The 44,642-nt window shown below is 67.1% G+C and carries 40 protein-coding genes, 1 tRNA gene and 1 pseudogene; 27 read left to right on the forward strand and 15 right to left on the reverse strand.

Features of this window, described 5'->3' with window-relative positions:
- The first annotated feature begins 78 nt into the window (after nt 1–78).
- A complete protein-coding gene (gene serA, locus AB4Y99_RS03510) occupies nt 79–1,338 on the forward strand; it encodes a phosphoglycerate dehydrogenase (protein WP_441522388.1) in 1,260 nt (419 codons plus the stop codon).
- A gap of 12 nt (nt 1,339–1,350) precedes the next feature.
- On the opposite strand, the gene AB4Y99_RS03515 is transcribed toward serA, so the two are convergent.
- Nucleotides 1,351–1,533 carry a hypothetical protein gene (locus AB4Y99_RS03515; RefSeq protein ID WP_038362832.1) on the reverse strand — a complete coding sequence of 61 codons (183 nt, stop codon included), beginning with the start codon at nt 1,531–1,533 and terminating at the stop codon, nt 1,351–1,353.
- A 207-nt stretch (nt 1,534–1,740) separates the two neighbouring features.
- On the opposite strand from AB4Y99_RS03515, the gene AB4Y99_RS03520 reads away from it, so the two are divergent.
- A complete protein-coding gene (locus AB4Y99_RS03520) occupies nt 1,741–2,748 on the forward strand; it encodes an LLM class flavin-dependent oxidoreductase (protein WP_441522389.1) in 1,008 nt (335 codons plus the stop codon).
- 142 nt (nt 2,749–2,890) lie between these two features.
- Complete coding sequence (locus AB4Y99_RS03525) at nt 2,891–3,358, forward strand: Fur family transcriptional regulator (RefSeq protein ID WP_441522390.1); 468 nt, start codon at nt 2,891–2,893, stop codon at nt 3,356–3,358.
- 6 nt (nt 3,359–3,364) lie between these two features.
- Here the strand turns inward: AB4Y99_RS03525 and AB4Y99_RS03530 are convergent, their stop codons facing one another.
- On the reverse strand, nt 3,365–3,637 hold the full coding sequence (locus tag AB4Y99_RS03530) for a GNAT family N-acetyltransferase (protein ID WP_441522391.1): 273 nt from the start codon (nt 3,635–3,637) through the stop codon (nt 3,365–3,367).
- 24 nt (nt 3,638–3,661) lie between these two features.
- The gene (locus tag AB4Y99_RS03535; RefSeq protein ID WP_441522392.1) at nt 3,662–5,377 is read right to left on the reverse strand and encodes an OpgD/OpgG family glucan biosynthesis protein; all 1,716 of its coding nucleotides are present in this window, start codon (nt 5,375–5,377) and stop codon (nt 3,662–3,664) included.
- A 274-nt stretch (nt 5,378–5,651) separates the two neighbouring features.
- Between AB4Y99_RS03535 and AB4Y99_RS03540 the strand changes: the two genes are divergently transcribed.
- The 8 genes and pseudogenes from AB4Y99_RS03540 to AB4Y99_RS03575 all read left to right on the forward strand — a co-directional run bounded on the left by AB4Y99_RS03540 (nt 5,652) and on the right by AB4Y99_RS03575 (nt 14,041).
- A complete protein-coding gene (locus tag AB4Y99_RS03540; RefSeq protein WP_441522393.1) occupies nt 5,652–6,212 on the forward strand; it encodes a glyoxalase superfamily protein in 561 nt (186 codons plus the stop codon).
- 569 nt (nt 6,213–6,781) lie between these two features.
- Nucleotides 6,782–7,927, forward strand: coding sequence for a type III PLP-dependent enzyme (locus AB4Y99_RS03545; protein WP_441522394.1), 1,146 nt, complete (start codon nt 6,782–6,784; stop codon nt 7,925–7,927).
- Nucleotides 7,928–8,156: 229 nt separating this feature from the next.
- The gene (locus tag AB4Y99_RS03550) at nt 8,157–8,684 is read left to right on the forward strand and encodes a GNAT family N-acetyltransferase (protein WP_441522395.1); all 528 of its coding nucleotides are present in this window, start codon (nt 8,157–8,159) and stop codon (nt 8,682–8,684) included.
- Nucleotides 8,685–8,796: 112 nt separating this feature from the next.
- A complete protein-coding gene (locus tag AB4Y99_RS03555; protein WP_441522396.1) occupies nt 8,797–9,732 on the forward strand; it encodes a carbohydrate ABC transporter permease in 936 nt (311 codons plus the stop codon).
- A complete protein-coding gene (locus tag AB4Y99_RS03560; protein WP_038362820.1) occupies nt 9,729–10,562 on the forward strand; it encodes a carbohydrate ABC transporter permease in 834 nt (277 codons plus the stop codon). The genes AB4Y99_RS03555 and AB4Y99_RS03560 overlap by 4 nt, the downstream gene beginning before the upstream one ends.
- 149 nt (nt 10,563–10,711) lie before the next feature.
- Nucleotides 10,712–11,653: pseudogene (locus AB4Y99_RS03565) on the forward strand (ABC transporter substrate-binding protein); the annotation flags it as partial.
- Between the two features lie 214 nt (nt 11,654–11,867).
- Nucleotides 11,868–12,539, forward strand: a complete 672-nt coding sequence (locus AB4Y99_RS03570; protein WP_441522418.1) for a phosphodiesterase — start codon at nt 11,868–11,870, stop codon at nt 12,537–12,539.
- A 65-nt stretch (nt 12,540–12,604) separates the two neighbouring features.
- Nucleotides 12,605–14,041, forward strand: a complete 1,437-nt coding sequence (locus tag AB4Y99_RS03575) for a homospermidine synthase (RefSeq protein ID WP_038362814.1) — start codon at nt 12,605–12,607, stop codon at nt 14,039–14,041.
- 72 nt (nt 14,042–14,113) lie between these two features.
- Here AB4Y99_RS03575 and AB4Y99_RS03580 read toward each other — a convergent pair whose 3' ends face one another.
- From AB4Y99_RS03580 to AB4Y99_RS03595, 4 genes are all read right to left on the reverse strand, one after another.
- Nucleotides 14,114–15,523 (reverse strand): MFS transporter, encoded by a 1,410-nt coding sequence (locus tag AB4Y99_RS03580; protein WP_441522397.1) that lies wholly within the window; start codon nt 15,521–15,523, stop codon nt 14,114–14,116.
- Nucleotides 15,520–16,191 (reverse strand): LON peptidase substrate-binding domain-containing protein, encoded by a 672-nt coding sequence (locus AB4Y99_RS03585; RefSeq protein WP_142022817.1) that lies wholly within the window; start codon nt 16,189–16,191, stop codon nt 15,520–15,522. Before AB4Y99_RS03585 ends, AB4Y99_RS03580 begins: the two co-directional genes overlap by 4 nt.
- Nucleotides 16,192–16,206: 15 nt before the next feature.
- Nucleotides 16,207–17,106 carry a thioredoxin gene (trxA, locus tag AB4Y99_RS03590; RefSeq protein ID WP_441522398.1) on the reverse strand — a complete coding sequence of 300 codons (900 nt, stop codon included), beginning with the start codon at nt 17,104–17,106 and terminating at the stop codon, nt 16,207–16,209.
- A 95-nt stretch (nt 17,107–17,201) separates the two neighbouring features.
- Nucleotides 17,202–17,741, reverse strand: coding sequence for a prolyl-tRNA synthetase associated domain-containing protein (locus AB4Y99_RS03595; protein WP_441522399.1), 540 nt, complete (start codon nt 17,739–17,741; stop codon nt 17,202–17,204).
- A 278-nt stretch (nt 17,742–18,019) separates the two neighbouring features.
- Between AB4Y99_RS03595 and AB4Y99_RS03600 the strand changes: the two genes are divergently transcribed.
- A tRNA-Gly gene (locus AB4Y99_RS03600) sits at nt 18,020–18,094 on the forward strand.
- A 182-nt stretch (nt 18,095–18,276) separates the two neighbouring features.
- On the opposite strand, the gene AB4Y99_RS03605 is transcribed toward AB4Y99_RS03600, so the two are convergent.
- Together AB4Y99_RS03605 and AB4Y99_RS03610 are read right to left on the reverse strand one after the other, a co-directional pair.
- Nucleotides 18,277–20,127 carry an AI-2E family transporter gene (locus tag AB4Y99_RS03605; protein ID WP_441522400.1) on the reverse strand — a complete coding sequence of 617 codons (1,851 nt, stop codon included), beginning with the start codon at nt 20,125–20,127 and terminating at the stop codon, nt 18,277–18,279.
- Nucleotides 20,128–20,215: 88 nt separating this feature from the next.
- Nucleotides 20,216–20,653, reverse strand: a complete 438-nt coding sequence (locus tag AB4Y99_RS03610) for a DUF1810 domain-containing protein (RefSeq protein ID WP_441522401.1) — start codon at nt 20,651–20,653, stop codon at nt 20,216–20,218.
- 129 nt (nt 20,654–20,782) lie between these two features.
- Between AB4Y99_RS03610 and AB4Y99_RS03615 the strand changes: the two genes are divergently transcribed.
- Nucleotides 20,783–21,820 carry a DmpA family aminopeptidase gene (locus tag AB4Y99_RS03615; RefSeq protein ID WP_441522402.1) on the forward strand — a complete coding sequence of 346 codons (1,038 nt, stop codon included), beginning with the start codon at nt 20,783–20,785 and terminating at the stop codon, nt 21,818–21,820.
- A gap of 124 nt (nt 21,821–21,944) precedes the next feature.
- Here AB4Y99_RS03615 and AB4Y99_RS03620 read toward each other — a convergent pair whose 3' ends face one another.
- Nucleotides 21,945–23,195, reverse strand: a complete 1,251-nt coding sequence (locus AB4Y99_RS03620; protein WP_441522403.1) for an aminopeptidase — start codon at nt 23,193–23,195, stop codon at nt 21,945–21,947.
- A gap of 109 nt (nt 23,196–23,304) precedes the next feature.
- Complete coding sequence (locus tag AB4Y99_RS03625) at nt 23,305–24,186, reverse strand: GntR family transcriptional regulator (protein WP_133560950.1); 882 nt, start codon at nt 24,184–24,186, stop codon at nt 23,305–23,307.
- A gap of 81 nt (nt 24,187–24,267) precedes the next feature.
- Between AB4Y99_RS03625 and AB4Y99_RS03630 the strand changes: the two genes are divergently transcribed.
- The 3 genes from AB4Y99_RS03630 to AB4Y99_RS03640 all read left to right on the forward strand — a co-directional run bounded on the left by AB4Y99_RS03630 (nt 24,268) and on the right by AB4Y99_RS03640 (nt 28,732).
- Nucleotides 24,268–25,410: a C45 family autoproteolytic acyltransferase/hydolase gene (locus tag AB4Y99_RS03630; RefSeq protein ID WP_441522404.1), complete on the forward strand. Its 1,143-nt coding sequence runs from the start codon at nt 24,268–24,270 to the stop codon at nt 25,408–25,410.
- A gap of 141 nt (nt 25,411–25,551) precedes the next feature.
- The gene (locus AB4Y99_RS03635) at nt 25,552–27,108 is read left to right on the forward strand and encodes an ABC transporter substrate-binding protein (RefSeq protein WP_441522405.1); all 1,557 of its coding nucleotides are present in this window, start codon (nt 25,552–25,554) and stop codon (nt 27,106–27,108) included.
- Between the two features lie 82 nt (nt 27,109–27,190).
- Nucleotides 27,191–28,732: an ABC transporter substrate-binding protein gene (locus AB4Y99_RS03640; RefSeq protein WP_441522406.1), complete on the forward strand. Its 1,542-nt coding sequence runs from the start codon at nt 27,191–27,193 to the stop codon at nt 28,730–28,732.
- Between the two features lie 33 nt (nt 28,733–28,765).
- Here the strand turns inward: AB4Y99_RS03640 and AB4Y99_RS03645 are convergent, their stop codons facing one another.
- Complete coding sequence (locus AB4Y99_RS03645; RefSeq protein WP_441522407.1) at nt 28,766–29,431, reverse strand: GntR family transcriptional regulator; 666 nt, start codon at nt 29,429–29,431, stop codon at nt 28,766–28,768.
- 158 nt (nt 29,432–29,589) lie between these two features.
- On the opposite strand from AB4Y99_RS03645, the gene AB4Y99_RS03650 reads away from it, so the two are divergent.
- Genes AB4Y99_RS03650 through AB4Y99_RS03670 form a run of 5 tightly spaced genes read left to right on the forward strand, consistent with a single transcriptional unit; the run spans nt 29,590 to nt 35,659 of the window.
- Complete coding sequence (locus tag AB4Y99_RS03650) at nt 29,590–30,474, forward strand: alpha/beta hydrolase family protein (RefSeq protein WP_441522408.1); 885 nt, start codon at nt 29,590–29,592, stop codon at nt 30,472–30,474.
- 55 nt (nt 30,475–30,529) lie between these two features.
- On the forward strand, nt 30,530–32,071 hold the full coding sequence (locus AB4Y99_RS03655) for an ABC transporter substrate-binding protein (RefSeq protein ID WP_441522409.1): 1,542 nt from the start codon (nt 30,530–30,532) through the stop codon (nt 32,069–32,071).
- A gap of 35 nt (nt 32,072–32,106) precedes the next feature.
- Nucleotides 32,107–33,051: an ABC transporter permease gene (locus AB4Y99_RS03660; protein ID WP_441522410.1), complete on the forward strand. Its 945-nt coding sequence runs from the start codon at nt 32,107–32,109 to the stop codon at nt 33,049–33,051.
- A gap of 50 nt (nt 33,052–33,101) precedes the next feature.
- Complete coding sequence (locus AB4Y99_RS03665; protein ID WP_441522419.1) at nt 33,102–33,920, forward strand: ABC transporter permease; 819 nt, start codon at nt 33,102–33,104, stop codon at nt 33,918–33,920.
- Complete coding sequence (locus AB4Y99_RS03670) at nt 33,917–35,659, forward strand: ABC transporter ATP-binding protein (protein ID WP_441522411.1); 1,743 nt, start codon at nt 33,917–33,919, stop codon at nt 35,657–35,659. The genes AB4Y99_RS03665 and AB4Y99_RS03670 overlap by 4 nt, the downstream gene beginning before the upstream one ends.
- Nucleotides 35,660–35,828: 169 nt before the next feature.
- On the opposite strand, the gene AB4Y99_RS03675 is transcribed toward AB4Y99_RS03670, so the two are convergent.
- The 3 genes from AB4Y99_RS03675 to AB4Y99_RS03685 are packed head-to-tail and all read right to left on the reverse strand — an operon-like array spanning nt 35,829 to nt 38,841.
- Nucleotides 35,829–37,025 (reverse strand): extracellular solute-binding protein, encoded by a 1,197-nt coding sequence (locus tag AB4Y99_RS03675; protein ID WP_142022788.1) that lies wholly within the window; start codon nt 37,023–37,025, stop codon nt 35,829–35,831.
- Nucleotides 37,026–37,056: 31 nt separating this feature from the next.
- Nucleotides 37,057–38,091, reverse strand: coding sequence for an N-acetylglucosamine-6-phosphate deacetylase (locus AB4Y99_RS03680; RefSeq protein ID WP_441522412.1), 1,035 nt, complete (start codon nt 38,089–38,091; stop codon nt 37,057–37,059).
- Nucleotides 38,092–38,094: 3 nt separating this feature from the next.
- A complete protein-coding gene (locus tag AB4Y99_RS03685) occupies nt 38,095–38,841 on the reverse strand; it encodes a glucosamine-6-phosphate deaminase (protein WP_441522413.1) in 747 nt (248 codons plus the stop codon).
- Nucleotides 38,842–38,973: 132 nt separating this feature from the next.
- On the opposite strand from AB4Y99_RS03685, the gene AB4Y99_RS03690 reads away from it, so the two are divergent.
- From AB4Y99_RS03690 to AB4Y99_RS03715, 6 genes are all read left to right on the forward strand, one after another.
- Nucleotides 38,974–40,158, forward strand: a complete 1,185-nt coding sequence (locus AB4Y99_RS03690; RefSeq protein ID WP_191124182.1) for an ROK family protein — start codon at nt 38,974–38,976, stop codon at nt 40,156–40,158.
- Between the two features lie 147 nt (nt 40,159–40,305).
- Nucleotides 40,306–41,487 carry an extracellular solute-binding protein gene (locus tag AB4Y99_RS03695; protein WP_038362785.1) on the forward strand — a complete coding sequence of 394 codons (1,182 nt, stop codon included), beginning with the start codon at nt 40,306–40,308 and terminating at the stop codon, nt 41,485–41,487.
- Nucleotides 41,488–41,499: 12 nt separating this feature from the next.
- On the forward strand, nt 41,500–42,522 hold the full coding sequence (locus tag AB4Y99_RS03700; RefSeq protein WP_441522414.1) for a Gfo/Idh/MocA family protein: 1,023 nt from the start codon (nt 41,500–41,502) through the stop codon (nt 42,520–42,522).
- Nucleotides 42,523–42,531: 9 nt separating this feature from the next.
- A complete protein-coding gene (locus AB4Y99_RS03705; RefSeq protein ID WP_441522415.1) occupies nt 42,532–43,542 on the forward strand; it encodes a Gfo/Idh/MocA family protein in 1,011 nt (336 codons plus the stop codon).
- A 50-nt stretch (nt 43,543–43,592) separates the two neighbouring features.
- Nucleotides 43,593–44,312 (forward strand): GntR family transcriptional regulator, encoded by a 720-nt coding sequence (locus tag AB4Y99_RS03710; protein WP_441522416.1) that lies wholly within the window; start codon nt 43,593–43,595, stop codon nt 44,310–44,312.
- Nucleotides 44,309–44,642: FGGY family carbohydrate kinase (locus tag AB4Y99_RS03715; RefSeq protein ID WP_441522417.1), on the forward strand; the 334-nt coding region annotated here is incomplete at its 3' end. The genes AB4Y99_RS03710 and AB4Y99_RS03715, both read left to right, overlap by 4 nt.

Genomic DNA, 44,642 nt, shown 5'->3' on the forward strand with positions numbered 1-44,642 from the left:
GCTCATAACAGCCTCTAAGGCGTTGGCCTCGCGCCCGGCGAGGACTATAGCAACCGCTCCTTCACGAGCGCGAATTCCATGACCCCTGCCAGCGAACGCCTCTCCCTTCCCAAGGACCGCATCAAGGTCCTGCTGCTGGAAGGCATCAACGATTCCGCCGTCGCGCTGCTGACGCAGGCCGGCTACTCCAATCTGGAGCGGCTGCCCAAGGCGCTCGACAAGGCGGCGCTGATCGAGAAGATCCGGGGCGTGCATGTCCTCGGCATCCGCTCGCGCACCCAGCTGACGCCGGAGATCTTCGCCGCCGCCGACCGGCTCTTCGCCGTCGGCTGCTTCTCGGTCGGCACCAACCAGGTCGATCTGGAAGCCGCGCGCCAGCAGGGCGTGCCGGTCTTCAACGCGCCCTTCTCCAACACCCGCAGCGTCGCCGAATTGACCATCGGCGAGATCGTCATGCTGCTGCGCCGGATTCCCGATCGTTCGCGCTCGGCCCATGAAGGCGGCTGGGACAAGTCGGCCGAGGGTTCCTTCGAGGTGCGCGGCAAGACGCTCGGCATCGTCGGCTACGGCAATATCGGCAGCCAGCTCTCGACGCTGGCCGAGGCGATGGGCATGCGCGTGATCTATTACGATCACACCGACCGCCTGCGCCACGGCAACACCGAGCCGGTCGGCAGCCTGGCGGAACTGCTCGGCTCGGCCGACATCGTCTCGCTGCACGTTCCCGAGACGCCGCAGACCCACGGCATGATCGGCGCCGAGCAGCTCGCCCAGATGAACCGCGGCAGCTACCTCATCAACAATTCGCGCGGCACGGTCGTCGATCTCGGCGCGCTGGCGGCGGCGCTGAAGAGCGGCCATCTTGCCGGCGCCGCGGTCGATGTCTTCCCGGTCGAGCCCGCCTCCAACGCCGAACGCTTCGTCTCGCCGCTGCAAGGCTGCGCCAACGTCATCCTGACGCCGCATATCGGCGGCTCGACCGAGGAGGCGCAGGAGCGCATCGGCGCCGAGGTGGCGCGCAAGCTCGTCGATTATTCCGATGTCGGCGCGACGGTGGGCGCGGTCAACTTCCCGCAGGTGCAGATCCCGGCCCGGTCCGTCGGCACGCGCTTCATCCATGTCCAGCGCAATGTTCCCGGCATGCTCAGGCGCCTCAACGACGTCTTCGCCAATCGCCAGGTCAACATCGCCGCGCAGAACTATCACACCGATGGCGAGGTCGGTTACGCGGTCATCGAGGCCGACGGCGTCACCAGCACCGAGGCCAGCGACATCCTGCGCGAGATCCGCGCGCTCGACGGCACGATCCGCGCCCGCCTGCTCTACCAGCGCGGTTGAGGATCAGTCGCGTCAACGCTTTCCCCGGCCGCCGGGCTTGGTCGGCGTCTGGGTCGCGACGGGATCGCTGGCCGGGAAGGTATCCTTCAGCGCCCGGTTGAGCTCGGCGTCCTTGCCGTGCTCGCGCTCGGCCTTGCGCTGCTCCTTCTGCTCCTTGCGCAAGCTCTCCTTGGCCGGATTGGCGGTCGTGGTCATGGGTTGCCCCCCTTTCGATGGCGCCGCGCGGAAACGCGGCCGTCATCTGGGCAACGCGTCAGCTTTGCGCCCGTTCCGCCAGAACGCCAGCGCAGGCGCGCCATGACGAAGCGCTGGCGCCTCTGGACCGCGACGCCCATCCTTCCCATCTGGTGAGGCCACGCCATCGTCGCCGGCTCGCTCCGGCACCAGCCAGCAGGGCCCGCCATGGTCGCGATCTCCGTCCTCGATCTCGTTCCCGTCGTCGAAGGGGAAGGCCCGCGCGAGGCGCTGCTGAAGTCGATCGACCTCGCCCGCCATGCCGAGGCGCTGGGCTTCACCCGCTACTGGGTGGCCGAGCACCACAACATGGTCGGCATCGCYAGCGCCGCGACCTCGGTGGTGATCGGCCAGCTCGCCGCCGCCACGAAGACGATGCGGATCGGTGCCGGCGGCATCATGCTGCCGAATCATGCTCCCCTCGTCATCGCCGAGCAGTTCGGCACGCTGGAGGCGCTCTTTCCCGGCCGCATCGATCTCGGCCTCGGCCGCGCCCCCGGCACCGACCAGCTCACGCTCAGGGCGCTGCGCCGCAGCCCGATGTCCTCCGACAGCTTCCCGCAGGATGTGCTGGAATTGCAGGCGCTCTTCGCCCCGGCCGGCCCCAACCAGGCAATCCGCGCCGTGCCCGGCGAAGGGCTGAACGTGCCGCTCTGGATTCTCGGCTCCAGCCTGTTCGGCGCGCAGCTCGCCGCCGAGCTCGGCCTGCCCTATTCCTTCGCCTCGCATTTCGCCCCGGACGCGCTGATGCAGGCGCTCGCCGTCTATCGCGAGCGCTTCAAGCCGTCGGAGCAGTTGCAGTCCTCCTACGCCATGCCCGGCATCAACGTCGTCGCGGCCGAGACGGATGAGGAGGCGCGCCATCTCGCGACCTCCCTGCAGCAGCGTTTCGTCGGCATGGTCCGCGGCGCGCGCGGCAAGCTCCAGCCGCCGATCGACGATATCGAGCAGTATTGGAGCCCGGCCGAGAAGGCGCATGTCTCGCAGATGCTGCGCTATGCCTTCATCGGCTCGCCCGAGACGTTGCGGCGCGAGCTCGGCGCCTTCGTCGCCAATACCGGCGCCGACGAGATCATGGTCACGGCCCCAATCTTCGACCATGAGAAGCGCAAGCGCTCCTTCGAGATCGTCGCCGAACTGGCCCCCGAGCTCGCGAAGGYGCGCGGCGCCGCGTGACGCGCAGGGCCGGATTTGCGGCCGGACAACGCGCTCATGATCCAGATAGGAATGACACGCATTCGCGATTTTAATGCGAATGCTTATGACTTCCAAAAAGGCAGCTTTTGCAAATAGCCGCACTCATTGCTATGGGCTGAGCATGAGTGAAACCGACCGGCGCGTTGYCGTTTTCGAAAGCCAGTTGAAGGGGGCGGGCCTGCGSATGACGCAGCAGCGCCGSCTGATYCTGCGCGTGCTGGCCGAGGCCGACGATCAYCCCGACGCSAAGGGCATCTTCACGCGCGCCTTCGCGCAGGATCCGACGCTCTCGCTCTCGACCGTCTACCGCACCATGAAGGTGCTGGAATCGCAGGGCGCGATCGAGCGGCACGCCTTCGAGGACGGCATCTCGCGCTATGAGCACGCCGACCAGCAGCACCACGACCATCTCATCGACGTCGATACCGGGGACGTGATCGAGTTCTCCTCGGATGCGATCGAAGAGCTGCAGCGGCGCATCGCGGCCGAACTCGGCTACGAGCTCGTCCGCCACCGGCTCGAACTCTACGGCCGCAAGAAGCAACCCGCGCGCAAGGGCCGCAAGGAGCCGGGCCCCAGGGAACGCTGAGCCCGCTCAGCCGTCGACGATGTCGTCGTATTCCGGATGCTTCGCGACCCAGGCCTTTAGGAACGGGCAGCGCACCACCGCCTTGCGCCCGCTCGCCCGGATCAGCTCGAACACGCCCTTGGCCAGCCGCGAGCCGACGCCCTGACCGGCGAACTGCTCGGGCACCTCGGTATGGATCAGGACGAGCCGGTTGCCATCCATCCGATAGGCGACAACCGCAGTGCCGCCCTCGAGAGCGAGCTCGAAGCGGTTCTCTCCCGGTTTCTCGACGACGTCCATCGCGTCTCTCCTTGGCGGCCCGTGCTATTGGCCCGGCTTCTGCTGGGCCGGCGCTGACGGCGGGGCCGGCTGCGGTTGCGCCGGGGGCGGCTGGTCGGACTGCGCTTGCGGCGAAGGCTGGGCCGGCTGCTGCGGGGCCGGCTTCTCGCTGGCCTCCGCGCGCCACGGATAGCTCCAGGTTTCCGTCAGCGTCTTGGGGCCGCTCTTCAGGAAGGCGCGCATCTCGGCGAGCTGCCCCGGCTCGCCGGTGATGTCGACGAAGGCGCGGAAACCGTTGATCTTCGGGTTCGGCACCAGGAAGGCGCGATCGATCTTGCCGCGGGTGATCGACGGCACGATCTCCACCTTGTCCGGCTGCTTGAGATGGTAGTCGAGATCGCCGCCGGCGAAATCGACGATGAAGCGGCGCGCGCCGTCCGCCACCGGCTCGACCGAGCCGAGCGCCTTCGGCGCCGCCTGGAAGGTGTTGACCACGCGCCCGCCCGGATGGAGATCGCTGGAATCCAGCATCGCCGTCAGCCGGTAGCCGAAGGCGAATTCCTTGCCCGGCTCCAGCGGTGTCTTCGGCGTCCACTGCACGACGACATTGTCGTTGCTCTCATCGGTCGTCGGCATCTCGATCAGCTCGATCACGCCCTCGCCCCAGTCGCCCTGCGGCTCGACCCAGTAGGACGGCCGGCGCTCATAGGCGAGGTCGAGATCCTGATAGTGCTCGAAATTGCGGTCGCGCTGCATCAGGCCGAAGCCGCGTGGACTGCGCTCGACGAAGGCGGAGACCGCCTGCTGCTTCGGGTTGCGCAGCGGCCGCCACAGCCACTCGCCCGAGCCCGAATGGATCATCAGCCCGTCGGAATCGTGCAGCTCCGGGCGGTAATCCTCGAAGAAGCGSCGGTCGTTCTCRCCGGTGAAGAACATCGAGGTCAGCGGCGCGAGCCCGAGCCTCTCGATCGGCTTGCGCGGGATGAGCGTCGCCGCGACCTCGACCAGCGTGTCGACATCCGGATAGATCGTGAAGCGATAGGCGCCGGTCAGCGAAGGCGAATCGAGCAGCGCGTTGACGATGATCCGCTCCGCATTCGCGGCCGGCTGCTCGACCCAGAACTCGCGGAAGACCGGGAATTCCTCGCTGTTCGTGCCTGCCCCGATGGCGAGCCCGCGCGCCGACAGCCCGTAGCGCTGTTCGCGGCCGAGCACGCGGAAATAGCTCGCCCCGATGAAGGCGATCAGTTCGTCGAGGACGCGCGGATCGTTGAGCGGGTAGTGCAGCCGGAAGCCGGCGAAGCCGAGATTGACCGGCAGCGGCTTGTCGAACTTGACCTTGCCGTAGTCGAACAGATTGGCCGAATAGGGCACCGGCGTCGGCACGCCGTCGCGCACCACATTGACCGTAACCGGCCGGGTGAACAGGAAGCCCGGATGGAACATCTGCATCCGGRAGGGCGAGCCGTTCTGCGCGAGCAGGGCCCGGTCCGGGCGGAAGCGGATATCGCGCCAGGAATCGTAGTCGAGCCGCGCAAGCGGCTCGGGCAGGGCCGCCGGCGGCTCATAGGCGACAGCGGCGACCTCGCGCGCCCGGCGCTGCACGTCCTCGAAGCCGAAGCGCGGCTGTGGCGGCGTCTGCGGCGGCGGCACCGGGTTCGGATTCTGCGGCTGCTGCGCCAGCAGGGCGGACGGAGCCGCCGAAAGGCACAGCATGGCGGAAATCCCGCCAAGGACGCGGCGGCGGTCAAACTTCGTCATCTCTCGTCCGTCTACTGGGTACCGGTTGTCGCGGAGGCGCCTGCGCCAGCGACTTAACGCCATGAAATGGGGCCGGTCTAGGGCAGCGCGATTGACAAGACATGAAGAGATGGCAACCTTTGCCCCCGGCCGGATGCGGCCAGCCGCTCGCGCCCTTTGGGCATGGTGAACGCATCCCTTGAGACGACGCTGTCCTGATCCCGCTCTCCTCGCGGACGGATATCGGCAAGGCGAGCCCCGATCGTTTCCGTCCCGAACGAGAAGGATCACGACGATGCGCGATTTCCGCGACGCGAAGCTGATGGCGAAAAGCCTGCGCGAGGCCATGGCCGCCAGGCAGGTTCAGCTGACCCATTCCGAGACCCTCGAGATCGTGGCGCGCCAGTTCGGCCATGACGACTGGAACGTGCTGGCGGCCAGGATCGGCGAGGCCGGGCTGGCCATGCCGGCCGAAAAGCCCGCCGAAGCCGTGCGCCTGCGGATGGGCATCCCGATCCTGCGCATCTTCGACGAAGCCAAGGCAAAGGAGTTCTATCTCGACTTCCTCGGCTTCCGCATGGACTGGGACCATCGCTTCGGGCCGAACACGCCGCTCTATATGCAGGTCTCGCGCTCGGGGCTCGAGCTCCATCTCTCCGAGCATCACGGCGACGCCAGCCCCGGCTCGACCGTTTTCGTCTGGATGGACGGCATCGACGCCCTCCATGCCGAGCTGATCGCAAAGCGCTATACCTATTCGCGACCGGGCATCGAGGAGGATGGGCCGGGCGGGCGCACCCTGCAGGTGCCGGACCCGTTCGGCAATCGAATCCGCTTCTGCGAGAAGCGCGGCTAACCCATAGTCGGCACAGCGCTTTCCGCCGTTAACCCGTTCCCGGACGCGCGCAGATCCGCCCTGCAAAAAAATGCGGCTTCGGGTTCACAAAACACTTGTGGTCCGGGGTCGCTATCCGTATATCGCGTTCACCCAATTCGCACGTGCCTGTGGCCGCGTGCTGGTCGGTGGGCATCCGGACAAGAGGCCGGACAGCCGCCAGGGGTTGGAGGACGGATGGAGGGGATGGACATCCCTCAAATCACGCCTCCCAGTCTCCGCAAGGAGATTGTTCCCCGACACAGACCAGCAGCCGGAGGCAAAACCGGCGAACCCCGAATCTCCACGGGGGACGCAGCTTAAAGCAACGACGGAGCGGGCTTTTTTGGTCTCGTTGGTCCTCCAAAGGCCAACACCGAAGAGGCTTGTCCTTCATTGCCGGCCGTGCGGGGTCTTCCCCAATCGAACGGTGTTTCGGGTCCGGACGTTTCGTCCGCTGTCGCCGGCGTCTCCACAGCGCCTCGCGACGGCAGCGATTCATTCGGCGATACATCGYATCGGCGCCGCTTGCGCCGGGGGAGTCGCGCGTCATGACCGASCGCATCCGTGARTTTCTKCGTAMCCGCCGYGARGACGGKCCCTGCGTCGTCATCGATMYCGATGTCGTGCGCGAGAAYTATCRYGCCTTCKCCCGKGCSCTGCCCGACACSCGCGTCTTCTACGCGGTGAAGGCCAACCCGGCTCCGGAGGTGCTTGCCCTGCTCGCCAAGCTCGGCTCCTGCTTCGACTGCGCCTCGGTCGTCGAGATCGAGCTCGCGCTCGCCGCCGGCGCCACCGCCGACCGCATCTCCTTCGGCAACACCATCAAGAAGGAACGCGACGTCGTGCGCGCCATGGAGCTCGGCGTGCGCCTCTTCGCCGTCGACTGCACGGCCGAGGTCGAGAAGGTCGCCCGTTCGGCGGACAAGACCGGCACGAAGGACGCGCGCATYTTCTGCCGCATCCTCTGCGACGGYGCCGGCGCCGACTGGCCGCTCTCGCGCAAGTTCGGCTGCGTGCCCGARATGGCGGCGGATGTGCTCGAGCACGGCCATCGCCTGGGCCTGACCGCCTATGGCATCTCGTTCCATGTCGGTTCGCAGCAGGCCAATGTGAACGCCTGGGATTCCGCCCTGGCCTCGGCCTCGGCGGTCTTCAAGGAGTGCGCCACCCGTGGCATCTCGCTGTCGATGGTCAACCTCGGCGGCGGCTTCCCGGCGCGCTACCTGAAGCCGATTCCGGGCGTGCCCTCCTATGGCGACGCGATCTTCCGGGCACTGTCGAAGCATTTCGGCAACCAGCTCCCCGAGACGATCATCGAGCCGGGCCGCGGCATGGTCGGCGAAGCCGGCCTGATCGAGGCCGAGGTCGTGCTGATCTCGAAGAAGGCCGAGGACGACAAGGTCCGCTGGGTCTATCTCGACATCGGCAAGTTCAACGGCCTGGCCGAGACGATGGACGAGGCGATCCGTTATCCCATCCGCACGGAGCGCGATGGCGATGCGACGGTTCCCTGCGTGCTCGCCGGCCCGACCTGCGACTCGGTCGACGTCATGTACGAGAAGACCCCGTACATGCTGCCCTTCTCGCTGGAGATCGGCGACAAGGTGCTGATCGAGGGCACGGGCGCCTATACGACGACCTATTCGGCCGTCGCCTTCAACGGCTTCCCGCCGCTGAGGCAGTACGTCATCTGACCTGGGAGGGCTGACCGGCCCTCCCTCACCAATCGGGTCCGGCGAAGCGCCCTGTCCGAAACGGCAGGCTGCCCGGCGAAATCCGGGCGGAGCGACCGCGTCTCCAGAATGGAGCGCGGGCGTGGCTCCCGCCGGACCCCTCTTCCCACATCCTGTTCTGCTTGTGGCCGCGTTCGCGCGGCGCCGGGAAGGTCCGCCAGGAAGCGGGCGCTCCGGCCGGAGGTGCGTCATGATCCGGATCCGCGACGAAATCGTTGCCGATGTTCCCGCCCGCGAGGCGCTGCTCGACCGTTGCCTCGGCGAGCGCCGCACCGCCAAGTCGAGCGAGCGCCTGCGCGAGGGCCGCTTGCCGGCGGAAGGGCTCGCCCTGACCGCCGAGCTGGACGGCGAGATCGTCGGCACGGTCCGACTCTGGCATGTCGAAGCCAATGGCGTGCCTGCGCTCATGCTCGGCCCGCTCGCGGTGAAGCCCGAGCTTCAGGGCGAGGGCCTCGGCAAGATGCTGATGCGCGAGGCGCTCTGGCGCGCGGCCTGCCGTGGCCACGGAGCGGTCATCCTCGTCGGCGACGCGTCCTATTACGCCCGCTTCGGCTTCGATCCGGCGCTGACCCGCGACCTCGCCATGCCCGGCCCGGTCGAGCGCGAACGCTTCCTCGCCATCGAATTGCGCGACGGCGCACTCGATGGCGCGCATGGCGTGCTCATCGCGGCCGGCGAAACGGCCGAAGGCGTTGCGCCGCTGCGCAAGGCAGCCTGAAATATAGACAGCGCACCCCGCGACATGCGGGGTTCGTCACCGAGTTGTCATCCCACCGTGACGGCTCCGTCACCGACCCCGGCCATGACCGCGCCCCAAGACGGGACGCATCATGGCCGACACCATCATCGCAAGCCGGCCGGCACCAGCATGGCGCCTGGCGATCAGGCATCCACGCCGGAAGACGCTCGTCGCCTTCGGCCTGCTCGCGCCTTCGCTCGTGCTGCTGGCGCTGTTCACCTACTGGCCGATCATCCAGTTGACCTGGCAGTCGCTGCACGGCCAGCAACGTGTCGGCGGGCCGCAGGTCTATACCGGCCTGAAGAACTTCGCCGATCTCGTCGCTGACCCCGCCTTCCGCAAGGCGCTGGTCAACAATCTGATCTATGCCTTCGGCACGGTGCTGCCGAGCCTCGTGCTGGCGCTGGGCTTCGCGCTGGCGCTGGCGCGCTCGAACCGCATCAACACCGTGCTGCGTTCGCTGTTCTTCCTGCCGGTGCTGCTGCCGCTCGTCGCCGCCGCCTCGATCTTCCTGTTCCTGTTCCTGCCCAATGTCGGGCTTCTCGACTACTACCTCGCCAAGCTCGCCCTCTCCGGCCCGAACTGGCTCGGCGACCCCGATGTCGCGCTCTGGTCGATCATGGTGCTGACGATCTGGAAGAACGCCGGCTACTACATGCTGTTCTTCCTCGCCGGGTTGCAGGCGATTCCGGCGGACGCCAACGAGGCGGCGATCCTCGAAGGCGCCAATCCCTGGCAGCGCCTGCGCTATGTCACCCTGCCCTATCTCAAGCCCACCATCGGCTTCGTCCTCGTCATCGGCCTGACCAATGTCGTGACGCAGGTCGACCACGTCTTCGTGCTGACCAAGGGCGGCCCGGCCGACGCCACCAACCTGCTGCTGTTCTACGTCTACCAGCAGGCGGTCGAGAATTATGAGCCGGGCCGGGCGGCCGCCGGCTCACTGGCGATGCTCGGGCTCCTGCTGGCGCTGACGGCGRCTTCGCTGCGCACTCTCGAGCGCTCCTTCGGGGAGCCGGAATCATGAGCGTCGCCAATCGCGAGATCTCGCCGAAGCTCGGCTATGGCGCGACATTGCTGGTCGCCGCGCTCTGGGCCGTGCCGTTCCTCTGGATGCTGGTCGCGGCCTTCAACCCGGAGAGCACCGGCGCCGGCATGGCCGCGCTGATCCCGGACTATGTGCCGAGCCTCGCCAATTTCGCCGAGGCCTGGGGGCTCGCCGATTTCCCACGCTACGGCCTCAACACCGCGATCATCAGCTTCGGCATCCTAGCGGTGCAGTTCGTCACGATCACGCTGGCGGGCTATGCCTTCGCGCGGATCGACTTCCCCGGCCGCAGCTTCTGCTTCTATCTGTTCCTGACGCAGCTCATGCTGGCGCCGGTCGCGCTGATCGTGCCCAATCTGGTGACGATCGCCTCGCTCGGCCTCTATGACAGCCTGCTCGGCGTGATGGCGCCCTATTTCGCCTCCGCCTTCGGCACCTTCCTGATGCGGCAGGCCTTCCGCGCGATCCCGCGCGAGCTGGAGGAAGCCGCGCTGATCGACGGCGCTTCCATCGGGCAGCGCATCCGCCTGATCTACCTTCCGCTGGCCAAGCCCTCGCTGATCGCCTTCGCGATCGTCTCGGTCACCAGCCACTGGAACGAGTTCCTCTGGCCGCTGATGGTGATCAATTCGCCCGATCTGCGCCCGCTCACCGTCGGGCTCGCCACCTTCACCCGTGGCGCCGAGGGCGCGCAGGCCTGGGGCGTCATCGCGGCAGGCACGCTCATCGTCAGCGCGCCGCTGATCCTCGCCTTCGTCCTGTTCCAGCGCGCCTTCGTCAACTCCTTCGTCTCCTCCGGCATCAAATAGAGGATTGCCTCATGACGACCACCCGCCGTTCCCTTCTCGCCGGCGCCGCCCTCGCCGCGACCCTCGCAATGACGCCGGCCTTCGGACAGTCCCCGACCGAGATCGAGCTGTTCTTCCCGGTTCCCGTCGACGGGCAGCTCGCCCGCGACATGGCCACCCTGATCAAGGAGTTCAACGAGGGCCATCCGGCGATCAAGGTGRCGCCGGTCTATACCGGCTCCTATGACGAGACCCTGATCAAGACCCGCGCCGCGATGAAGGCCGGCAAGCCGCCGGCGGTCTCGATCATGTCCGCGAACTTCCTGCGCGACCTCCAGATCGAGGGCGAGATCCAGCCGCTCGACACGCTGATCAAKGCCGACGGCAAGAGCAACGACCAGTTCATGGGCCAGTTCTTCCCGGCGCTCTCCGGCAATGCCGTGCTCGACCGCTCGGTCTATGGCGTGCCCTTCCACAACTCGACGCCGATCCTCTACATCAACGCCGAGCACTTCAAGGAAGCCGGGCTCGACCCCGAGAACCCGCCGAAGAACTGGGCCGAGCTCGCCGCCGCCGCCGCGAAGCTGACCAAGCGCGAGGGCGACCGCGTCACGCGCTGGGGTATCGCGATCCCCTCGCAATATGACACCGGCGGCTGGCTGCTGCAGGCGCTGACCTATTCGAATGGCGGGCGCTGGTTCAACGTCGATTATGCCGGCGAGGTCTATTACGACGAGCCCTCGACGCTGGGCGCGCTGACCTTCTGGAGCGACCTCGTCAAGAACAAGGTCCTGCAGCCGGGCGTGCAGCAGAACGGTGCGGTCTCGACCGCCTTCCTTTCTGGCCAGGCCTCGATGATGCTGCATTCGACCGGCTCGCTCACCTTCGTGCGCAGCAATGCCAAGTTCCCGCTCAAGGTCGCCTTCGTGCCGAAGAACCTGCAGAATCAGGTTCCGATCGGCGGCGCCTCGCTGGTGGTTCCGACAGGCGTCGAGGGCRAGCGCCGCAAGGCCGCCTGGACGCTGATCAACTGGATGACCAGCCCTGAGAAATCGGGCTGGTGGAGCCGCGCCACCGGCTATTTTGCGCCGAACATGCAGGCCTATGAACTGCCCGAGATGAAGGCCTTCCTCGACAAGAACCCTGACGCCAAGGTCGCCGTCGACCAGCTCGCCTATGCCAGGCCGTGGTTCGCCACCTACAAGACCGTGCCGGTCCGCAAGGCGGTCGAGGACGAGCTCGCCAATGTCCTCTCCGGCAAGAAATCGCCGAAGGAGGCGCTGGTCGCCGCCCAGAAGGGCCATGACGGCATTCCGGACACCGCCCATGCTCATCGCCCATCTCACCGACCTGCATATCCGCCCGCGCGGCAAGCCGGCCTATCGCGTCTCCGAGACCAATGCGCTGACCGAGCGCGCCATCGACGCGATCGCGGCGCTGCGCCCGCGCCCCGATCTCGTGGTGATCACCGGCGACCTGACCGATTGCGGCCTGCCGGAGGAATATGCGCTGCTGGAAGCCATGCTGCGCCGATTGCCGATGCCGGTGCTGCTGGTGCCGGGCAATCACGACCGCCGCGAGACGCTGCTCGCCGGCCTGAGCTTCGACCCACGCAGCCTGCGCGAGGACGGCTTCGTCCAGTTCTGCGCCGATCTCGGCCCGATGCGCTTGATCGGCCTCGACACGCTGCTGCCGGGCCAGAGCGCCGGCGCGCTCTGCGGGACGCGGCTCGCCTTCCTCGACAAGGCGCTGACCGAGGCGCAGGGGCGTCCGGTCGCGATCTTCATGCACCACCCGCCCTTCGACTGCGGCATCCGCCACATGGACGCCATCCGCCTGCTCGAGGGCGCCGAGGAATTCGCGGCCATCGTCGCGCGCCATCCCAATGTCGAGCGCATCCTGTGCGGCCATCACCACCGCCCGATCGTGACGCGTTTCGCCGRCACCCTCGCCCAGATCGCCCCCTCGGTCACCCATCAGGGCTACCGCGGCTGTTGACGCCGGGGCCGCCCGCCCATACCAGCCTTCGCTTCGATGTTTCCCGAACCCAGGAGTTCAAAAGAATGACGGATTGGCCCGTATACGGCGAGATCACCGGCCCGATCGTGATGATCGGCTTCGGCTCGATCGGCCGCGGGACGCTGCCGATGATCGAACGGCATTTCAAATACGACAAGAGCCGCTTCGTGGTGATCGCGCCGGACGACGAGAACCGGGCGCTCCTCGATGAGCGTGGCATCCGCTTCATCCAGGAAGCGCTGACGCCCGAGAACTACAAGGCGCTGCTCGAACCGCTGCTGACGGCCGGCGGCGGACAGGGTTTCTGCGTGAACCTGTCCTGCGACACCGGCTCGCGCGACCTCATGGAATTCTGCTCCAGCTTAGGGGCGCTTTATATCGACACCGTCAACGAGCCCTGGCTCGGCTTCTATTTCGACGAGAGCAAGGGGCCGGGCGAGCGTTCGAACTATGCCCTGCGCGAGATGACGCTGGCCGCCAAGCGCGCCCGTCAGCCTGGTTCGACGACGGCCATTTCCTGCTGCGGCGCCAATCCGGGCATGGCCTCCTGGCTCGCCAAGAAGGCCCTGCTGAACGTCGCCGCCGACATGCGCCTCAACGTGCCGCAGCCGAAGACCCGCGAGGAATGGGCCGCGCTGATGAAGCAGGTCGGCGTCAAGGGCATCCATATCGCCGAGCGCGACACGCAGCGTTCGAAGAACCCCAAGCCGCCCGGCGTCTTCGTCAACACCTGGTCGGTCGAGGGCTTCATCTCCGAGGGCGTGCAGCCGGCCGAGCTCGGCTGGGGCACCCATGAGAAATGGATGCCGGAGAATGCCCGCACCCACGAGACCGGCTCCCAGGCCGCGATCTACCTGATGCAGCCCGGCGCCGAGACCAAGGTGCGCAGCTGGTGCCCGACGCCGGGCCCGCAATACGGCTTCCTGGTGACGCATAACGAGTCGATCTCGATCGCGGACTATTTCACCGTGCGCGACGAGAGCGGCAAGGCGATCTACCGGCCGACCTGCCACTACGCCTATCACCCTGCGAACGATGCAGTGCTCTCGCTCCACGAGATGTTCGGCAATGCCGGCCGTCCGCAGGAGAAGCACCACATCCTCGAGGAGAACGAGGTCGTCGACGGCATCGACGAGCTCGGCGTGCTGCTCTACGGCCACGACAAGGGCGCCTATTGGTTCGGCTCGCAGCTCTCCACCGAGGAAGCGCGCAAGCTCGCTCCGTACCAGACCGCGACCGGCCTGCAGGTCACCTCGGCCGTGCTCGCCGGCATGGTCTGGGCGCTCGAGAATCCCAATGCCGGTATCGTCGAGGTCGAGGAGATGGATCTCGACCGCTGCCTGGGAATCCAGATGCCCTATCTCGGTCCGGTGAAGGGCTATTACACCGACTGGACCCCGCTCGACGGCCGCCCGGGCCTGTTCCCGGAGGACATCGATACCAGCGATCCCTGGCAGTTCAGGAACATCCTGGTTCGGTGAGCGAGACCCGTCATTCTCCGGCGCCGCGCAGCGGCGACCCGAGAATCTCATGACGCGGGACAAGAACGGGCGCTACGGCGCCCGTTTCACATTAACACCCGCCAAAAGCGCCCCGCCCGCCAGGAAGAACACGATCAGCACCGCCAGGCCCGCGCGCTGGCTGGCGAAGACGCTCGTCGCCAGCGCGACCAGCGTCGGCCCCATGAAGGACGTCACTTTCCCCGACAGGGCGAAGAGCCCGAAGAACTCGCCGATCCGCCCCTCCGGCGCGAGCCGCGCCAGCAGGCTGCGCGAAGCCGCCTGCATGGGACCGGCGACGAGGCCGATCAGCAGGCCGAGGCCGAGATAGACCTTCTCCGGCAGCGAGGCATAGAGTCCGTCGCCCGGGACAGGCGGGGCAACCGGGATCACGAACAGGATATGGTCGGCGCTCAGCGAGAGAATGCCGAGGCAGGCGAAGAGCAGGCAGGCGATCGAGCCCAGGATCACCGGCTTGCCGCCGATGGCATCGTCGAGCTTGCCGCCGAGCCAGGCGCCGAGCGTGCCGGTGACGGTGAGCAGGATGCCGAAGACGCCGAGCTCGATGGTCTGCCAGCCGAAKACGCCGGCCGCATAGATGCCGCCGAAGGCGAAGAGCGCGACCAGCGCATCCTGGTAGATCATGTTCGCGAGCAGGAAGCGCCCGAGCGCAGGCAGCTTGGGCAATTCCGCGATCGTCGCCTTGAGCCGTCCGACGCCGCCTTGCGCCGCCTCCTTGAGCCGCATCCCGGTTCGCGGCGAATCGGGAGTGAGCAGAAACATCGGCGCGACGAAGACGATGAACCACAGCGCCGTCAGCGGCCCGGAGAAACGGTCGCCCTCGCGGCTGGCGGCATCGAGCCCGAAGATCGGCGACAGCCCGGCCAGCGTCTTGCCGGTATGCGGATCGGCCGCCAGCAGGCCAAGCGTCACCGCCAGCGAGAGGAGGCCGCCGAGATAGCCGACCGCCCAGCCCGTGCCGGAGAGCCAGCCCAGCCGCTCCGCCGGCACCAGCCGCGTCATCATCGCATTGTTGAAGGTCGTCGCGAATTCGGCGCCGACCGTCGCGATGACGAAGCCGGCGAGCGCGATCGTCACCGCCCATGGCGAGCCGGGCACCGCGAACCAGAGCATGGCCGAACCGATCACCAGCAGCGCCCCGAAGGCCGCGATCCAGGGCTTGCGCGGCCCCGTCCGGTCGGCGACGCCACCGAGCAGCGGCGAGAGCAGCGCGATGCAGAAGCCGGCGAAGCCCGTGGCATAGCCCCACAGCGCCTGCCCCTCCGCCGCATCGCTCGCCAGGGCCGAGGCGAAGAACGGTGCGAAGACGAAGGTGGTGATCAGCGTGAAGAAAGGCTGCGCCGACCAGTCGAAGAAGATCCAGGCCACGACCGCGCGCCGCGGCGGCCAGGTCGACGGCGGCGCAACGGAAACCGGCTCGGACGAGGAAATGGCGGAGCTCACTGCAGCGTCGTGTCCGGATCGCCGCCGCCGCGCGCCAGCTCGATCTCGGTGATCGCCACCAGCACCTCGGCGCGCTCCTTGAGGCTGCGCGCCTCCAGCAGCGCCTGCTTCTCGCGCGGGCCGAAGGGGCACATCATCGCCAACGCGTTGACCAGCGCCTCGTTCGGCGCCTCATGGACGCCCTTCCAGTCGATCTTGAGGTCGTTCGCCTTGGCGAAGTCGCGCAACGCCTTGAGCAGCCCGTCGCGATCGACCGCCTCCTCGCCCGAGCGGGCGATGAAATCGACCGCGAAGGGCTCGTAATCCACCCGTCCCTGCCGGTAGGGCGTCACCACGGACAATTCCTCCACGACGCGGAAACGGCTGATGCCGGTCAGGCTGATGATGTAGCGATCGTCGCCGGTCTCGGCGAACTGGGTGATGCGGCCAAGACAGCCGACCCTGACCAGCGGCGGAATCTCGACGCGGCGACCGTCATCCGGCTCGGGCTGGATCATCCCGATGACGCGGTCGCCCCGGATCGCGTCATCGATCATCGCCAGATAGCGCGGCTCGAAGATATTGAGCGGCATCTGTCCGCGCGGGAGCAAGAGCGCGCCGGTCAAAGGGAAGAGCGGGATCACCTGCGGGCAATCCCCGGCCCCCTTGTAGACGGCGTTCATGCCCATCCGCGCATCCTCGCTTCAGGAAAACAGCAGGGTCGACAGCTTCCGGCGTCCGCCCACGCTTGCCTCGTCCATCGGCCCCCAGGCCTCGAAGAACTGGAGGAGCTGCTTACGCGCGCCATCGTCGTTCCACTTCCTGTCGGCCTTGATGATGGCGATCAGATGGTCAACGGCCTCCTCGCGCTTGTCGCGCGCATTGAGCGCCAGCGCGAGATCGAAGCGCGCCTGATAGTCCTTCGGATCGGCGGCGACCTTCGCCTCGAGCTCGGCCGTGTCGCCGAGCGAGGCGGCCTGCTCGGCAAGCTCGATAGCGGCCCGCACGGCGGCGATCGCCTGGTCGCTCGCCTTCTCCTGCGGCGCCATGGCGAGGATGCCCTTGGCGCCCTCGATGTCGCCGGTGTCGAGATGCAGCCGCGAGAGGCCGGCGATGGCGCCGAGGTTCTCCGGCTCCAGCTGCAGGGCATGCCCGTAGAGCTCGCTCGCCCCGGCGGCATCGCCGGCCGCGAGCGCTTCCTGAGCGGCCGCGAGCAATTCCTCCGCCTCGCCCGGCCCGACCGGCCCGACAAGGCGCTCGATGAAGGCTTTCACCTGGCTTTCCGGCTGCGCGCCCATGAAGCCGTCGATCGGCTGGCCCTGCTTGAAGGCGATGACGGCGGGAATCGACTGGATGCCGAGCTGGCCGGAGATCTGCGGATGCTCGTCGATGTTCATCTTGACGAGCTTGACCTTGCCGCCGGCGGCCTTGACCGCCTTCTCGATGACGGGCGTCAGCTGCTTGCACGGCCCGCACCACGGCGCCCAGAAATCGACCAGCACCGGCTGCTGCATCGATTCGGCGATGACGTCCTGGCGGAAGCCCTGGGTGGTGGTGTCCTTGATCAGGCCGGGTTGCTCGGCCGCCTCGCCATTGACCAGCATGGGTCGCCCTTCGTGATGCCGTCGTTCCGACGTTCGGATTCGTGCGTTTTCAGCAATTGGCGGCCGCGACGCGGCCGCCCCTTAAATGGGGAGCTTTAGCCGTTCTGTCCATCGGGCGGCACCGGCAAATCGACGATCAGCGGCTCATGGCCGGTCTCGCGCAGGAAGGCGACGAGATCGTCCCGGCCGATGCGCAGGGTCGCGGTGTTGACCAGGGGATGGAAGTTGACCTCCTCGCCGGTCGTCAGATTGACGTCGAGCACCATGGTCACCGCCCCTTCGCGATCGTTGACGACGGCAAAGGCCGTGACCGAGCCCGGCGTGACGCCCAGCTTCTCCAGCAGCAATTCGGCCGACCCGAAGGACAGCCGGCCGCTGGCGCCCAGCGTCTCGTGCAAGCGCTTCAGGTCGATGCGTGCGTCGGATTTGGCCGAGACCAGGAAGAGCCGGCCCTTCTTGTCCTTCAGGAACAGGTTCTTGGTCTGCAATCCGATCATCATGTCGCGATGCGGCGCGGTCTCCGCCACCGTGAACACGGCCGGATGGTCGGTGCGGTGGAACGCGATGCCGCTCGCCGCGAGGCGCGCGCACAGCTCCGCATCGGTCAGAGGGACGATCTGGGACGTGGGAATCATGGCGGGGCGGGAAACCGTTTCAATCCGATCCGATCCGGCTCTAGACCATTTAAGTCGCCAGCGGAATCCGCATTTCCGGCAAGGACGGGCCGCGCCGCGCGCCGAGCCGTCTCCGGCCCGGAATCGACGGACCCCGCCCTCCGGCATTCCGAGGCGCGAAGCCGGTCCGCTGCGGGATTTATCGACAGGCGGCAAAAAAACTTTGCCGAAACGCTTGCACTCCGCAGCGCTTTGGGGCAATAACCCGGCCGCGCCGCCACGGCGTGACTGTCTCGGATGCGGGTGTAGCTCAGGGGTAGAGCACAACCTTGCCAAGGTTGGGGTCGAGGGTTCGAATCCCTTCGCCCGCTCCAGACAATCTCAAGGCTTGAGAAGCATGCAAGCGTCGGATTTTCCGGCGCTTTTTGCTTTTCTGGCGCCCGAAGGCCGATGGCGTCGAGACCTTCGGCCTCGTCACGGCGTTCCACCCCGCAATCGGCCCGAACAGCACCCACGCGGGAAGCCGGGATCGGGGAAAGGCGCATGCGTCGGCGGCTCAGGCGATCCGCTCGCGCCGCTCGACCTCGACCGCATCGCCGGCGATACGCGCCACCGCCTCGCCGAAGCTGCGCGCGATGAAATCGGCCTCCGGGACATGGCCGACCGCCTCAGGGGCTGCGGGCTCGTCAGGGTCCTGCCAGATCACGAGACCGATGCGGACACTCGGCCATTGGCGCTTCAGCCGCCGGACCAGGAAACGACCGCTGCGGAGCGAGCCGGCATTCAACAGGCATACGGCAACCGTATCGATATCGGAAGCACCGTCCGGCCGCGCCGTTCCCAGCGCGGCGCGGGCGACCGCCAGCGCCCGCGCGCCGTCCGCGGTGAGAACCTGGGCGAGCATCGTCGCGCTGACATCGTCCAGCACGCTTCGCCCGCCGACGCAGAGCACGGATCGCGTCGGCGCGCACGCAGTGGCGGCGCCGGCTTCCGCGTCCTCCGGTTTCTCGGGCTCGCTGTCGGCCGGAGCCGCCGCCTCGGCCAGATTGGCGATGACGGCCTGGGCGGCGGATGACACCGTCTTGAGCTGGCCATCGGCCATGACGCCGCGCTGGCGGTCGCGATCGGCCAGGATCAGGGCGGGAATGGCGACCTCGCCGTAGATCTCCGACAACGGCCTCTCCTCCAGCATTTCCTCGAGCTGGTCGGTGGCCTCGTTCGGGTCGTTGGCGAGCAGCCTCTGGTAAAGCCGCATCTCGGGGTCGAGAACCGGCTCGTTGCCGAGGAGCACCTCGAAGAACTGGAACTGGGGCACATGCTTGCCGAGCACGACGAGGCACACGGTGAGCGGCGTCGACATCACCAGCCCGACCGGCCCCCACAGCCAGGTCCAGAAGATCGCCGAAACGATGATGGCGAGCGGCGACAGTCCCGTCCGGGATCCGTAGAGCCAGGGCTCCACGACGTTGTTGATGACGAGCTCGATGACGATGAAAAGCGCCCCGACCCATAACAGCAGCGTCCAGCCGGGCGAGACCGCGACGGCGAGGAACAGTGGCAGGACCATCGAGACGGCCGGGCCGATATAGGGCACGAAACGCATGACGATGCCCAGCGCCCCCCACAGCGCCGCATTGGGGATGCCGATCCACCACAGGCCGAGGGCGACCGGCACGCCATAGAACAGGTTGACCATGAGCTGCGTGAGCAGGTAACGGCCGACGCGGCTGCCCGCCTCCTGCAGGGCTTCGGTCGTCCGGTGCAAATCGCCGTAGCCGGCGAGCCGGATGAAGCGGTCGCGCAGATCCTCGCGCTCCAGCAGCATGAAGATGACCACCACGACGACCAGACCCGCCGTCGCCAGCGGGCCGATCAGCGGGGCGATCACGCTCGTCAGGATCTGGATCGGCTGCTCGGGCGAATAGATCTGCACGAGCATCGGGCCGCTGCTGTCACCGTCCGGCCGCCCGGCGGGAGTATCGCCACGGCTAATTTCGCGCCCGACCCGTTCCACCGCCTCGGTGATCTGGGAGATGATGCCGTTCTCGGCGCCCGCATGCTTCAGGTTGCGGATCTTCTCCAGGATGTTGGACTGGTAGGTCGGCAACTGGCCGGAGAGCTCGGAAACCTGGCTCGCCACCAGGAAGCTGAAAGCCGCGATGCCGATGAAGGCCGCCGTGACCACGATGATGACGGCCGGCGTACGCCAGATGCCGGCGCGGCGGATGGCGGAAACCACCGGGGCCAATGCGAAGGTGAGCAGGACCGCGATCGCCAGCGGAACGAAGACATCCCGCGCGACATAGAGCACGGCGACAACGCCGAGCAGCGCAACGGCCTGCATCCAGCTCGCCGGCAGGCCGGGGCGGCTGGTTGCTCCCTCCGGTTCCGGTGTGACCGGACGCATTGCATCATCTGGATTCAAGGGTCACCCGCCTTTGCGCGATGCATAACGCGCTTCCGGCCGGTTTGATCCGCCCCGCGGGCCGCGCGGATCAGTTTGGGCCCGGCAACCTGGAAAGCGTCAGCGGATCGGCCTCTCCGTCGAAGAAGCGGCGCAACACCGCTCGGCAGAGATTATCGGCACGGCCATCGGCCCGGTCGAACAGCGTCATCGACGAGCGCAGCTTCATCTCATCGGGCGAGCCGAGGATCGCATGCGCCGTCAGTCCCTCATGCGCGAGCAGGGCGCGCATGCAGGCCTCCAGCCGGGGGCCAAGAACGGCATGCGCCAGATAGGCCCGCGCCTCGTCGAGCGATTCCAGCCCGTAGAACAGGGAGGTCGGCGACAGGCCGAGCCCGCGCAGCTGCGGAAAGACGAACCACATCCAATGCGTCCGCTTCCGTCCGGCCTTCAGCTCGGCCAGCGTGGTCTCATAGACGGGCTCCTGGGCCACGAGGAAGCGCGCGAGATCGAAACCTGCGGGTTCCATGCTTCGTTTCCCTCCTGTCCAATCCGAGGCTGGGGATCCTGGTTCTTGCGCCGGCTTCCCCCGAAAACCCTATCCCGCTTTTCGGGCCGATGCGCTAAGCCCGCCTGACTGTCGTCCGGATCGGAAATCATGACCCAGCGCGCCCGCGATTTCGGCCTCATCTGCGGCATCATGGAGCCGGGACCGCTCAACGCGATCACCGATGTCCCGGGCGTGAAGCTCGGCCATCATACGCTGCGGGATGGCGACATCCTGACGGGCTACACCGCGCTGCTGCCGCATGACGGCAATCTCTTTCGGCGGAAGATGCGGGCGGCGGTCGACATCATCAACGGCTTTGGCAAGAGCGCCGGGCTGATGCAGATCGCCGAGCTCGGCCAGATCGAGACGCCGCTGCTGCTGACCAACACGCTGGCCGTCGGCACCGGCTTCGACGCGCTGGTGACGCGCGCGCTTGCCGCCAATCCCGACATCGGGCGTGGCACCGGCACGGTCAATCCCGCCGTGCTCGAATGCAATGACGGCTATCTTTCCGATATTCGCGCCCGCGCGCTGACGCAGGACCATGCCTTCGCCGCGCTCGACGCCGCCGCCACCGGACCAGTGGCGGAGGGGGCGGTCGGTGCGGGAGCGGGCATGAGCGCCTTCGGCTTCAAGGGCGGCATCGGCACCGCCTCGCGCCGCTTCGCGCTCGATGGCAGCGATTTCAGGCTCGGCGTGCTGGCGCTGGCCAATTTCGGAAATGCCGGCGATCTCGTCCTGCCGGACGGACGACGCCCCGTCCCGCCCGAAACCCGACCGCAGGCCGAGCGCGGCTCGGTCATCCTCGTTATCGCGACCGACGCCCCGCTGGAGTCACGCCAGCTTCACCGCGTCGCGCGGCGTGGCGGCGCCGGGCTCGCCCGGCTCGGCGCCTTCTGGGGCAATGGCAGCGGCGACATCGCGCTCGCCTTCACCACGGCCGGTTCCGTCGACCATGACGAGCCGAAGGACATCGTGTCGCTGCGCGCGCTCAACGAAAACCGCATCGACACACTCTTCCGCGCCGCCACCGAGGCGACGCAGGAAGCCGTGCTCAACGCGATGATCGCAGCCCCCGCCACGACCGGCCGCGACGGGCATCATCGCCCCTCCCTCGGGGATTGGCTCAGGGCGAATGCGGGCTGATCGGAAACAAGACCCGCATCATTCTCGAGCGAAGCGAAGCGCAGACCCGAGAATCTCCTGCCGGAGGGGCACCTTCTGGTCCTGAGATGCTCGGGTCAAGCCCGAGCATGACGCCCCTGCCGGCTCAGGCCCACTCGCCCTTGCGGAACACCGGCACGCGCCGCCCATCCGCATGGACGCCGTCGATGTCGACTTCGCCCGAGCCGATCATCCAGTCGATATGGATGAGGCTCTTGTTGCCGCCCTGCGCCGCGATCTGCTCCGGTGTCAGATTCGCGCCGTCGACGAAGCATTTCGAATAGCACTGGCCGAGCGCGATGTGGCAGGAGGCGTTCTCGTCGAAGAGCGTGTTGTAGAACAGGACGCCGCTCTTCGAGATCGGCGAGGAGTGCGGCACCAGCGCGACTTCGCCGAGCCGGCGCGCGCCCTCATCGGTGTCGAGCACCTTGTTCAGCACCGCCTCGCCACGCGAGGCCTTGGCCTCGACGATCCGCCCGCCCTCGAAGCGCACCTGGATGCCGTCGATCAGCGAGCCCTGATAGGAGAGCGGCTTGGTGCTCGACACACGCCCCTCCACCCGGCGCGCATGCGGGGTGGTGAAGACCTCCTCGGTCGGGATGTTCGGGTTGCAGATGATGCCGTTGCGAGCCGGCGAGGCGCCGCCCTGCCAGTCATGGCCATCGGCGAGCCCGACGGTCAGGTCGGTGCCAGGCCCGGTGAAATGCAGCGCGGCGAAGCGTTGGCCGTTCAGCCAGTCGCGGCGGCTGCGCAACGCCGCGTTATGCGCCTTCCRGGCTGCCACCGGATCGGTCTCGTTGATGCGCGACGCCGCGAAGATCGCCTCCGCCAGCCTGCCGACCGCGACCTCCTCGGCATCCTCCGGGAAAACCTGCTTCGCCCAGGCCACGCTCGGAAAGGCGATGATGTTCCAGTTGATGTCGAAGCCGGCGATCTTCTCCAATGCCGGCTGGTAGGCCAGCGCATTCGCCTTGCTGGCACGGCCGACCTTGGCCGGGTCCTCGTTGGCGAGCAGCATCGGGTTGTCGCCGACGATGGCGAGCCGGGCCGTATTCTGCGTGAAGGCCTTGGCGACGCCCTCATAAAGCCAGCCCGGCGCCTTGTCGAAGCTCGCATCCGGCGCGGAGCGATAGCGCGCCAAAGTGACCTCCTCGTCGGAGAGCAGCGGCGTCACGATGCCGGCGCCGGCCTTGTAGGCATGCTCGGCGATCCGCCTGACCAGCGGCAGCGCGGCGACAGGCGCCGTCAGGAACAGATCCTGACCGGGTTGCAGGTTCAAGCCCACGCGGATGGCGACCTCGGCCAGCTTGTCGAGCTTGGCGGGATCGATGGCGGCGGGGCGTTGATGAACGGTCATGGCAGTCAACCTGTCGGAGTTCGCAAACCGCCATTGCTCGCGCAAATCGCCGCCGGGTCAAGACTGTCCCTGCGTCGGGGCGGTCATTCGGAGATCGGAGGAAGGGCCGTCAATCAGCCGATCTCGGGCCAAGCCGGAGCTTGCTCGCCCGCAGCAGATGGCTGCGCATCAGGGCCGAGGCGACCTCGTTCTCACCGGCCTCCAGATGGTCGAGCATGGCGAGATGCTCGGTGCAATTCACCTGGACACGCTCGAAGCCAAGGCCCCAATCGTAGTTCGAGAGGCGTCTGAGCTGGTTCTGGCGCCGCACGGCCGAATGGAAATAGCGATTGCCCGTCGCCGCGGCCAAGTCTTCATGGAAAGCGGCATTCATTTCGTAGAAGGCGATGCTGGACGATTCGCGCCACGGGCTTCGCAGGTATTCGAGATGGCGCGCCCGCATCTCCCCGATCCAGCCTGCTTCGAGCCGGAAGTCCGGTTCGAGCATGCACATCGGCTCGATCACCATCCGGAAGCGATAGCTCTCATCGCGCAGGCGCCGGTCGCGCGGCTCATGCAGGAAGCGCCAGCCATAGCCCGGCTTGCGCTCGACCATGTCGAGATCGGCGAGGCGGGCGAGGAGCTTCTGCGCCTCCGGCCGGCCGAGCTCGTAGCGCCGCATCACCTCCAGTTCCGAGACCTCGTCCGGCAGGAGCCCGTTCTCGCGCTCATGCGCCAGCCGGACCATGGCGAGGTCGATCAGCTCGGGCGGCAGGACACTCGCCGTCGCATCCGGCAGCGCGACGACCTCGATCCCCTTGTTGGCGAGCCGCCGCACCACGCCCTGACGGGCGAGATGGTCGAGCGCGGCGCGGACCGGGGTGCGCGAGACGCCGAGCCGCTGCGCCGTGCCGTTCTCGTTCAGCCGGGCGCCGGCGCCGAGGCCGTCATCCCGCATCATCTGCAGGATGCGCTCGGCGATCTCCTGCTGCAGCCGCGTCGGCGTCGTCATCGAAGGCCTTGATTGTTTTAGTTCGTGATGAAATACAATACAGCATAACTCCAGGCCAGCATATCCGAAAGGCCCCACGCCATGGTCCAGCCCTGCCCCTTCGTCGATGTCTCCGGCTCGCCCTATGAGCGCGGCCGCCAGCATGGCGCGGCCGTGCCGAGCCGCGTGAAGCGCTCGATCGAGCTCTATGGCGGCCAACTCGGCGATCTCGGCTACGACGCCAAGGCCAAATCGGCCCTGATCGGCGAGTTCGCCCGCGAGATCGAGGCTTTCGGCGCGCATTACATCGAGGAGATGCGCGGCATCGCCGACGGCGCCGGCGTCGCGCTGGAAGACATCATCATGGTCAATGCCCGCACCGAGGTGATCGCCAAGGCGCGGATGGTCAAGAACAAGCCGGTCGAGGCSRSCGAGGAGCTCGACGAYGGYTGCACSGGCGCGRTCATYCTGCCCGAGCGCAGCGCSAMSGGSGAASTCATCCACGGCCAGAACTGGGACTGGCGCGCCGAATGCGCGGAGACCGCGATCGTGCTGCGCGTGCGCCGCGACGACGGCCCGGACTTCCTGACCTTCGTCGAGGCCGGCGGCCTCGCCCGCTGCGGCATGAACGCGGCCGGCGTCTCGATCACCGCCAACTATCTCGAATGCGACCGCGACTTCAGCCAGACCGGCGTGCCGCTCGCCCTGATCCGCCGCAAGGTGCTGGAGCAGGAGCATCTCGCCTTCGCGATCAAGGCCGTGGCGGCGACGCCGAAGGCCTGCTCCAACAACATGATGCTCTCGACCGTGAAGGGCTTCGGCATCGATTTCGAATGCGCCCCGGACGAAGCCTTCCCGATCTACCCGGAAGACGGCATGATCGTGCATGCCAATCACTGGGTCGGCCAGATCGCGCTGACCAAGGTCAAGAACACCAGCATCCCGCGCGTGCCGGAGAGCTTCTACCGCGACTGGCGGGTCAAGAAGCTGCTCAATGAGGCCGGCCGCAAGCTGACGGTCGACGATCTCAAGCAGGCCCTCTTCGACGATTTCCTCTCGCCCTATTCGGTCTGCCGTCCGGCCCGCCCGAACGAGCAGGGCAACCTCTCGGCCACCGTCGCGATGGTGATCATGCAGCCGGCCAAGGGGATCATGGAGGTCGCGCCGCTGCCCGCCCAGAACCGCGTCTTCACCCGCTACAGCCTGACCGAGGATCCGGTCCTGCTCGCCGAAGCGGCCGAATAACCCGGCCACGCAGCGTTTTCGAGCGGAGCGGCCACCGCTTCGCGTGCAGACAATGCGTCAGGAAAGACGGAGCGCTCCCCGCTCGGGAGAGGCGAGGGRGCGCTCCGATACCGCGTCACAACCGCATAAAAACAGGGGAACATGATGCGCCGAACCGCCACCGCCACTGCCCTCGCTGCCGCGCTCCTGTGCGGCGGCGTGCAGATCGCCGAGGCCAGCACGCTCAGGATCCAGCTTCGCGCCGACATCCGCTCGATCAATCCCGGCGTCAACCGCGACGCCAACACCGACGGCGTCGTGCTGCAGATGGTCGAAGGCCTCGTCGCCTATGGCGAGGATGCGCTGCCCAAGCCGCTGCTGGCCGAGAAGGTCGAGATCTCGCCGGACGGCAGGAGCTACACCTTCACGCTGCGCCAGGGCGTGAAGTTCCATAACGGCGCGCCGCTCACCGCAGCCGACGTGCTGTGGAGCTGGAACCGCTATATGGATCCGAAGACCGACTGGCGCTGCCTCTCGGAATTCGACGGCCGCGGCCTGGTCAAGGTCGAGACGGTCACGGCGCCCGACGACAAGACCGTGATGTTCCAGCTCGACAAGCCGAGCGCGCTTTTCCTCTCCTCACTCGCCCGCACCGACTGCGCCATGACCGGSATCMTSCACAAGGATTCGGTSAAGGCSGAYGGCWSYTTCGACAAGCCGATCGGCACCGGCCCGTTCAAGCTCGGCGAGTGGAAGCGCGGCGAATACATCAAGCTCGATCGCTTCGCCGATTACGCCTCTCTGCCCGGCAAGATCGACGGGATGACCGGCGCCAAGAAGCCGCTGGTCGACGAAGTCCGCTTCGTCGTCATCCCCGACAACGCCACCGCCAAGGCCGCCCTGCTGCGCGGCGACATCGACGTTGTCCCCGACATCGCCAATTCCGACATCGCGGAGTTGAAGAAGAACGACAAGGTCAAGACCTCGGTCATCACCAGCATGAGCCTCGTCGGGCTGATCATCCAGACGCGCGACCCTCTGTTGCAGAACGTCAAGCTGCGCCAGGCCATCGCCGCCGCGATCGACGTCAAGGAACTGGTCGCGACCATCACCGACGGCCTCGGAACGCCGAACAATTCGATCATCCCGATGCTCTCCGCCTATTACGGCGCCGCGCAGAAGGAGGGCTGGGCATACGAYCCGGCCGCCGCCARGAAGCTYMTCGCSGAGGCCGGCTACAAGGGCGAGAAGATCGTGATGCTCGCCAACAAGCGCTAYCCCGAAAGCTTCGACGCCGCCGTCGTCGCCCAGCAGATGCTGAAGGCGGTCGGCCTCAATATCGAGATCGAGGTGCTGGAATGGGCGACGCAGCTCGACCGCTACACCAAGGGCAACTACCAGATGCAGGCCTTCCCCTATTCGGGCCGCATGGATCCGGCGCTGAGCTATGAATCGATGACCGGACCGAAGGACAAGCAGCCGCGCAAGCTCTGGGACAATCCCGAGGTGCAGGCCCTGCTCGACAAGTCGATGGTGGTGAACGACCGGGCCGGGCGCCAGGCGATCTTCGACACGCTGCACCGGCGCTTCCTCGCGGAGGTGCCGATGGTGATGCTCTATAACGGCATCGTCGGCGGCGCGATGAGCGCCAAGACCCAGGGCTATGTCTCGACGGTGAGCTCGCTGCCCCGCGCCTGGGAAGTTACGGTCGGCGAATAACGGACCCTCCGCCTCCGGGCTTTCGCGCAAAGGCAGGCCCGTTCAGGGCCTGCCGGACGACACGACAACAAGGGGAACGGGAATGATCCGCATTTCGGCTTCGGCATTGGCGCTCGCGCTCATCGGCGGCGCGGCACAGGCGCAGACCATCAATGTCGCGCTCAATGCCGACATCCGCTCGACCAATCCGGGCGTCAACCGCGACGACAACACCGACGCCGTCGTGCTGCATATGGTCGAGGGCCTCGTCGGCTATCGCGAGAACGGCGCGGTTGCGCCGCTGCTGGCCGAGACCATCGACGTCTCCCAGGACGGGCTGACCTACACCTTCCATCTGCGCAAGGGCGTGAAGTTCCACAACGGCGCGGAGATGACCTCCGCCGACGTGCTGTGGAGCTGGAACCGCTACATGGACCCGAAGACCGACTGGCGCTGCAAGCCGGRGTTCGACGGCAGGATCGGGCTCAAGGTCACCGAGGCGGTCGCTCCCGACCCTGCGACCTTCGTGATGAAGCTGGAAAAGCCGAGCGCGCTCTTCCTCGACACCATGGCCCGCACCGACTGCGCCATGGTCGCGATCCTGCACAAGGATTCCGTGAAGCCCGACGGAAGCTGGGACAAGCCGATCGGCACCGGCCCGTTCCAGCTCGCCGACTGGCGCCGCGGCGAATTCGTCCTGCTGAAGCGCTTCGACGGTTATGTCTCGCCTGTTGGCGACAAGCGCGACGGCTATGTCGGCTCCAAACGGCCGCTCGTGCCGGAGGTGAAGTTCCTCGCCATCGCCGATGGCGCGACCGTCAAGGCCGGCATGATCTCGGGCGCGCTCGATGTCGCCGACGTTCCGGACCAGGATGTGCCGGAGATGCAGAAGACCGGCCTGCAGGTCCTGACCGCGCCGAGCGCCACCAAGCACACGATCCTGCTCCAGACCCGCGACCCGCTGCTGTCGAATGTGAAGATGCGCCAGGCGATCGCCTCCGCGCTCGATCTCGACGAGATCGTCGGCGCCGTCTCGAACGGGCTGGGCAAGACCAACAACTCGGCCGTCTACATCACCTCGCCCTATTACGACGAGGTCCAGAAGAAGCGTTACGCGCACGACCCCGCCCGGACGAAGAAGCTGCTCACGGAAGCCGGCTACAAGGGCGAGACGATCAAGCTGATCGCCAACAAGCGCGCGACCGTGCCGAGCTACCCCGTCGCGATCATGACGCAGGCGATGCTGGAAGCAGCCGGCATCAAGGCCGAGATCGAGATCCTGGAATGGGCGACGCAGCTCGACCGCTTCTCGAAGGGCAACTACCAGATGATGTCCTTCAGCTACTCGGCCCGGATCGATCCCGCCCAGAGCTACAACCAGTTCTCCGGCCCCAAGGACAACCTGCCCTCGAAGGTCTGGGACAGCCGCGAGGCCGATGCGCTGATCGAGAAGGCGACGCTGATCAATGACCAGGCCGAGCGGAAGAAGATCTTCGACCAGCTCCACACAATGATGCTGGCCGATGCGCCGCTGATCTTTCTCTACAATCAGGTCGACACCGCCGTGGTCTCGAAGCGCCTGCAGGGTTTCGCGCCCTGGGTCGCCTCGAAGCCCCGGCTCTGGGAGGTCAGCCTCGCCAGGTGAGGTGGAGGCTTCCCGGCGCGGAAACGCTGCGGCTCACACCGGCACAGCCAGTGGCGGCACCAGCGTAGCCCCCTTGGCGACATGCGTCGCGACCAGGGCGGCAAGGCGGCCGGCGTCGCGCGCCTTCAGGGCCTCCATCATCGCATAGTGCTCGCGGTCGCTGCGCAGCAGAGATTCATGCGAGCYCCACACCGTGATCCGCGAGCCGCGCCCGCGATCGCGCAAGGCCCAGATCGTCTCCTGCAACACGGCATTTCCGCAGAAGGAGTACATCAGTTGATGGAAGGCGTGGTTGATCTCGCTCTGCTCGGTGCGGCTACCGGTCAATACGGCCGCCGAGAACTGCGCCGCCAGTTCGTCGAGCCGCGCGATCCCGGCTTCGTCGATGCGCGCGACCGCTCTTTCCGCCGCCGCCGTCTCGAGCATGACCCGGATCGCGACGATCTCCTGATAGGTCTTCATGTCGATCTCGGCGACGCGGTAGCCCCGGTTCGGGACATGCTCGATCGTCTTGCGCGCGGTGAGCTCGTCAAGCGCGCCGCGCACGTCGAAGCGCGTCGCCTCGAAACGTTCCTCCAAATCGATCTGGCGCAGCCATTCGCCCGGTCGATACATCCGCAGGCGGATGGCCTCCGCGATCGCATTGGCGAGGTCGGCCCGTCGGGTGCCGGTGTTTTTGCGTTTCCGCTCGGACGTCATGGCAGGCTCTCTAAAGCATTCTCGAGCGAAATCGACACCGGTTGGCGTAAGCAAAATGGGGCAAGCAGGAATTGTCCGGCGCGGCAGAAGTTGGTTGCGGAACGGACCATAACATGCAACATAATTGGCGCCAATAATTTCACCAGAGGAGCAGGCCCGTGAGCGCCGTGGCAGAACAGACCGGCAAGCCGGAAGACGAGGCAGCCGCGCGCGGCAAGGCGCTCTACGAATACGGGCCGACCTCGATCTATTCGGCGAAGCACGATCCGCGCTTCCCCTACTGCCTCTATGTGCCGCCGAATCTCGGAAAGACCGGCGAGAAGCCGGAGCTGATCGTCGCGATGCACGGCACCGGCCGCGGCTTCACCGGCTATCGCGACGCCTTCTCCGCCTTCGCCCGCTGGAACAACTGCATCATCCTGGCACCGCTCTTCCCGATCGGCGTGATGGGCGACGGCTATCGCGACGGCTTCAAATACATGCGCGAGGGCAATCTCCGTTACGACCACGTCCTGCTCGCCATCATCGACGAGGTCTGCGAGCGCTATCGTCTCGCCTTCGAGCGCTTCGGCCTGTTCGGCTATTCCGGCGGCGGCCATTTCGCCCATCGCTTCCTGATGCTCCAGCCGCACAGGCTCTGGGGCGTCTCGATCGGCGCGCCGGGCTCTGTCACCCTGCTCGATCCGACGCGCGACTGGTGGGTCGGCACCCGCAACTTCGCCGAACTCTTCGGCCAGGAGCTCGACATCCCCGCCATGCGGAAGGTCGCGGTTCAGATGATCGTCGGCGCTGCCGATCTCGAGACTTGGGAGATCACCCACAAGCCCGGCGGCCGCAACTGGATGCCGGACGCCAACCATGCCGGCGCGACGCGGCCCGAGCGGCTGGCAAGCTTGCGCGACAACTTCGCGGAAAACGGCATCGCCGCCCGCTTCGACCTCGTGCCGAACACGCCCCATGACGGCCAGAAGGTCGTGCCGACCGTCGAGGATTTCTTCGCCGCCGAGCTCAAGAAGCTCCGCAGCGCCCGCAAGGCCGCCTGACGGCTAAACCGATAAGCATGTCGATCACGACAGCAACGACAACAGGGGAATGACCATGAACCGTCTGTTCGCTTCCGCCTTTGCGCTCGCCCTGTCGGCGGGCGCGGTCAACGCGCAAACGCTCACCGCCGTGCTCAACGCCGACATCCGCTCGACCAATCCCGGCGTGAACCGGGACGGCAACACCGACGCCGTCGAGATGCACATGGTCGAGGGCCTCGTCGGCTATGCCGAGGACGGCTCGGTCGGCCCGCTGCTGGCGGAAAAGGTCGAGATCTCGCCCGACGGCAAGACCTACACTTTCCGCCTGCGCAAGGGCGTGAAGTTCCATAACGGCGCCACCATGACCTCGGCCGACGTGCTGTGGAGCTGGAACCGCTACATGGACCCGAAGACCGACTGGCGCTGCCTCTCCGATCTCGACGGGCGCAGCGGCCTCAAGGTCGTCTCCGCCACGGCCCCGGATGCCGATACCTTCGTCATGGAGATCGACAAGCCGAACGGGCTCTTCCTCGACACGCTCGCCCGCGCCGATTGCGGCGGCACGGCCGTGATCCACAAGGATTCCGTCAAGGCCGACGGGAGCTGGGACAAGCCGGTCGGCACCGGCCCCTTCATGCTCGGCGAATGGAAGCGCGGCCAGTCGGTCCAGCTCCTCGCCTTCGACCAGTACGTCTCGCCGAAGGGCGACAAGCGCGACGGCTATATCGGCTCGAAGCGCCCGCTGGTGAAGGAAGCGCGCTTCCTGGTCATCCCCGATGCGGCGACGGTGAAAGCCGGCCTGCTCGCAGGCTCGCTCGACATGGCGCTGATGCCGGAATCGGACGTGCCCGACCTGAAGAACGCCCCCAATGTTACGCTGGCGATCGCCCCTAACCCGGTCCGCCACAGCCTGATCATCCAGACGCGCGACCCGCTGATGAAGAACCAGGCCCTGCGCCAGGCGATCGCCGCCGCGATCGACTTCCCCGAGCTCGTCGCCAATGTCAGCAACGGCCTCGGCAAGCCCAACAACTCGCCGGTCTACATGACCTCGAAATACTATGGCGATGCCGAGAAGCAGGGCTTCAAATACGATCCCGCCGCGGCCAAAGCCCTGCTCCAGAAGGCCGGCTACAAGGGCGAGAAGATCACCATCCTCGCCAACAAGCGCTCCTCGGTGCCGAGCTTCAACACCGCGGTCATCGCCCAGGCGATGATGCAGGCGGTCGGCATCAACGCCGAGATCGAGGTCCTTGAGTGGGCGACGCAGCTCGACCGCTACAACAAGGGCAACTACCAGATGCAGGCCTTCTCCTATTCGAGCCGCTTCGACCCCGCGCTCGGCTTCGAGCAGATCTCCGGCCCGAAGGACAAGCAGCCGCGCAAAGTCTGGGRGGATCCCGAAGCGCTCGCCCTGATCGACAAGTCGATGGTGGTGACCGATCCGGCCGAGCGCCAGAAGCTCTTCGACGAATTGCACAAGCGCTTCATCGAGCAGGTGCCGACGATCTTCACCCATAACGATCTCGACATCATCGCCCATTCCAAGCGCGTGACCGGCGTGACGCCCTGGGCGTCGCAGCTGCGGCTCTGGGAAGTCAGCGTCGCCAAGTAGGCGGCTTCCGGGATCGTCGAGCTTGGGAGGCTTGCATGTTTCGCTTTGCGCTGACGCGGATAGGGATGGCGTTGCCGACGCTGCTGATCGTGGCGGTGTCGGTCTTCGTCCTGATCCGGCTGATTCCGGGTGATCCGGCCCAGTTGATGCTGGGCGATCTGGCGACGCCGGCGAGCCTCGCCGATCTGCGCGCCCGGCTCGGCCTCGACCAGTCGCTGCCGGTGCAGTTCGGCATCTGGATCGGCCATGTCCTGCACGGCGATTTCGGCCAGTCGATCTCGTCGCAGCAGGCGGTGCTGCCGCTGATCCTGCAGCGTTTCGCGGTCAGCGCGCAGATCGTGCTCGTTGCCGTGCTGCTGGCGAGCCTGTTTGCCGTTCCGGCCGGCGTGATCGCCGCCTGGAAGCAGGATTCGTCCCTCGATATCGGCCTCGTCAGCGCCGCCACGCTGCTGCTCTCGATCCCGACCTTCTGGCTCGGCCTGCTSCTSYTGCTSTTCTTCGGSCTSAAGCTCGRMTGGCTKCCGGTCGTCGGCTATGTCTCGATCGCCGAGAACGCCAAGGCCGGCCTGCTCTACCTGATCATGCCGATCCTGACGCTGTTCCTGCACGAGATGGGCGTCATCCTGCGCATGGCGCGCGCCTCGACGCTGGAGGTGCTCCGGCTCGACTACATCACCCATGCCCGCGCCAAGGGCCTCAGCGAGAGCGCCGTGCTCTGGCGCCACGCCTTCAAGAACGCCTTCGGCCCGACCTGGACGCTGATCGGCCTCGTGCTCGGCAACCTGCTCGGCGGCATCGCGGTCGTCGAGACCGTCTTCACCATCCCCGGATTGGGCCGCCTGCTCGTCGATGCGATCTTCGCGCGCGACTACCCGGTCATCCAGGGCTGCATGCTCTTCGTCGCCTTCACCTATGTGCTGGTGAACCTCGTCATCGACCTCTGCTACCCGGTCTTCGATCCAAGGGTGACTGCGCAATGAGCGGCGACGGCACAATGACCCGCAGCAGCACGATGAGCGGCGAGCGCCGCCTGAAGCTCCCCGCCCCCAATGCGCTCGTCGGCGGCACGCTGATCGCGATCCTGCTCGCCGCCGCCGGCACCGGCGCACTCTGGACGCCCTACGACCCGCTCAAGCTCTCCTTCCGCGAGAAGCTCGTGGCGCCCAATGCGCTGCACTGGCTCGGCACCGACGAGTTCGGCCGCGACGTGCTCTCGCGCCTGATGGCGGGTGCTGCGACGAGCGTGTGGATCAGCATCCTGACCGTGACGCTCGCCGTCGTGATGGGCACCACGATCGGCCTGTTCTCCGGCTATATGCGCGGCTGGACCGACCGCGTCATCATGGCCTTCAACGACGCACTGCTCGCCTTCCCCGGCATCCTGCTGGCGCTCGGCTTGCTTGCCGTGCTCGGCGCCAACAAATACGGCATCATCGTCGCGCTGGGCATCGCCTATACGCCCTCGGTGGCGCGCGTCGTACGCGGCACGGTGCTCTCGCTGCGCGAGCGCGAATTCATCGCAGCCTCCCGCGTCATGGGCAATGGCGAGGGCTGCACCATGCTCCGCCACATCCTGCCGAACTGCATCGCGCCGCTGACCGTGCTGGCGACCTCGATGTTCGGCTACGTGCTGCTGGCTGAGAGCGCGCTGTCCTTCCTCGGTCTCGGCGTGCCGCCGCCGGCCCCGACCTGGGGCAACATGCTCGCCGGTTCCCGCCCCTATATCGACCAGGCCGCCTGGCTCGGTATCTTCCCGGGCCTGTGCATCTCGCTGACCCTGCTCGGCATCAACCTGCTCGGCGACGCGCTGCGCGACAAGCTCGACCCGCGGATGAGGGGCTCGCGATGACCACCAAAGCGTTTTCAAGCGAAGTGGGCACCGGTTCGCGTGAAGAACCGAAGGTCCGCGTCAGCGAACATGCGTCGAACAAGGCCGCCGCACCTCTTCTCGACGTAGCCGGGCTGACGCTGAAGATCGGGGCCAGCGGCCGCAGCGTCGTCAACGACGTCTCCTTCCAGGTCTTCCCGGGCGAGATCGTCGGCATCGTCGGCGAATCCGGCTCGGGCAAGACGCTGGCCGCGCGGGCCGTGATGGGCTTCATCCCGCCGGCCGTGCGCCTGACCGGCGGCGCCATCCGCTTCGAGGGCCAGGATGTGATGGCCATGTCCGGCAAGGATCTGCGCGCCATGCGCGGCTCCCGCGTCGGCATGGTCTTCCAGGAGCCGATGACATCGCTCAACCCCTCCATGCTGATCGGCCGCCAGCTCGACGAGGGGCTTGAGCTGCATCGCAAGCTCGATGCCGCCGGGCGCAAGGCGCTGATCCTCGACATGCTCCGGCGCGTCGGCCTGCGCGATCCGGAAGGGGCGCTCGACTCCTACCCGCATCAGTTCTCGGGCGGCATGCGCCAGCGCATCATGCTGGCCTCCGTGATGCTGCTCAAACCGGCTCTGCTCCTCGCCGATGAGCCGACCACCGCGCTCGACGCCGTGGTCCAGCGCGACGTGATGGAGCTGATGGTCGACCTGACCCAGGCCAACGACACCGCCGTGCTGCTGATCTCGCATGATCTCGGCATGGTCGCGCGCTATTGCAGCCGCATCGTCGTGATGTGCCAGGGCGACGTCGTCGAGCAAGGTTCGGCCGAGGACATCCTCGCCCGGCCGCAGCACCCCTACACCCGCAAGCTGCTGGCCGCGATGCCCCAGCGCCTGCCGGCCCGCTTCCTGCCGCAGGACCAGACCCCGATCGTCGCCGTGCGCGACCTTATCGTCGACTATCCCGGCCGGCAGGGCTTCTTCCGCAAGAGCGCGCCCAAGCGCGCCCTGCACGGCATCAGCATCGACGTGCAGCCGGGCGAGGTCGTCGCGGTGGTCGGCGGCTCCGGCTCGGGCAAGACGACGCTCGGCCAGTCGATCGCCGGGTTGGTCAAGCCCTCGGGCGGCGAGATCCTGTTCAACGGCAAGCCGATCGCGAAGAGCGACACCGCCTATTGGGACTACCGGCTCAACTGTCAGATGGTCTTCCAGGACCCCTATTCGTCGCTCGACCCGCGCATGACCATCGGCCAGCTCGTCGGCGAACCGCTACGGCTGGTCGAGGCGATGAGCGGCGCTCAGAAGAAGGCCCGCGTCGCCGAGGTGCTGGCCGAGGTCGGGCTGAAGGACGGCTTCGCCGATCGCTATCCGCACGAGCTTTCCGGCGGCCAGCGCCAGCGYRTCGCCATYGCCCGTGCCATCGTGCGGCGGCCGAGCTTCGTCATCGCCGACGAGCCGGTCTCGGCGCTCGACGTGACCGTGCGCGCGCAGGTGCTGGAACTCTTCGACGATCTGCAGAAGAAGCACGGCTTCTCCTGCCTGTTCATCAGCCACGATCTCGGCGTGGTCGAGCAGGTCGCCGACCGTGTCATCGTCATGCATGAGGGCCGCATCGTCGAGGAAGGTCCCCGCGACGACATCTTCGACAACCCGCAGCACGACTACACCAAGAAACTCCTCTCGGCCGTGCCCGGCCTCGAAAGCACCGGCGACGGCGGCGTCAGGCTGTTCTGGCGATTGGGCGAGGGCGAGGCTTCCGCCTCGGCCTGATCGCCTTTTCGGATTGAGCGTGCCGCAAGCTGGAGCGACAGCCAAACCGCGCGTCATGCTCGGGCTTGGCCCGAGCACCTCGTGCCGGAGGAGGCTCCCCCACCTTCTTGTCCGGAGATTCTCGGGTCGGCGCTGACGCGACGCCCGAGAATGACGTGCAGGGAAGAACTCAGCCCTTGCGCTGCTTGGCGCCGACGAGCTCGTCCCATTTGCGGAAGGCGACGACCATCTTGTCGGGCTTCAGCGGCAGCTCGATCGGATTGTTGGCGATGAGCTCGGCATATTCCGGCCGGCCGAATTCCGCGATGACCTCCTGGCTGCGCTTCGGCGCCAGCGAGAGCGGCACGTTCTTCACCGCCGGGCCGGGATAGAGATAGCCCTCGTCATAGGAATAGGCCTGCATCTTCGGCTGCAGCACATGCGCCATGATGTCGAGCACCACGGCGAGGCGGTCGTTCGGCACCCCCTTCGGCACGCACATGAAGAAGGCGTCCGAGACCCAGTGGAAGCCCTTCAACGTCTGGATCTTGGCTTCCTTCGGCACGATGCCGAGGGCGCGCGGATTGATGTCCCAGCCCGTCGTCGAGATGATGATGTCGCGCGAACCGTCGCCGAACTCCTTCATCGTCGCGCCGGTGCCGGCCGGGTAATACTCGATGTGCTGGCCGAGTTCCTGCAGATAGGCCCAGGTCTTGTCCCAACCGCCGACCGGATCCTGCGGGTCCTTGTCGCCGAGCAGATAGGGCAGGCCCATCATGAAGGTGCGGCCGGGTCCCGAATTGGTCGGGCGCGCATACATGAACTTGTTGGGATGGGCCTTGGCCCAGGCCAGCAGCTCCTCCGCCGTGGTCGGCACCTGTTTGACGCGGTCGGGCATATATTCGAGCAGCGGGCCGGACGGGTAATAGTTCATCACCACGCCGAAGCCCGCACCTTGCGCCTTGTGAAGGTTGAGCGCCGCCGGCTCGTAGTTCTCCTCGAGACCGGGGAACTTGTCGGCGAAATCCGGGAAGATCTTGAGCCAGAGATTCTGCTCGAGCCCGGCCGCGAGGCCGTCCGAACCGGTCAGCACGAGGTCGAGATCGGAGCGGCCGGCATCCTGCTGCGCCTTGATCTTGCTCGCAAGCTCCGGCGCCGGCGCCTTCACATAGGTGATGCGCGAGACCAGCTTGGGATTGGCGCTGCGATAATCGTCGAAAGCCTGCTGCATCAGCGCCAGCGCCCCGCCGACATCGATGATGTTGATCGCGACCGGCGCGGAAGGCAGCGGCGGCGAGGCGGCGAAGGCGCCGCTCGCTCCGGTCGCCAGCGCCCCGAGCCCTCCGAGGACGGCGCGGCGATCGATACCCTTCGAGAATTCCGTCATGGTTCTCCCCTTTTGTTTGATGGTGACGTCTTCAGGCCGCTGCGGGTGCAGCAAATTCGCGCGTGATGTCGCCGACCCGGACGCTGCGCACCCGCAATTCCGGCGACCATGCGATCTCGCTCTCCGGCAAGGCGATGCCGGCCTTAGCCAAGGCGCCCGCGATCGCGGCCAGCGCATGGGTCGAGGCCATCGCCACCGCCTCCTCCGGCGTGGCGATGCCCCAGGCGACGACGTTGCGCACAGCGTCGTCGAGCTTGAGCGCCGAACCCGCGAGCGAAACGCCGCCGGGCTGCCGCACCGAGCCGTCAGCCGCCAGATCGACCGGCATGCCGGCGAAGCTGTAACGCCCCGGCTCGGCGCCTGCCGCCACGACCGCATCGGTGACGAGGATCGAGCGCTCCAAGCCCTTGGCCCGGATCAGGCTCTTCAGCGCCTTCGGATGGATATGGATGCCGTCGGCAATGAAGCCCGCCATCAGCCGGTCCTCCGCGAGCTGCGCGAAGAGCGGGTTGACCAACTTGTGCATCTGCTGCGGCAGGCCGTTGCCGAGATGGGTCGAGAGCGTCGCGCCGGCATCGGCCGCCGCCGCCACGATCTCGAAATCCACCGCCGCATGGCCGATGGCGACGACCTTGCCCAGACGCGCCAACGCAGCCACGAGCGCAATCCCGCCCGCGACCTCGGGAGCCAGCGTCACCATCAGGATCGGCCGCGCGAGGCCTTGTTCCAGCTTCGCGATCAGGCCGGCATCCGCCGCCGTCATCGCCTCGGGCGGATGGCAGCCGGCATAGCCGCCGGCCGGATTGAGGAACGGCCCTTCGAGATGATAGCCGGGGCACATCAGCGGCCCGAGGCGGCTCTCGGCGACCGCCTTGTCGAGCGCCGCGAAGCGCGCTTCCAGCTCGTGGGGATGCGCCGTGATGATCGTCGGCAGGCAAGTGGTGACGCCAGTCGCCAGCATCGCCTCCAGCGCCCGGTCGAGCTCGCCGGCCGTGATCGTCCCGGAATTGAAGTCGACCCCGGCGAAGCCGTTGACCTGGAGATCGACGAGGCCGGGCGTGCGCATCCCTCAGCCCTTCCGGGTCAGCAGCGCGGCGGCGGCCGGATCGATGAAGAGCACGGTGCGCGGATGCGTCTGCAGGATCGAGGCGGGGCTGAGATTGCTGACCGGCCCTTCCAGCGCCGCCTTCGTGGCCTCGGCCTTGCGGGTGTCGGAAACCGAGAGCACGATCAATTCGCTCTTCATGATCTGGCGAATGCTCATCGAGATCGCCTGCTGCGGCACCGCCTCGAAGCTCGGGAACCAGCCCTCGCCGAATTGCTGGCGCCGGCAGGCCTCGTCCAGCGTCACGACGATGTAAGGCTCTTCCGTCTCGAAATCGGCCGGCGGATCGTTGAAGGCGAGGTGGCAGTTCTCACCGATGCCGGCGAAGCAGACGCAGATGCGCCGGCCGGCGATCAGGCCGCTCAGCGCCTTCGCATTCGCCTGCGGATCCCCCTCGCCATCGACGGGAACGAAGCGCGGCGCATCGTTCAGCGGCGCCATGAAGCGCAGGCGCAGATAGCGCCGGAAGCTCGCCGGATGCGTCTCGGGCAGGCCGACATATTCGTCGAGATGGAAGGCGGTGACCTTCGACCAGTCGATGCCCTCGGCCTTGACCAGATGCGACAGCATCTCGAACTGGCTCGCGCCGGTCGCGACGACGATCGAGGCTTCCCCGTCACGTGCGATCGCCTCGCGGATCACTTGCGCGCCCAGCGCCGCCGCCTGCCGGCCGAGAAGATCCTTGTCGGAGGCGACATGCATCTCGATCATCGATTTTTGAACCTTTTGCGAGCTAAAATTTCCGATATTCTGGCACTGAGCTTCACCAAGGCCGCTCCGGAACGCAATGATTAATTTTGAACGCAACCGTTCTGAAATACAGCGCTCGTTCCCGAAGCTGCCATGAGTCTGATCGCGCTCGACGAAACACGCTTCGGACTGGCGCATCAGCGCGACTGCGCTCGTGCCTATGGCTTGATCCTCGCCGGCCAGGCCCATTCGCGCGGCGACCTCAGCCGCCTGCTCGACCTGCGCTCGACCAGCACCTCGCGCGTGGTCGGGGATCTGGTGGCGCGCCGCCTCGTCATCGAAACGACCGGCGAAGCCACGGGCCGAGGCCGCCCCTCCGCCATCCTGCTGGCCCATAATCGACGGATCGGCGCCTCCGTCATCCATGTCTCCAGCCAATCCCTGTCCGGCGCGCTGGTCGATCTCAGCGGGCATCTGGTCACCGAGCGCCGCATGCCGATCGAGGCGGAGGCCAGCAACGAGACCATCGCCGAAGCCATGGCCGCGCTGGCGCGGACCCTGCTGGAGGCGATGCCGCCCGGCATGAGCCATGCCGGCACGGCGGTCTCGCTCTCCGGCCTGATCGACCTGCGCCGCGGCCAATGGCTCTTGGCCTCGCGCTGGCCGCGGATGCGCGGACTCGATGTCGAAGCGGTCCTTGCGCCTATCGCCGGGCCGGTCGAGATCTGCCGCAATCTCGATGCCGAACTGCGCGCCCGTGCCGCCCGCGATCCCGAGCAGTTCAGCGGCGGCACGCTCCTGCTGCATTGGGGCTGGGGCATCGGCCTCGCCTATGCCGAAGACGGCAGGCCCTTCGCCCCGGCCGGCTCTTTCGGCGAGCTCGGCCATTGGCGGCTGGCCGCGCTGGGGGACCGGCCCTGCGGCTGCGGCAATACCGGCTGCCTCGAGACCGGCGCCGCGCTCTGGGCGCTGCTCCCGGCCTTGCGCCGGCACTGGCCCGCGCTCGACGAGGACGAGAAGCGCCTGTCCCGCCAGTTCGCCGGGCTCGACCTCCTCGCCTTGCCGGAGATCGACACGGCCTGCCGGACCTTGGCGCGGGCGCTGGCCAATGCCTGCCGATTATTGTTTCCGGCCCGCATCGCGGTCAGCGGTCCCTTCGCCAGCAATCCGCAGCTCTGGGCGCATTTCAATGCGCTGTTCCGGGCCGAGGGGACCATGGACGGCTTCGCCGTGCCGGACCTCGTCAGCGTCGATGCCAGCCAGCTCTATGAGATCCACGGCGCCGCAGCCCCGCTCCTGAGCCGGGCCGCCGAGGCGCTGCTGTTGAATTCGGCCTGAAGCACGTTCCGGCTTCGACAAATGGATGCCGGCCATGCGCAGGAATGCGCTTGTTGGCACTGAAAGTAGTGCACTAGTATCCCAGCGTAAGGGCTCCGCGGCGTCGCTCATGACGTCAGAAGAGAGCCGTGAACCCAGGGAGAGAACATGACACATCCGACACGACGCACCGTCATGGCCGGCGCGGCCGGCCTCGCCGCGCTCAAGGCCGGAGGCGCCTTCGCGCAAGCCGCATCCGGGCCTGTTGCGCTCAACATCATCGACGTCGCCGGCAATCTGCAGCTCACCCAGGCGGCTATCGAACGCTTCGGCAAGGACAATCCGAAGCTGATCTCGCGGCTGAATTTCTCGCGCGCGCCCTCGCCGGAACTGCCGGGCAAGCTCAAGGCGCAGCAGGCGGCCAACCGCGTCGATATCGACCTCGTGCTGACCGGCCCCGGCGCCATGTCGGACGGCATCCAGCAGGGGCTCTGGGTCGATGTCTGGAAATCGCATGCCGCGAGCCTGCCCAAGGCCGAGGAGATCTATCACGAGCAGGCGCTGATGATGCAGCGCAACTTCGGCCAGAACGAAGGCGTCGCCGTGGTCTACTCGCCCTCCGGCCCGCTCTTCGAATATGCGCCGGACCGGCTCAAGACCGTGCCGAAGACGGCCGAGGACCTCCTCGCCTATGTCAAGCAGAACCCGAAGCGCTTCACCTATGCGCGGCCGGTCAATTCCGGCCCCGGCTGGACCTGGCTGCAGGGCCTGCCCTACATCCTCGGCGATTCCGACCCGAGCGACCCGATGAAGGGCTGGGACAAGAGCTGGGCCTATCTCAAGGAGCTCGGCACCGGCATCGACTATTACCCCGGCGGCACCGCCGCGACGATGAAGGAGCTCGGCGAAGGCACCCGCGACGTCATCGTCTCGACGCTGGGCTGGGACATCAACCCGCGCGCGCTCGGCATCGTGCCGAAGGAGGCCAAGGTCTTCGTGCTCGACAAGACCCATTGGATTCCCGACACGCAGTTCATGTGCATCCCGAAGGGCACGGCGGCCGAGAAGATGCCGGCCCTGCTCGCGCTGATGTCCTACATGCTGAAGCCGGAGGCGCAGGCCTTCACCTTCGACAAGGGCTATTTCTATCCCGGCCCGGCAGTGAAGGGCGTCACCCTGGCGCAGGCGCCGCAGGAGAGCCGCGACGTGCTCGCCGAATTCGGCCGCCCCGAATACGACAAGCTGATCGAGACCCTGCCGACCCGGCCGCCGCTGACGCCGGAGCGCCTCGTCGCCGCCTTCCGGCGCTGGGACCAGGAGGTCGGCGTCGGCCACGGGGCGCCGCAATAGGAGCTATCCGGCATGCGCTTCGCCGCCATCGGCCTCGACCACCGCCATATCTACCATATGGTCGGCGGTCTCCTCGCAGCCGGCGCGACCTGCGTCGGCTTCGATCCCGCGACCAGCGACGAGCGGGTGCTCGACGGCTTCCGCGAGCGCTTTCCGACCCTGCCGGAGGTGAGCGCGGACCGGCTGATCGACGATCCCGCGATCGATCTCATCCTCTGCGCCGCCATCCCTGCTGAGCGCGCCGCCCTCGCCATCCGCGCGATGCGGGCGGGCAAGGATGTGATGGTCGACAAGCCCGGCGTCACCGATTTCGACCAGCTCGCCGCGGTCGAGCAGGCGGCAGCGGAGACCGGGCGCATCTTCTCGGTCTGCTTCTCCGAGCGCTTCATCGTTCCCGCGACGATTATAGCCGGCAAACTGATTGCCGACGGCGCGATCGGCCGCGTCGTCCAGACGCTCGGCCTCGGGCCGCATCGCTTCAACCGGGCGATCCGGCCGGGCTGGTTCTTCGACAAGCGCCATTATGGCGGCATCCTGACCGATATCGCCTCGCACCAGATCGACCAGTTCCTGCACTTCACCGGCTCGGACGATGCGGCAATCGTCGCCTCCGGCGTCGGCCATTTCGGTGGGCCGGACGTCCCCGATTTCGAGGATTTCGGCGAGATCCTGCTGCGCAGCGACCGGGCCGGCGGCTATATTCGCGTCGACTGGTTCACCGCTGACGGCCTGCCGACCTGGGGCGACGGGCGCCTCACCATCCTCGGCACCGAGGGCACCATCGAATTGCGCAAATATGTCGATATCGCCGGCCGGCCGGGCACCGACCATGTCTTCCTCGTCGACAAGTCCGGCACCCGCCATATCGACGCCTCGCACGAGCCTCTGACCTATTTTCGCGACCTGATCGTGGATATCGGCGCCCGCAGTGAGACGGCCGTGAGCCAGCGCCACACCTTCACCGTCTGCCGCCTCGCCCTGGAGGCGCAGGCGAAGGCGGCCCGGCTSCCGGTGCGGCCTGAAGCGCGATCCTGAGGAAACGCCATGACACGCAAGCTCGGCATCTCCGTGATCGGGCTCGGGCCCGCCTCCCTGCCGCACTCGAAGAGCCTGCTCGATCTGGCCGACCGTGCCGAAGTGCGCTGGGCGGTCAGCCGCACGCCGGACCGCGCCAAGGCCTATGCGCAGCAATTCCCCTTCCCGACTACGACCGATCTCGATGCCGTGCTGGCGGACCCCACCGTCGACGCCGCCATCGTGCTCACGCCGCCCTCGAGCCATCTCGACGTCTCCGCCCTCTGCCTTGAAGCCGGCAAACATGTTCTGGTCGAAAAGCCTCTAGAGCTGACCAGCGAGCGCGGCCAGCGCCTCGTCGACACCGCCCGCCGCACCGGGAAAACCTTCGGCGTCACGCTGCAGCATCGCTTCCGGCCGGCGAGCCTGCGCCTCAAAGCGGCGCTCGATTCCGGCGAACTCGGCAGCGTCGAGGCCGCGTTTCTGACCGTGCCGTGGTGGCGGCCGCAGAGCTATTACGACGAGCCGGGCCGCGGCACGCTGGCCCGCGACGGCGGCGGCGTGCTGCTGACCCAGGCAATCCATTCGCTCGATCTGTTCCGCTCCCTCGTCGGCGTCTCCAAGGTCGTGGCGGCGCAGGCGCGCACCACCGCCATCCATCGCATGGAAACGGAAGACTACGTCTCCGCTCTGCTCGAAACCGGTAACGGCGCCCCCGCGACCCTCGTCACCACCACCGCCGCCTATCCAGGCTATCCCGAGCGCATCGAGATCACCGGCACGAAGGGCTTCGCCTCGCTGATCGGCGGACGGCTTCGCCTCGCCTTCCTCGACGGGCGCGAGGAGGTGGTCGAGGCCGAGGGCTCGACCGGCAGCGGCGCCAACATCATGGATTTCCCGCACGACGCCCACCGCGCCGTCATCGCCGACTTCCTCGACGCGATCGAACAAGGCCGCGATCCCGCCATCTCCGGCGAGGAGGCCTTGGCCTCGCAGCGGCTCGTCGACGAAATCTTGCAGGCGGCGCGCCGCACCGCTTGACTTGTATCGGATTTGTATCTYCCTATACGGCATCCCGCCGGGAATGCCGCATGATCCGTTATCAGGAGATCGCCCATAGTCTCGAACTCGGCCTTGCGGCCGGGGGCGACGATTCTCGGGCGATCCCCTCCGAGCATGAGCTTTGCGAACGCTACGGCGCGAGCCGCACCACGATCCGTGCCGCACTGAAGCAGTTGCAGGACCAGGGGCTGATCGAACGCCGGCAGGGCAAGGGCACCTTCTACCGGCCGCGCCACATCACCAAGCATCTCGGCAGCATCGTCGACTTCCATAGCGAGGCCCGCATGGCCGGCCGCGTGCCGAAGACGCGGGTGCTCGCTCTTGCCACCCGCGCGGCGACGCCGGCCGAGTTCACCTTGTTCGGCGCCGACATCGCCCGCGACGGCATCGTCGACCTCCTGCGCCTGCGCAGCCTGGACGACGAGCCGGCCGTGCTGCAACGCTCGCGCCTCGGCGCCGGCGTGCTCGGCTCGGTGAAACCGGATGAATTGATGGATGCCTCGCTCTACCGCTACCTCGCCGAATGCCGCGGCATCCATGTCGCGACCGTCGAAGAGACGCTGGAACCGCTCGCGGCCGAGTCCGAAGACGCCGGCCATCTCGGCATCCCCTCGGGCACCGCGATCTTCCGCTCGCAGCGCATCGCCCGCGACGCGGTCGGCGGCGTGATCGAGCTCAGCGACAACCTGATCCGCGGCGACATCTACCGCTTCACCATCCGCCGGCAGGTCGGGAGCGTCACTCCATGAGCGTGGTCCTCGCCTGCGATCTCGGCGGCACCAGCTTCCGCGCCGCGCTCATCGACCGACAAGGCCGGACGCTGGCCGAAAGCGTCATCATCGGCCCGACGCTGATCGACCGCATGGGCTGGTCGGAGGTCGATGCCGAAGCCTGGTGGACGATTCTTTGCGAAGCGGCCGCCAAGCTCGCGGAGGCCGAGCCCGAACTGTTCGGCGCGATCGAAGGCATCGCCATCTGCGGCGTCACCCGCACGCAGGTCTTCCTCGGACGCGACGGCCGCCAGCTCCGGCCGGCGATCACCTGGAAGGACACCCGTTCGGAAGCGGCGGCCACCCGCC

This window comes from Allobosea sp. TAB14 (assembly GCF_052113865.1).
Lineage (GTDB): Bacteria > Pseudomonadota > Alphaproteobacteria > Rhizobiales > Beijerinckiaceae > Allobosea > Allobosea spartocytisi.

Coding starts and splice junctions, on each gene's coding strand:
- AB4Y99_RS03625 (WP_133560950.1), bottom strand. CDS start 24,186: ATGACGACGCCGACGCGGCTGCAGCAGGAGATCGCCGAGCGCATCCTG.
- AB4Y99_RS03680 (WP_441522412.1), bottom strand. CDS start 38,091: ATGCGCACGCCCGGCCTCGTCGATCTCCAGGTCAACGGCTTCGCCGGG.
- AB4Y99_RS03515 (WP_038362832.1), bottom strand. CDS start 1,533: ATGACCACGACCGCCAATCCGGCCAAGGAGAGCTTGCGCAAGGAGCAG.
- AB4Y99_RS03675 (WP_142022788.1), bottom strand. CDS start 37,025: ATGACGGAATTCTCGAAGGGTATCGATCGCCGCGCCGTCCTCGGAGGG.
- AB4Y99_RS03695 (WP_038362785.1), top strand. CDS start 40,306: ATGACACATCCGACACGACGCACCGTCATGGCCGGCGCGGCCGGCCTC.
- AB4Y99_RS03605 (WP_441522400.1), bottom strand. CDS start 20,127: ATGCGTCCGGTCACACCGGAACCGGAGGGAGCAACCAGCCGCCCCGGC.
- AB4Y99_RS03615 (WP_441522402.1), top strand. CDS start 20,783: ATGACCCAGCGCGCCCGCGATTTCGGCCTCATCTGCGGCATCATGGAG.
- AB4Y99_RS03685 (WP_441522413.1), bottom strand. CDS start 38,841: ATGATCGAGATGCATGTCGCCTCCGACAAGGATCTTCTCGGCCGGCAG.
- AB4Y99_RS03710 (WP_441522416.1), top strand. CDS start 43,593: ATGATCCGTTATCAGGAGATCGCCCATAGTCTCGAACTCGGCCTTGCG.
- AB4Y99_RS03560 (WP_038362820.1), top strand. CDS start 9,729: ATGAGCGTCGCCAATCGCGAGATCTCGCCGAAGCTCGGCTATGGCGCG.
- AB4Y99_RS03610 (WP_441522401.1), bottom strand. CDS start 20,653: ATGGAACCCGCAGGTTTCGATCTCGCGCGCTTCCTCGTGGCCCAGGAG.
- AB4Y99_RS03690 (WP_191124182.1), top strand. CDS start 38,974: ATGAGTCTGATCGCGCTCGACGAAACACGCTTCGGACTGGCGCATCAG.
- AB4Y99_RS03575 (WP_038362814.1), top strand. CDS start 12,605: ATGACGGATTGGCCCGTATACGGCGAGATCACCGGCCCGATCGTGATG.
- AB4Y99_RS03530 (WP_441522391.1), bottom strand. CDS start 3,637: ATGGACGTCGTCGAGAAACCGGGAGAGAACCGCTTCGAGCTCGCTCTC.
- AB4Y99_RS03540 (WP_441522393.1), top strand. CDS start 5,652: ATGCGCGATTTCCGCGACGCGAAGCTGATGGCGAAAAGCCTGCGCGAG.
- trxA (WP_441522398.1), bottom strand. CDS start 17,106: ATGCTGGTCAATGGCGAGGCGGCCGAGCAACCCGGCCTGATCAAGGAC.
- AB4Y99_RS03705 (WP_441522415.1), top strand. CDS start 42,532: ATGACACGCAAGCTCGGCATCTCCGTGATCGGGCTCGGGCCCGCCTCC.
- AB4Y99_RS03595 (WP_441522399.1), bottom strand. CDS start 17,741: ATGATTCCCACGTCCCAGATCGTCCCTCTGACCGATGCGGAGCTGTGC.
- AB4Y99_RS03585 (WP_142022817.1), bottom strand. CDS start 16,191: ATGGGCATGAACGCCGTCTACAAGGGGGCCGGGGATTGCCCGCAGGTG.
- AB4Y99_RS03550 (WP_441522395.1), top strand. CDS start 8,157: ATGATCCGGATCCGCGACGAAATCGTTGCCGATGTTCCCGCCCGCGAG.
- serA (WP_441522388.1), top strand. CDS start 79: ATGACCCCTGCCAGCGAACGCCTCTCCCTTCCCAAGGACCGCATCAAG.